The 57,671-nt window shown below is 32.0% G+C and carries 62 protein-coding genes, 2 tRNA genes and 4 pseudogenes (1 of these 68 running past the window's edge); 29 read left to right on the forward strand and 39 right to left on the reverse strand.

The genetic code is table 11. The annotated features are described in order from the left end of the window. Both DFR85_RS22150 and DFR85_RS22155 read right to left on the reverse strand, forming a co-directional pair. Positions 1–1,041: pseudogene (locus tag DFR85_RS22150) on the reverse strand (IS110 family RNA-guided transposase); it reaches 16 nt to the left of the window's first position. A gap of 117 nt (positions 1,042–1,158) precedes the next feature. After that, positions 1,159–1,305, reverse strand: coding sequence for a hypothetical protein (locus DFR85_RS22155; protein ID WP_162582703.1), 147 nt, complete (start codon positions 1,303–1,305; stop codon positions 1,159–1,161). Between the two features lie 73 nt (positions 1,306–1,378). Between DFR85_RS22155 and DFR85_RS22160 the strand changes: the two genes are divergently transcribed. Further along, a complete protein-coding gene (locus DFR85_RS22160; protein WP_110270144.1) occupies positions 1,379–2,155 on the forward strand; it encodes a cytochrome C oxidase assembly protein in 777 nt (258 codons plus the stop codon). A gap of 33 nt (positions 2,156–2,188) precedes the next feature. On the opposite strand, the gene DFR85_RS22165 is transcribed toward DFR85_RS22160, so the two are convergent. Further along, positions 2,189–4,486, reverse strand: a complete 2,298-nt coding sequence (locus DFR85_RS22165) for a tRNA(Met) cytidine acetyltransferase TmcA (protein ID WP_110270145.1) — start codon at positions 4,484–4,486, stop codon at positions 2,189–2,191. 32 nt (positions 4,487–4,518) lie between these two features. Beyond that, entirely contained in the window at positions 4,519–4,920 is a 402-nt protein-coding gene (locus DFR85_RS22170; RefSeq protein ID WP_246253037.1) for a hypothetical protein, read from the reverse strand. Here DFR85_RS22170 and DFR85_RS22175 point away from each other — a divergent pair. Next, positions 4,919–6,340 carry a gamma-glutamyltransferase family protein gene (locus DFR85_RS22175; protein ID WP_168367144.1) on the forward strand — a complete coding sequence of 474 codons (1,422 nt, stop codon included), beginning with the start codon at positions 4,919–4,921 and terminating at the stop codon, positions 6,338–6,340. The two genes, DFR85_RS22170 and DFR85_RS22175, sit on opposite strands and share 2 nt — an antisense overlap. Here DFR85_RS22175 and DFR85_RS22180 read toward each other — a convergent pair. Continuing rightward, entirely contained in the window at positions 6,306–7,214 is a 909-nt protein-coding gene (locus DFR85_RS22180) for a BadF/BadG/BcrA/BcrD ATPase family protein (RefSeq protein ID WP_110270147.1), read from the reverse strand. The two genes, DFR85_RS22175 and DFR85_RS22180, sit on opposite strands and share 35 nt — an antisense overlap. Positions 7,215–7,262: 48 nt before the next feature. Here DFR85_RS22180 and agl3 point away from each other — a divergent pair, with 48 nt between their 5' ends. From agl3 to DFR85_RS22230, 10 genes are all read left to right on the forward strand, one after another. Continuing rightward, complete coding sequence (gene agl3, locus DFR85_RS22185; protein ID WP_110270148.1) at positions 7,263–8,420, forward strand: UDP-sulfoquinovose synthase; 1,158 nt, start codon at positions 7,263–7,265, stop codon at positions 8,418–8,420. Between the two features lie 584 nt (positions 8,421–9,004). Continuing rightward, complete coding sequence (locus tag DFR85_RS22190) at positions 9,005–10,189, forward strand: glycosyltransferase family 2 protein (RefSeq protein ID WP_110270149.1); 1,185 nt, start codon at positions 9,005–9,007, stop codon at positions 10,187–10,189. Continuing rightward, positions 10,179–10,784: a CRISPR-associated protein Cas4 gene (cas4, locus tag DFR85_RS22195; protein WP_110270150.1), complete on the forward strand. Its 606-nt coding sequence runs from the start codon at positions 10,179–10,181 to the stop codon at positions 10,782–10,784. The genes DFR85_RS22190 and cas4 overlap by 11 nt, the downstream gene beginning before the upstream one ends. A 59-nt stretch (positions 10,785–10,843) precedes the next feature. Next, on the forward strand, positions 10,844–12,058 hold the full coding sequence (thiD, locus tag DFR85_RS22200) for a bifunctional hydroxymethylpyrimidine kinase/phosphomethylpyrimidine kinase (protein WP_110270151.1): 1,215 nt from the start codon (positions 10,844–10,846) through the stop codon (positions 12,056–12,058). Beyond that, complete coding sequence (locus tag DFR85_RS22205) at positions 12,051–12,920, forward strand: ribokinase (RefSeq protein WP_110270152.1); 870 nt, start codon at positions 12,051–12,053, stop codon at positions 12,918–12,920. The genes thiD and DFR85_RS22205 overlap by 8 nt, the downstream gene beginning before the upstream one ends. Positions 12,921–13,028: 108 nt before the next feature. Further along, the gene (locus DFR85_RS22210; RefSeq protein ID WP_110270153.1) at positions 13,029–13,718 is read left to right on the forward strand and encodes an MBL fold metallo-hydrolase; all 690 of its coding nucleotides are present in this window, start codon (positions 13,029–13,031) and stop codon (positions 13,716–13,718) included. Further along, positions 13,711–14,424, forward strand: coding sequence for a class II glutamine amidotransferase (locus tag DFR85_RS22215; RefSeq protein WP_110270154.1), 714 nt, complete (start codon positions 13,711–13,713; stop codon positions 14,422–14,424). Before DFR85_RS22210 ends, DFR85_RS22215 begins: the two co-directional genes overlap by 8 nt. 55 nt (positions 14,425–14,479) lie before the next feature. Then, complete coding sequence (locus DFR85_RS22220; RefSeq protein WP_162582704.1) at positions 14,480–14,749, forward strand: hypothetical protein; 270 nt, start codon at positions 14,480–14,482, stop codon at positions 14,747–14,749. Positions 14,750–14,769: 20 nt separating this feature from the next. Next, positions 14,770–15,597 (forward strand): zinc ribbon domain-containing protein, encoded by an 828-nt coding sequence (locus tag DFR85_RS22225; protein WP_110270156.1) that lies wholly within the window; start codon positions 14,770–14,772, stop codon positions 15,595–15,597. 121 nt (positions 15,598–15,718) lie between these two features. Beyond that, complete coding sequence (locus tag DFR85_RS22230; RefSeq protein ID WP_110270157.1) at positions 15,719–16,771, forward strand: M24 family metallopeptidase; 1,053 nt, start codon at positions 15,719–15,721, stop codon at positions 16,769–16,771. Here the strand turns inward: DFR85_RS22230 and DFR85_RS22235 are convergent. Both DFR85_RS22235 and DFR85_RS22240 read right to left on the reverse strand, forming a co-directional pair. Further along, positions 16,761–17,897 carry an aminotransferase-like domain-containing protein gene (locus DFR85_RS22235; RefSeq protein WP_110270158.1) on the reverse strand — a complete coding sequence of 379 codons (1,137 nt, stop codon included), beginning with the start codon at positions 17,895–17,897 and terminating at the stop codon, positions 16,761–16,763. The genes DFR85_RS22230 and DFR85_RS22235 overlap by 11 nt on opposite strands. Beyond that, positions 17,870–18,823 (reverse strand): ornithine cyclodeaminase family protein, encoded by a 954-nt coding sequence (locus DFR85_RS22240; protein WP_110270159.1) that lies wholly within the window; start codon positions 18,821–18,823, stop codon positions 17,870–17,872. The genes DFR85_RS22235 and DFR85_RS22240 overlap by 28 nt, the downstream gene beginning before the upstream one ends. A 64-nt stretch (positions 18,824–18,887) precedes the next feature. Between DFR85_RS22240 and sul12a the strand changes: the two genes are divergently transcribed. Further along, positions 18,888–19,202: a Sul12a family chromatin-organizing protein gene (gene sul12a / locus DFR85_RS22245; protein WP_110270160.1), complete on the forward strand. Its 315-nt coding sequence runs from the start codon at positions 18,888–18,890 to the stop codon at positions 19,200–19,202. On the opposite strand, the gene DFR85_RS22250 is transcribed toward sul12a, so the two are convergent. Genes DFR85_RS22250 through DFR85_RS22265 form a run of 4 tightly spaced genes read right to left on the reverse strand, consistent with a single transcriptional unit; the run spans position 19,180 to position 23,045 of the window. Beyond that, complete coding sequence (locus DFR85_RS22250) at positions 19,180–19,890, reverse strand: polyprenol monophosphomannose synthase (RefSeq protein ID WP_110270161.1); 711 nt, start codon at positions 19,888–19,890, stop codon at positions 19,180–19,182. The two genes, sul12a and DFR85_RS22250, sit on opposite strands and share 23 nt — an antisense overlap. Beyond that, positions 19,863–20,330 (reverse strand): DUF1947 domain-containing protein, encoded by a 468-nt coding sequence (locus tag DFR85_RS22255; protein WP_110270162.1) that lies wholly within the window; start codon positions 20,328–20,330, stop codon positions 19,863–19,865. The genes DFR85_RS22250 and DFR85_RS22255 overlap by 28 nt, the downstream gene beginning before the upstream one ends. Continuing rightward, positions 20,330–22,465 carry a glyceraldehyde dehydrogenase subunit alpha gene (cutA, locus tag DFR85_RS22260; protein ID WP_110270163.1) on the reverse strand — a complete coding sequence of 712 codons (2,136 nt, stop codon included), beginning with the start codon at positions 22,463–22,465 and terminating at the stop codon, positions 20,330–20,332. Before cutA ends, DFR85_RS22255 begins: the two co-directional genes overlap by 1 nt. A 22-nt stretch (positions 22,466–22,487) precedes the next feature. Then, entirely contained in the window at positions 22,488–23,045 is a 558-nt protein-coding gene (locus DFR85_RS22265) for a M48 family metallopeptidase (RefSeq protein ID WP_110270164.1), read from the reverse strand. A gap of 87 nt (positions 23,046–23,132) precedes the next feature. Here DFR85_RS22265 and DFR85_RS22270 point away from each other — a divergent pair, with 87 nt between their 5' ends. Further along, complete coding sequence (locus DFR85_RS22270) at positions 23,133–24,149, forward strand: zinc-dependent dehydrogenase (protein WP_110270165.1); 1,017 nt, start codon at positions 23,133–23,135, stop codon at positions 24,147–24,149. Here the strand turns inward: DFR85_RS22270 and DFR85_RS22275 are convergent. Beyond that, entirely contained in the window at positions 24,078–24,989 is a 912-nt protein-coding gene (locus tag DFR85_RS22275) for a cobalamin biosynthesis protein (RefSeq protein ID WP_110270166.1), read from the reverse strand. The two genes, DFR85_RS22270 and DFR85_RS22275, sit on opposite strands and share 72 nt — an antisense overlap. After that, positions 24,950–25,699 carry an adenosylcobinamide-GDP ribazoletransferase gene (cobS, locus tag DFR85_RS22280; protein WP_110270167.1) on the reverse strand — a complete coding sequence of 250 codons (750 nt, stop codon included), beginning with the start codon at positions 25,697–25,699 and terminating at the stop codon, positions 24,950–24,952. The genes DFR85_RS22275 and cobS overlap by 40 nt, the downstream gene beginning before the upstream one ends. A 15-nt stretch (positions 25,700–25,714) precedes the next feature. On the opposite strand from cobS, the gene DFR85_RS22285 reads away from it, so the two are divergent. Both DFR85_RS22285 and DFR85_RS22290 read left to right on the forward strand, forming a co-directional pair. Next, complete coding sequence (locus DFR85_RS22285) at positions 25,715–27,103, forward strand: cobyric acid synthase (RefSeq protein ID WP_110270168.1); 1,389 nt, start codon at positions 25,715–25,717, stop codon at positions 27,101–27,103. Positions 27,104–27,111: 8 nt separating this feature from the next. Then, the gene (locus tag DFR85_RS22290) at positions 27,112–28,224 is read left to right on the forward strand and encodes a GMP synthase (glutamine-hydrolyzing) (protein ID WP_110270169.1); all 1,113 of its coding nucleotides are present in this window, start codon (positions 27,112–27,114) and stop codon (positions 28,222–28,224) included. Between the two features lie 14 nt (positions 28,225–28,238). On the opposite strand, the gene htpX is transcribed toward DFR85_RS22290, so the two are convergent. Next, positions 28,239–29,216: a zinc metalloprotease HtpX gene (gene htpX, locus DFR85_RS22295; protein WP_110270170.1), complete on the reverse strand. Its 978-nt coding sequence runs from the start codon at positions 29,214–29,216 to the stop codon at positions 28,239–28,241. Between the two features lie 78 nt (positions 29,217–29,294). On the opposite strand from htpX, the gene DFR85_RS22300 reads away from it, so the two are divergent. The 8 genes and pseudogenes from DFR85_RS22300 to DFR85_RS22335 all read left to right on the forward strand — a co-directional run bounded on the left by DFR85_RS22300 (position 29,295) and on the right by DFR85_RS22335 (position 35,686). Further along, the gene (locus DFR85_RS22300; protein WP_110270171.1) at positions 29,295–29,690 is read left to right on the forward strand and encodes a CBS domain-containing protein; all 396 of its coding nucleotides are present in this window, start codon (positions 29,295–29,297) and stop codon (positions 29,688–29,690) included. A gap of 9 nt (positions 29,691–29,699) precedes the next feature. Further along, positions 29,700–29,846 (forward strand): hypothetical protein, encoded by a 147-nt coding sequence (locus DFR85_RS22305; protein ID WP_162582706.1) that lies wholly within the window; start codon positions 29,700–29,702, stop codon positions 29,844–29,846. Between the two features lie 115 nt (positions 29,847–29,961). After that, positions 29,962–31,016, forward strand: a pseudogene (locus tag DFR85_RS22310) (IS110 family RNA-guided transposase). 155 nt (positions 31,017–31,171) lie between these two features. Continuing rightward, positions 31,172–31,390 (forward strand): hypothetical protein, encoded by a 219-nt coding sequence (locus tag DFR85_RS22315; protein ID WP_110270172.1) that lies wholly within the window; start codon positions 31,172–31,174, stop codon positions 31,388–31,390. A 2-nt stretch (positions 31,391–31,392) separates the two neighbouring features. Continuing rightward, positions 31,393–32,907 (forward strand): MATE family efflux transporter, encoded by a 1,515-nt coding sequence (locus tag DFR85_RS22320; protein ID WP_110270173.1) that lies wholly within the window; start codon positions 31,393–31,395, stop codon positions 32,905–32,907. 23 nt (positions 32,908–32,930) lie between these two features. Beyond that, positions 32,931–33,740, forward strand: coding sequence for a class I fructose-bisphosphate aldolase (locus DFR85_RS22325; protein ID WP_110270174.1), 810 nt, complete (start codon positions 32,931–32,933; stop codon positions 33,738–33,740). A gap of 31 nt (positions 33,741–33,771) precedes the next feature. Next, entirely contained in the window at positions 33,772–34,953 is a 1,182-nt protein-coding gene (locus tag DFR85_RS22330) for a glycosyltransferase family 39 protein (protein ID WP_110270175.1), read from the forward strand. After that, positions 34,919–35,686 (forward strand): nucleotidyltransferase family protein, encoded by a 768-nt coding sequence (locus DFR85_RS22335; RefSeq protein WP_110270176.1) that lies wholly within the window; start codon positions 34,919–34,921, stop codon positions 35,684–35,686. The genes DFR85_RS22330 and DFR85_RS22335 overlap by 35 nt, the downstream gene beginning before the upstream one ends. On the opposite strand, the gene DFR85_RS22340 is transcribed toward DFR85_RS22335, so the two are convergent. Next, entirely contained in the window at positions 35,683–35,931 is a 249-nt protein-coding gene (locus DFR85_RS22340; protein WP_110271806.1) for a hypothetical protein, read from the reverse strand. The genes DFR85_RS22335 and DFR85_RS22340 overlap by 4 nt on opposite strands. A 270-nt stretch (positions 35,932–36,201) precedes the next feature. Then, positions 36,202–36,816, reverse strand: a complete 615-nt coding sequence (locus DFR85_RS22345) for a trimeric intracellular cation channel family protein (protein ID WP_246253038.1) — start codon at positions 36,814–36,816, stop codon at positions 36,202–36,204. 1,087 nt (positions 36,817–37,903) lie between these two features. On the opposite strand from DFR85_RS22345, the pseudogene DFR85_RS22350 reads away from it, so the two are divergent. After that, positions 37,904–38,941, forward strand: a pseudogene (locus DFR85_RS22350) (IS110 family RNA-guided transposase). Positions 38,942–39,141: 200 nt separating this feature from the next. On the opposite strand, the gene DFR85_RS22355 reads toward DFR85_RS22350, so the two are convergent. From DFR85_RS22355 to argC, 17 genes are all read right to left on the reverse strand, one after another. Further along, positions 39,142–39,218 (reverse strand) — tRNA-Lys (locus DFR85_RS22355). A gap of 272 nt (positions 39,219–39,490) precedes the next feature. Next, on the reverse strand, positions 39,491–40,630 hold the full coding sequence (locus DFR85_RS22360) for an ATP-binding cassette domain-containing protein (protein ID WP_110270179.1): 1,140 nt from the start codon (positions 40,628–40,630) through the stop codon (positions 39,491–39,493). Then, positions 40,591–41,178 carry a hypothetical protein gene (locus tag DFR85_RS22365; protein ID WP_110270180.1) on the reverse strand — a complete coding sequence of 196 codons (588 nt, stop codon included), beginning with the start codon at positions 41,176–41,178 and terminating at the stop codon, positions 40,591–40,593. Before DFR85_RS22365 ends, DFR85_RS22360 begins: the two co-directional genes overlap by 40 nt. After that, positions 41,175–41,729: a hypothetical protein gene (locus DFR85_RS22370; RefSeq protein ID WP_110270181.1), complete on the reverse strand. Its 555-nt coding sequence runs from the start codon at positions 41,727–41,729 to the stop codon at positions 41,175–41,177. The genes DFR85_RS22365 and DFR85_RS22370 overlap by 4 nt, the downstream gene beginning before the upstream one ends. A gap of 45 nt (positions 41,730–41,774) precedes the next feature. Further along, positions 41,775–41,996, reverse strand: a complete 222-nt coding sequence (locus DFR85_RS22375; protein ID WP_246253039.1) for a hypothetical protein — start codon at positions 41,994–41,996, stop codon at positions 41,775–41,777. Next, on the reverse strand, positions 41,980–42,894 hold the full coding sequence (locus DFR85_RS22380; RefSeq protein ID WP_110270183.1) for an NAD-dependent epimerase/dehydratase family protein: 915 nt from the start codon (positions 42,892–42,894) through the stop codon (positions 41,980–41,982). Before DFR85_RS22380 ends, DFR85_RS22375 begins: the two co-directional genes overlap by 17 nt. A gap of 108 nt (positions 42,895–43,002) precedes the next feature. Continuing rightward, positions 43,003–43,091 (reverse strand) — tRNA-Lys (locus tag DFR85_RS22385). Between the two features lie 75 nt (positions 43,092–43,166). Beyond that, the gene (locus tag DFR85_RS22390; RefSeq protein ID WP_110270184.1) at positions 43,167–43,454 is read right to left on the reverse strand and encodes a signal recognition particle subunit SRP19/SEC65 family protein; all 288 of its coding nucleotides are present in this window, start codon (positions 43,452–43,454) and stop codon (positions 43,167–43,169) included. Continuing rightward, positions 43,451–43,837 (reverse strand): 30S ribosomal protein S8e, encoded by a 387-nt coding sequence (locus tag DFR85_RS22395; RefSeq protein ID WP_110271807.1) that lies wholly within the window; start codon positions 43,835–43,837, stop codon positions 43,451–43,453. Before DFR85_RS22395 ends, DFR85_RS22390 begins: the two co-directional genes overlap by 4 nt. 40 nt (positions 43,838–43,877) lie before the next feature. Further along, the gene (gene uppS / locus DFR85_RS22400) at positions 43,878–44,651 is read right to left on the reverse strand and encodes a polyprenyl diphosphate synthase (RefSeq protein ID WP_110270185.1); all 774 of its coding nucleotides are present in this window, start codon (positions 44,649–44,651) and stop codon (positions 43,878–43,880) included. Next, entirely contained in the window at positions 44,645–45,676 is a 1,032-nt protein-coding gene (locus tag DFR85_RS22405) for an N-acetyl-lysine deacetylase (RefSeq protein WP_110270186.1), read from the reverse strand. Before DFR85_RS22405 ends, uppS begins: the two co-directional genes overlap by 7 nt. Then, complete coding sequence (gene lysJ / locus DFR85_RS22410) at positions 45,624–46,787, reverse strand: [LysW]-aminoadipate semialdehyde/glutamate semialdehyde transaminase (protein WP_110270187.1); 1,164 nt, start codon at positions 46,785–46,787, stop codon at positions 45,624–45,626. The genes DFR85_RS22405 and lysJ overlap by 53 nt, the downstream gene beginning before the upstream one ends. After that, on the reverse strand, positions 46,784–47,635 hold the full coding sequence (gene lysX, locus DFR85_RS22415) for a lysine biosynthesis protein LysX (protein WP_110270188.1): 852 nt from the start codon (positions 47,633–47,635) through the stop codon (positions 46,784–46,786). Before lysX ends, lysJ begins: the two co-directional genes overlap by 4 nt. Then, positions 47,632–47,802, reverse strand: a complete 171-nt coding sequence (gene lysW/argW / locus DFR85_RS22420; protein ID WP_110270189.1) for an alpha-aminoadipate/glutamate carrier protein LysW — start codon at positions 47,800–47,802, stop codon at positions 47,632–47,634. The genes lysX and lysW/argW overlap by 4 nt, the downstream gene beginning before the upstream one ends. A 67-nt stretch (positions 47,803–47,869) precedes the next feature. Then, positions 47,870–48,295 (reverse strand): HTH-type transcriptional regulator LysM, encoded by a 426-nt coding sequence (gene lysM, locus DFR85_RS22425; RefSeq protein ID WP_110270190.1) that lies wholly within the window; start codon positions 48,293–48,295, stop codon positions 47,870–47,872. After that, entirely contained in the window at positions 48,292–49,080 is a 789-nt protein-coding gene (locus DFR85_RS22430; protein ID WP_110270191.1) for a [LysW]-aminoadipate/[LysW]-glutamate kinase, read from the reverse strand. The genes lysM and DFR85_RS22430 overlap by 4 nt, the downstream gene beginning before the upstream one ends. Next, entirely contained in the window at positions 49,080–50,129 is a 1,050-nt protein-coding gene (argC, locus tag DFR85_RS22435) for an N-acetyl-gamma-glutamyl-phosphate reductase (RefSeq protein ID WP_110270192.1), read from the reverse strand. Before argC ends, DFR85_RS22430 begins: the two co-directional genes overlap by 1 nt. Before the next feature lie 58 nt (positions 50,130–50,187). Between argC and DFR85_RS22440 the strand changes: the two genes are divergently transcribed. After that, positions 50,188–50,610, forward strand: a complete 423-nt coding sequence (locus DFR85_RS22440) for a hypothetical protein (protein ID WP_110271808.1) — start codon at positions 50,188–50,190, stop codon at positions 50,608–50,610. Here the strand turns inward: DFR85_RS22440 and cedB are convergent. The 4 genes and pseudogenes from cedB to hxlB form a co-directional block, all read right to left on the reverse strand. Next, positions 50,590–52,383, reverse strand: a complete 1,794-nt coding sequence (gene cedB, locus DFR85_RS22445; protein ID WP_110270193.1) for a DNA import protein CedB — start codon at positions 52,381–52,383, stop codon at positions 50,590–50,592. The two genes, DFR85_RS22440 and cedB, sit on opposite strands and share 21 nt — an antisense overlap. 178 nt (positions 52,384–52,561) lie before the next feature. Then, positions 52,562–53,619, reverse strand: a pseudogene (locus DFR85_RS22450) (IS110 family RNA-guided transposase). A gap of 457 nt (positions 53,620–54,076) precedes the next feature. Further along, positions 54,077–54,223, reverse strand: coding sequence for a hypothetical protein (locus tag DFR85_RS22455; RefSeq protein ID WP_162582709.1), 147 nt, complete (start codon positions 54,221–54,223; stop codon positions 54,077–54,079). A gap of 197 nt (positions 54,224–54,420) precedes the next feature. Then, positions 54,421–55,008, reverse strand: coding sequence for a 6-phospho-3-hexuloisomerase (gene hxlB / locus DFR85_RS22460; RefSeq protein WP_110271809.1), 588 nt, complete (start codon positions 55,006–55,008; stop codon positions 54,421–54,423). A gap of 153 nt (positions 55,009–55,161) precedes the next feature. Here hxlB and DFR85_RS22465 point away from each other — a divergent pair, with 153 nt between their 5' ends. Both DFR85_RS22465 and DFR85_RS22470 read left to right on the forward strand, forming a co-directional pair. Continuing rightward, positions 55,162–55,440, forward strand: coding sequence for a hypothetical protein (locus DFR85_RS22465; protein WP_110270194.1), 279 nt, complete (start codon positions 55,162–55,164; stop codon positions 55,438–55,440). Further along, complete coding sequence (locus DFR85_RS22470; protein ID WP_110270195.1) at positions 55,427–56,218, forward strand: carbohydrate kinase family protein; 792 nt, start codon at positions 55,427–55,429, stop codon at positions 56,216–56,218. Before DFR85_RS22465 ends, DFR85_RS22470 begins: the two co-directional genes overlap by 14 nt. Here DFR85_RS22470 and DFR85_RS22475 read toward each other — a convergent pair. Together DFR85_RS22475 and DFR85_RS22480 are read right to left on the reverse strand one after the other, a co-directional pair. Next, positions 56,178–57,050: a hypothetical protein gene (locus DFR85_RS22475; protein WP_110270196.1), complete on the reverse strand. Its 873-nt coding sequence runs from the start codon at positions 57,048–57,050 to the stop codon at positions 56,178–56,180. The two genes, DFR85_RS22470 and DFR85_RS22475, sit on opposite strands and share 41 nt — an antisense overlap. 21 nt (positions 57,051–57,071) lie before the next feature. Next, positions 57,072–57,371 (reverse strand): hypothetical protein, encoded by a 300-nt coding sequence (locus tag DFR85_RS22480; RefSeq protein WP_110270197.1) that lies wholly within the window; start codon positions 57,369–57,371, stop codon positions 57,072–57,074. Positions 57,372–57,436: 65 nt separating this feature from the next. Here DFR85_RS22480 and DFR85_RS22485 point away from each other — a divergent pair, with 65 nt between their 5' ends. Further along, complete coding sequence (locus tag DFR85_RS22485; protein ID WP_110270198.1) at positions 57,437–57,670, forward strand: hypothetical protein; 234 nt, start codon at positions 57,437–57,439, stop codon at positions 57,668–57,670. Position 57,671 lies beyond the last annotated feature (1 nt).

Raw genomic sequence — 57,671 nt, forward strand, 5'->3', positions numbered from 1 at the left:
GGCTTATTATTATACCAAACACTCCAAACTATTCTAGCCAATTTCCTGGCTAAAGCAGTGTACAACTTCTTTCCCTTCAACTTTTCCTTATGGTTCTCGTAAAATTCTAGTAATGTAGGATTACGAGAGTAATTCATCTCAGCGAGGAAGTAGAACAAGCTGCGCAAGTACTTATTACCCTTCTTCGATATTCCCTTACAGTAGCTTTACCGCTCCTCTCAACTATTGGGTCTAAACCACAGTAGGCTACGAAGGACTCAGGGTTAGGAAAGCGTTTAATGTCCCAACAATGCCTATTATTATTCCCGAAGAAAGTTTTCCTATTCCCGGTATAGTTAATAGAACGTGATTTTCAGACTGTGATTGTATCATTTTCTCTACTTCTTTTATTTTCTCGCTTGTTTCCAGTAGTGCTTTAGATAATACTTCGATTTCTTCAAGTACGATCTTTGTGTACTCTAAGTTGTATAATTGTATTTTGAAGTTTCCTTTAGAGAATTCTTCAAGCATTTCCTTGCTTATTTTTTCCTCGTCACTGACTAGGAATAGTGCTCTTTTTACCCTGTTCTTGTACTTTACTTCAAGGTCTTTTAGGAAGATATATAGTGTTACTAGTTCTTTCAATGGGTTGTAGTTGTACTCCTTTGCCTTGTTTGCCATGTTTATTAGTTTTTGTGCGTCGTAAAAATCTGTTTTCTTTCCTCTCAAGTCCTTCTCCTTCCATAGTATATTTGGGCTTACTTGTAGTATCTTGATCCCTTTTTCCTTGAAGTATTGACATGGTTTTATTGAGTATGCTCCTGTCGGTTCGACCACTATTGTGTTTAGTTTCACTTTTAGTATTTCTTCATAACCCTTCTTGTTGTTCTCGTAGACCCTCCCCTCACTCGTTACTAGATGATCTTTTGATATGTCTATTCCTAGGATCCCTACCTCTTTATCACACCTATATCCGTGCATATTATCACAATGTTCAGTCCGATGGTAGGGGTTTGTCACGCCCCCGTTCGAAGACTTTGCTTCAGTCAAAGGGTCGACCATGTTTCCCAGTTGGAGAGTATTACCCTCCCCAACTAATTAATCTATATAGGTTCAAAGGGGGCGGAAGACTCCATCCGTGGAGATGGATAGGCTCCACATGCTTTGCCTCTAACATGGCTAGGCGATAGCTTGAAGAGCCGAAGGAACTACTTGATTGGGGTCAACTTGAGGGCCTTCACTACCTCCTCTCCTATACCTAGTCTTCTTAGTCTCACCCTTGTAAAGCTTGTCTTCTTGTTTAGGAGTGTTGTTCGTGAAAATCACCGTAGGAGGCTCCACATTCCTTTAACAAACTTTTTATCATTGTAAATATCATTGTAAATACTACTAAAATACCATGATATATCAAATAAGTATAGTTGCAGCATTATTAGCTGGTTTAACCATAGTTCTAGGAGGAATAGTAGAAGGGTATGGGTATGGATTATCCTTAGGTACTAATTGGCCTTACACAAGAAATATCATGGAACTAGCTAGCAAGAAAGATCCAGAAGCTATACATAGGATAAGCGCTACTATAGTTGGTCTCATAGCATTAGGGTATGTGATTATATATCCGTCGTTAATCACTGCAATAGGATTTTCGGCAGTAGTAGCTACTGCACTTTTAGGAATGGCTACACTTTACGTACTTGCAGGAAAACTCCCATCATATTTTCAAGGTTTACATGATATTGCTGCATATACTACTTATGCCGTATATTTGCTTCTATTCTTAGAAGGTCTGGGATATCACGTAAATATTCTAAGTTTTATGATAGACGCAGTTGTACCTCCTCATTTCTTGTATTTTGTGATCTTCATGGGAGGTGTAGTCACTGGTATGAGAAAAATGAAATTTGAAATTGGAAATGTTACTAGACCAAAGAACGCAATTCAAATATCTTGGGTATTACACTCTATACTAGCGGCAATATTCATTATAGCAGTAGCAATATTACATTACTGGCTAACACTAGTATTCACTGCAATAGAAATAGGTGTAGGTTTATTTGTTTATGACACAATAAATAGAAACTCTGCTAAACCCGGTATTTCAGTAGGTTTACATCAATTATTTTCGTTATTAGTTGTAACTGCAATAATAATTAACAGCTTAGGTATAGCAATTTGAAGTCAGTCGAGGTGCATGCAATCATTAAATCATTTACCGGAACTCATCACTTAAATCTTCTAAACTAACTCCTAGAGTAGAATCTGCATCTAAGTTATAATATTTTTTACTCAAATCGTAAATACTCTCATAAATAATCTCATTCATATGAGTTCTGTTTATCCCAAGAGTAGATGATAAATACCCCCAAGGTTTACCCTGTAGAATCTTTCCTATTAGTACTTGCTCTTCCTCATTTTCTAGATTCCAATTTCTTTTCGAGTCCCAGAAATATTTCAGCACTAATAAATGTATAGCGTCAGCAGAAGATTCATATGGACTAGTACCTTGCAAAAAGGCAGAAATTTTCGCTAAATGAATCTTTGTTAATTTAACGTCTTTATGAGATCTTGAACCCTTTAACAATATGGATGCGAGGTTAGGGTTCATATCATAATACACATCATGAAGAGTATTAAGAAGCTTTTCTTTGAAAATATACGATGATATATTAACTATTTTCTTAGCTTCTTCTGAAAAGGGCTTAATTACTACTACTGGAAAGTCACCGAATTTCTCGTTACGTTTTGGAGAAACGTGTATAGGATAAAAACCGTTTTTTATCCAGAAATTAAGAACTTTAGGATCTCCCATAAATGAAGATCCTATCCAATCTACTCTTTCTTCTTCGGCTTCTTTAGACAACATTAGAAGCATTTTACTACCTATTCCCTTATCTTGAAGTTCTGGTATAACAGCTATTCTTACAATTCTCCAACCTTTCATTTTACCAAATTCCTTAATTCTTACATGTTTTAACATTCTATCGGGTATTAGATCCCCATCAAAAGTACCTCCTTTTAATGCATATTCTATCATAGGATCAGATAATTCACCTTCTTCTGAAACTTGGGCTACTGCAATATAGGAATCGTCATAATATATCGATTTTAGATGATGATGGACACCATCCAACATTATCATTAGATCGTCTGGATTATTTCTATAATGGGCTGTAACTAAAATGCCATATACTTGAGAAAGTATGCTATCAGAATTGATTAATTTTTCCTTATTCAGAGTTTCAAAATATGTTACATTTATATCATTTAAAGGCCTTGAAACTTCTGCGTTAAGCATTAATGCGTTATATAGCCAATTCTCTATTGGATCTCCTTCAGCATATCTAAGAGGTTTTTCCATAGTCAACCATCTCACGCTAAGCTTTCTCGAAACTAGCATGTTTCTTAAATATTTTAGAAATACTTTACCTGATCCTTCATATCCGTATACAGTAGTAACTAATACAACCTTACGCCAAACCTTAGTCGCTATATCTATATAATTAATACCTAAAGCTGCTGCTTCATCTACAACCAATATATTCCCTTGATCTGTTAATGTAGCTTCTGGAGATTCGTAATATACTCTAAAATCATTTCCATCTATAGCCCTAATAAACCCATTATCTGACTTTATAACCTTATTTTTTATGCCTAAAGCGTCTAAACCTTTCTTTAAAAATTCCATTATTTGAGAACATGAAGATATTGAAGGTGCAGTAACGGCTATTCTTGATTTAAAATTATCTTCAAGATTTTTATAAATTATTCCAGCTAAGGATAACCCAGTTACTGCGCTTTTCCCTCTTCCTCTTGAAGCAGTTAATGCTAAAATTCGCTTACCACCACGCAATAGAAATTCAAAACTTTCTATTACGTTGTTCTGATCTTCACTAAGAGATAGTCTATGTAACTCTATAGGCATGTAAGGATTTTTGGGTATTACAGCACTAGTTCTTTTTCCTAAATTTCCAGAAAAAGTTCTTGCAAAATAACCTTGTTCATTAATAATAAAAGTCCCTTCGTGCTCAGCTATTTTGTTCTTAAATCTTTCTTCATATAGTGAACTTACCATTCCATTCCTTACTATAGTATTTTTAAATAATTTATTTTCAACAAGATTATTTGTATATAATACTATTAAGCCTCCACCTCTTACTAGGTCTACAAGTCTACCAATATAATTAGGTTGAAAATTATCTACAAGATCTAGAATAACAATATCGTAAGTATTTCCTAAATATTTATCAGAGCTCGAGTAATCTATATCATCAAAATTACTAAAAATTTCTCTTATTTTTAACATTCTTTCTTTCGATTCTGTTACCCATGGATGAAATGCATAAGCTACTTTAGGATTTGAGTTTATTTCTAAGTAAGCTTTTAATACATTAATTAGGTCATTTAAGTAATCTTTTTTCTCTATATATACTAAGTTTCTATAAAATCTATCTATAGAATCTTTAACTGAAGACTTTAGCGTTTTTAGGAACTCTTCCTCATTCACCAGCTATTTTCACAGTATTAGTTAATAGATTCTACTCAAAAACTTCCTAAACCTACTTCTCTTCTAATTACAGATAAATCTTCCTTATCTAAATGAATTAAGATTGTCTTTTCTTGAGAAAATTTATCATTTACAAAAATAATTCTGATTATATTACTCTTGCTTATATAGTCAACAAAATTTTTATCTATTGCGTATTCTAAATATAAAGGATTGTTAGGATCGTCTTTTATTATATTTCTTAATATAACATCTCTACCTTCCCTATCTACTTCTATATCTATTGGAGGATTAGAAATTTTTGGAACGTCTTCAGTCATGCACAAAACTAAGTTATCACACCATATTACACACTCTCCTTCTTTAAGATTATTTCTAATATTTTCTGGAATGTCCAATGCATATCTATTTAATACTGATATATTAAAAACACTCATGATCTCTGCATCTGGCGAGAAAATAGTTTCCACACAAAACTATATAGCAAGTTACATAGGAGCTAAGGTTCTAGAAAATGGCGGAAACGCTTTCGATGCTGCTGTAGCTATTAGCGGTGTTTTATCTGTAGTTATGCCACATACAAGCGGTTTAGGAGGAGATGCATTTCTTCTAGCTAAAACTCCAGAAGGATTTTTAGCATACAATGCCTCCGGCTGGGCTCCAAAGAATCTAAAAGTTGAAAAAATAGATGAAAAAAGTCCTTTTTCCATTACAGTACCAGGCTTAGTCGACTTATGGGATTTTTTACAAAGCTATACAAGTAAAGACTATGAAGAGCTACTGTCACCTGCTATAAAACTAGCAATAAATGGATTCAATGTTGGCAGAAGTCTACATAATGCAATTAAAGTGAGTAGTGGGAATTCGGAATGGAATAAAATATTCGGAAATAAAAAATTCTCAGATAAAGTTAAAAATCTAGAACTAGGAAAAATTTTGAAGCAAGTTTCCAAAGAACCTAGAGTTTTTTACGAAAAAATTGCAGAAGACCTAGTAAAGGATTTAAATAATGAGGGAAGTCCTCTAGTTTATGAAGATTTTTATGATTTTCATGGAGAAAAGGTAAATCCATTAAAAACTACTTATAAAGATTTCAATCTTTACGAATTACCTCCAAACACACAAGGAATAACAACATTAGAACTTCTAAAAATGATAGAAATATCCAAAATAAACAAATTAGCGTACAATGATATAAAAAGAATAAATGAACATGTAAATATGTCAATTTTAGCCTATGAAGATAGAGATAAATACGTCGCTGATCCTAGATTTTATAATATTCCAGGATTTATATTAGATGAAAAGTATCTAACAGAAAGAGTTAAAAACATTGGGAAATCATTTAATGTTAACGATGGAGATACTACTTTCTTTGTAGTAGGCGATGGGGAGAATCATATTGGCTTTATACAAAGTTTATTTCACCCTTTTGGATCTGGAATAGTTTCGCATGGAATAGTATTCAGCAATAGAGGATACGGATTTTCAAGTGGGGTTAATAAACCTGAAGGCCGTAAAAGACCATTGCATACTCTTTCAATCCTATATGCAGAAAAAGATAAGGAAGAATTAATAATAGGTTGTGCAGGAGGAGATTTAAGACCACAAATACATTCTGAAGTGTTCGAATATTATGCAGATTACGGAATGGAGATAGATGAATCAGTAGATGCGCCGAGATTTATGTATCTAGGTAACAAAACAATAGCCGAAAAAAGATTAGAAGTTCCATTAACTCAAGTAGGGTATTACTCGACACAAGTTGGAGTAGTTCATGCTCTAAAAAGAAAAAACAATAGCTATATAGCAGTAGCCGATCCTAGAAGTGAAGGGGTGGCTCTTCCGGTTCAGTAGTGCACCCAGCTTCTTTAAGCGCAATGAGTAAAGCCCCCATTTCAGGACTTTTTTTAGCTGTTATACCTTCTACTTTTTCCTCCTTTAATACTTCTATAAAATATTCAGTATATATTTTAGACGTAAACATTCCCCCTGCTAAATATGCTTTATCCATCTCAATTTTTTTTGCAGCGTAAAGCGTGGTAGAGGCTAGGTCTTTAGCAGCAGAGTATAAAATGCTCTTAGCTATTTTATCTCCTTCTATCGCAGCCTTATCTATAGTTTTCGCTAGGCTTGCAATCTCATCGATCTTATGTCCTTCATGATAAGCCCACCTTATTAAATCATCCAGATCCCATATTTTGATATCATCCATAATTAATTCTGCCATTCTAGTTCTTTCAATTCTGCCTTCAAGCATTTTTACCAATGTTCTTAAAGCCTTCCTTCCTATCCAATATGCTGATCCTTCATCAGATAATAACCAACCTTCTCCCCCATATCTAATTCGTTTTTTCCCATCATATGCTACTACTACACTCCCAGTACCTGCTATCGTTATAATACCTGGCTTACCACGTGTTTCCGCATATAATGCTATGAAAGAGTCGTGTTCTAATACAGTCTTTTTCGCCATGCCGTTTAATGCTCTCGATAAAACTTCATAATCATATTTAGAATCAAGTCCTGCTAGACCTATGCAGGCTACATCAGGAATTTTATTGTGAGTAGCTGACATTATTGCTTCTTTTATGTTTTCTACAGCTCTATCTATACCTATATTATGGTAATTGCCAGGGCCACTTATATGATATCCTATAAATTTTCCTTCGCATGTATATGCTAACGCTCCAGTGGATGTTCCACCTGCGTCTACACCAACAACTATCATATGATATATTACAAAAAGGTTTTTAATATATTATAATAAAAATGAGTGATGAAGATACTTATTTTGGGTATAGATGGATATTTAGGATGGCCACTAGCACTTAAAATGGGTTCTAAGGGACATGAAGTTATAGGTATAGATAACTTATCTACTAGGAAATTTTCAGAAGAAGTAGGGTCTGATTCAGCATTTCCACTACCTTCACCTTCTGATAGAGTTAAAGAAGCCAAGAAGATTCTTGGAATAAACATTGATTTTTACGTAAAAGATGCTAATGATATGGAATTTCTTAAAGAAACAATAAGGAAACATAAGCCAGATGTTATAGTACACTTTGCTGAACAGAGATCTGCACCATACTCAATGAAGGATTATAATCATGCACAGTATACTCTTGATAATAATTTAGGAACAACGTTAAAGTTAATTTACGCAGTAAATGAGATAGATCCTTCCATTCATATTTTGAAGATGGGCACAATGGGGGAATACGGTACGCCTAGTCTAGATATACCAGAAAGCCCATTTGTGGAGGCAAATATAAATAACAAGAAGGATAAAATAATATTTCCTAGATGGGGAGGTTCAATATATCACTGGTCCAAAATCTTTGATACAGACCTCTTGTTATATTTTAATCAAATTTTCGGTCTTACTGTTACAGATATAATGCAAGGTCCAGTTTATGGAACTAGAACTACCGAGATAACAGAAGAAGGATTACGTACTAGATTTGATTTTGACGAAACTTGGGGAACGGTAGTAAATAGATTCTGTGTAGAAGCGGTGTTAGGACTGCCATTAACGCCTTACGGAAAAGGAGGCCAAACTAGAGGATTTATCTCATTGGAAGATAGCATGGAAGCCCTTAGAACGTTAATAGAAAATCCTCCTAAAACAGGAGAATATAGGTTAGTTCATCAATTTGCAGAAATATATAGTGTAAATAAAATAGCTGAAGTAGTGAAAAATGCAGCAGAAAGTCTAGGCATGTCTACAGAGATAAAACACGTGGATAATCCAAGAATAGAGGCAGAAGAACACTATTACAATCCAGAAATAAAAATTCTACCCAGTTTAGGATTCAAACCGAAGAAGAATTTAAAAGACGAAGTTAAAATAATTCTAGAAGATTTAATTCCTTATAAAAGCAGACTAGAAAGATATAAAGATTCAATAATGCCAAAAACAAAATGGAAAAAATAGATTTATCATGATCAGTGGTTCAAAGGGGCGGAAGACCCCACCATGCGGTAGACCCAAAATCTGATTAGTAAAAATAATTTTTATTCATTATTAGTGATTCATGTGAATTTAATGAAATTAGATAATTGACTTTACAATATTTTTTAGAAATTTTTAAGAATTATATTAGATCTTTTATTTTCTGAAAGTAAACTGAGGAATATTATTATAATATTAGAAAATGATAAAGACATGAATAATGAAATCTGCTTTATTTGTATCAATTATTTAATTACATTATTCTTAATGCTCATGTTTATGAGTATAATAAAATATGTTCCTTATGAAGAAAAAAATATGAGATTTAGTGTTGAATTCATATTTGTAAAATGATTTCGGGTCTACCGGTTAGGGCAGGTAGTTCACTAACTATATGCTTCTCGAATATTTTGTCCTAAGATGTGCATCTTATTCCAATAGCTTAATATAAAAGTTAAGGCGTTATTCTAGTCCTTCAATGATATAGAAAAAGTAAGTTTTAAAGTATAATGCTAATCAATGCATAAAGATAAAAAATATATTGAAAGATTAAATAATATCAACCAATGATATATTATATCTTAATTATTGTAAGTGGAATAGTTTCTATTTGGAGCGTTTATAATTCCTTCTTAGCTTTTCTAGGATTAAAGTGGAATCCAAACGAATCTAAAAGCCCTTCTGGATATACGTTTTCTATAATAGTGCCTGCTAAAAATGAAGAAAACGTTATAGGTAGACTTCTAGACAGACTTGAAAACCAAGAATATGATAGATCTAAATTTAATATAATAGTAGTAGAAGATGGATCTACAGATAATACATTATATGTATGCAAAAACTATGAAAAAATGTATGATAATCTAACTGTTATTCATTTGAATTCTACTAATGTAGTAAATGGAAAAAGTAGAGCTTTGAATTATGCATTAAAAAATGCTAAGGGAGAAATAATTGGAATTTTTGACGCTGATACTGTTCCAAAATTAGATACATTAGCTTATGTATCTTCAAAGTTTTCAGATCCTAACATAGCAGCTGTTCAGGGTAGACTGATACCTATAAATGTTAGAGAAAGCGCTACAGCTAGATTTGCATCATTAGAAGAATTATTTTACGAGTATTCAATTTCTGGGAGAGCAAGATTAGGCTTTTTTGTTCCATTAGAAGGAACATGTACCTTCATAAGGAAATCCGTACTCAATGAAATAGGAGGTTGGAATGAAGAATCTTTAACTGAGGACCTAGATCTTAGCCTTAAGATAATATCAAGAGGATATAAAATAATATATTCGCCATCAACTGTTGCCTGGAGAGAAGTTCCCATAAGTTTACGCTCTTTAATAAAGCAAAGACTAAGGTGGTATAGGGGTCATTTTGAAGTATCACTAAAAGTTAACAAGATAAAATTTGATCTAAGAATTATTGATGGTTTAATGATAGTAGCTAGCCCGATATTTATGGTACTAAGCTTAGTAAATTACTCTTTAGTTCTAGTTTATCCATCTCAAATATATTTTATAGCAGCTACATTGGTTTCTGCAGCTTCATTTATTTCTTTATTGTTGGCTATAATGATTTCACGAAGACATATGATAGAATTCATATTCCCTTTTCTTTCACTAATATATATGAACTTTGTAATAATTCTGAATCTGATTGCAGTATTTATGGAATTCATAAAATATCCTAAGATATGGATAAAAACTGATAGGTCCGGAGGCATAACGGTGAAAATACATGATAGTTGAGTTTCTAGCTAAGAAGAAGATGGAGGATTACTTATCTCACATAAGGGAACAAGATACATTTTATGTAACAGATTTAGTTAGGTGCCCGTTAAAAACAGAATTTGAAACAAAATACAAGGAATTGGCATTAAGTGAGGTATATACGCCGGCAACCATGTTAGGTGATCTGATCCATAAGGGTCTTGAATCGCTTATTCAAATAGAAAACTATACTACAAGAACTGAAATAGAAGGAGAGAAAATAATCAATTTAGAAAAACCCTTTAAAATAAAGGGAAGAAGCGATATTATACTAGAGAATGAAAAGGAAAAAATAATTGTAGAAATTAAGAGCGCAAGAAGCGATAATGGTATACCGCATAAACATCATATAATGCAGTTACAATTATATTTATGGTTATTTGAAGCAAAAAAAGGAATATTATTTTATATTACTCCAGATCGCTTTACAGAATTCGAAATTAATCAACCTATGGATGATGCTACAGTAATAAACTTAGTTCAACAAAATATACAAAAATCTCCATCGCCTAGATTTCCATGGGAGTGCCAATACTGTATATTTTCAATAATTTGCCCGAATAAAAAGAAATGATTACTTTCTAACCTTTAAAGCAGATAAAATATTTTTATTTCTTATATTAATAGACCGATATGAGAACCAGACCAGTAGCTATAACAATAGCTGGAAGTGATTCTGGTGGTGGTGCCGGACTTCAAGCAGATCTTAAAACTTTTACTTCGTTAGGTGTCTTCGGTGCAACCATAGTAACTGGACTAACGGCACAAAACACCATTGGCGTTTCCAAGATTTATGAAGTATCTCCAGAATTCGTTGAAGCTCAGTTTGATTCTGTGATAAATGACCTTAAACCTAAATACGCCAAAACAGGTATGTTAGCTTCAAAAGAAATTATTAATATAGTAAAAAAGAAGATATTAGAATACAAATTAGATCTTGTTCTAGACCCTGTAATGATAGCTAAATCTGGGGATCTCCTTGTAAAAGAGGATGTCATTCCCTCTATAAAGGATCTAATAAAAAATTCCATTATAGCCACACCGAATAAATTTGAAGCTGAGAAAATTCTTGGAGGAGAAATAAAATCAGCAGAAGACCTAAAGATAGCTGCTAAAAATTTCTATAATTCCTTTTCTACAAACGTTGTAATAAAAGGAGGCTCAAAATTAGGAGGAATGGATTACGCTATAATAGATGGAGAAGAGTTAGAATTAACATACGAAAATGTAAATACCAAAAATACGCACGGAAGTGGAGATGTCTTTTCTGCAGCTATAACAGCGTATTTAGCAAAGGGATATAGTTTGAAAGATGCAGTGATTAATGCTAAGCAATTTGTAAGTTATTCAATAAAATATTCATTAGATCTGGGAAACGGACATGGACCAGTAGATCCTTTTGCTTATCCAGAATCTATAATAGAAAGAGAAATTTCAAGAGAAATTGCCGAAAAACTTGTCGAATATCTAGAAACTCATAAAGATATAGTTAAAAAATTATTAGATCAAGAAGAAAAATTAAATATAGGTGTTGGAACAGCTTATGGAGATATTGCCACTTTAGCAGGAGGAATAATAAGATATATAAACTGGATAAAAGTTGACGGTCCTATTGTTATTAATTATTACGATAATTTAGTTACATCAATCTTAAAGGAAACAAATAAAAAAATAGGTATTTCATTTTCCATGTCTAATAGAATTTTATCTGCTTCTGAAAAGGGTTTAATAAAAATTTCTGAAAGTGGTATTAATTCTGATACTATAATAAGAAATGGCAAAATAATTCTAGTTGCAGACGATTTAAATGATTTAATTAAAAAAATTGAGATGATAACTAATGATTGAGGTTGTAGGCAGTTATAATGTAGATTTTATATTAAAAGTTAAAAGATTTCCTCAGCCTGGAGAGACTGTTTTCTGTGAAAAATATATAATAAGCCATGGAGGAAAAGGATCCAATCAAGCAGTTTCAGCATCGCGCCTGGGTGCTAACGTGAGTTTAGTTTCTGCAATAGGAAATGATACCTATGGCATAGATGCTATAAAATTCTGGAAATCTGAGAATATAAATATAGATAAAGTGAAGATAAAGAATGAAAGAACAGGAAATGCCTATATTTTTCTGAATGATGAAGGAGAGAGCATGATAATCGTAAATAGAGGTGCAAATTATCTTCTTGAAGAAGACGATTTAGACGATTTAAGTGGAGATATATTGTTAACACAAATGGAAATAAAGGAAAACGTAGTCAAGAGAGCATTAATGAATTTCGATGGTACAAAAATATTAAATCCTGCTCCAGCTATATTAACAGATTTTTCTATTTTAGATTATGTAGATATATTAACTCCAAACGAAATAGAATTTAAACAACTAACTAATTCCGACGATCTAGAATATGGATTAGATCTCTTACTAAAAAAGGTTAAAAAAGCAGTAATAGTTACGCTAGGCGAAAGAGGAGCACTAATAGCTACTAAAGGAAAAAAAGTACTTATTTCTGCACCCAAGGTACCTGTAATAGACGCTACTGGTGCTGGTGATGTATTTAATTCAGCATTAGCTTATTACTTAGAAAAAAATAAAGATCTAGAAGATGCAGTTAGCTTAGCAACTAAGATAGCTTCATTTTCAGTTACACAAATTGGTGCTTTAGGACCAAGATGGGAAGAGGTGAAAAGTTTTGTCGAAGAAGAAAAATTTTAGGCTGAATGAAAAAAGAAAAAAGGAATATAAATGTATAGGACTCTGTGACATACCAGATGCTGATGATAGAGACGATATGTAAACTATATAGAGTAAGGTGAAAAAAGTATGGAAATAACTTTTCTTGGAACTGGTGCAGGATCTACTTTAGGAAGTAAGAGAATGAAATCTTCAATTTTGATTGAAGATTCTGGAAATAGTGTATTACTAGATTTAGGAACTGGAGCTAATTTTAAGCTTGAAGATATCGGGAAACTAAATATCGATGCTATTTTTATTTCTCATCTTCACATAGATCATATAAACGGAATTTTCGATTATCTAGTACAAAGAAAAATACATGGCATGAATCCAATAAAAATATATTCTCCACCTGGTTTTGGAAACATACTAAATCAGTTTAAGACAGAAGGTAATGAAATAGACGCAGAAGTTATAGAATCTAAATTACCCAGTGCTAAAATAGGTAATATTGAAGTTAGATCTGTTAAAGCATGCCATAAGATATATGCCGTTGCGTATATTATCAATAATAAAATAATTTACTCTGGAGATACTGCAGAGCCTTGTAATGAAATAGTAAGCGAAAGTAAAGACGCGGAACTGATTATTCATGAGGCTACATGTGTGGCAGGTTGTGAAATTTATGGACATACTTCTGTAAAAGACGCATTATCCATTTTCCCAAATGATAAGTTAATATTAACTCATATACCCTCACAAAAAGAAAAGGATATATTCCAAGAAGTGAATAATAGAGCTAAAATAGCTTATGACGGAATGAGAATAAATGTGTAGGTTACTGGCATTTAATACTAGGGAAAATGTGGATATTAAAATTTTAAAGATATTTTCGAATGTAGCTGAAAAAGATTTTCTATCTTCCACATTGTCGCACTCTGATGGCTGGGGAATTTCAACGTACATATATAATAATTCTTGGAAAAATCTCTTCTATAAGAGTAAAGATCCAATTTATAAAGACACATTTTACGAAAGTATATCAGGTCTACTAAATGGAGAAAAAATAATAGGTTTAGTTCACGCCAGAAAAGCAGGAAAAAAATTTCTTCATGGAGTTACACATTCTCATCCATATCATCTTAAAGTTAAAAATTATGAATTATATTTTGCTCATAATGGATCAGTATCTAGAAAAGCGTTTCAAAATCCTTTATTACCGTATACTGATAGTTTTCTTATTTTATTGGAAATTTCTAAGGAAATAGAAAATGGTTACTCTCCATTAGACGCATATAACATTGTATTTAATAGACTAAAGCCTTTTTCAACGAGCTTAAACTCCGTATTATTAACATTCAACGAAGCAGAAGGACCTAAAATATATGTAGGTTACTATTACAATAAGGAAAGATTAAAAGAGATAGAAGAATATTATAAACTATATAGATTCAAGGATTATGTATTTTCATCTACTCTAAAATTTTATTTTGATAATGATATAGAAGAGTTAATATATGGAGATATAATAACTTTAGAGTAAGTGTATGAATTTTAGGAAAGTAAACTTATACTTAAGAAAGTTATTAAAGTATAATATGGAAAGTTTAGCAGTAGCAACAAAATCTTCTATATACCTAGATAAGCTAGGGTTTGAAGTCTCATACAAGCCAGAAAACGGATATAAAATAGAATATAGTTATATACCTATAAATTCTGTAAAGGAAGCCATATTATACGAAATACATAATAGTGAAGAGAAAGAACTAGGTAGATTTTCTAATTTAGATAATATATTGGAAGTAGTAAAATATTTGGAGAAATATCCACAAAAAGTCGTAGAGAACATACTTCAAACTCTTAAGTAACTTTTTCTATAATATATATTATGAAAGAAGAACTAGTTCAAGCTAAAATTATAGATTACGGTAAGCTAAAATCAATTTATAATGATATATTTTTCTACAAAGAATATTCAGAGGCTTTAAGAAGAAATGGTGGTAGTTTAGATACACCTCCACCATCCTTAAAAAAACTGAATTTTATACCAAATACGTATAGATTAGGCCCTCTAAAAGTATCTTGCAATAATAAAATTCTAAAAATAGATTTTGTTAATGCATTGGTAGAGTCTGAAAGGGAAGGATTACCAAAATACGCAATAATCGATTTTAGTAAAGGTATTAAGATATATTTAGCCTATGAAAATGAAAGACCGATAATAGGAATAGATGTAGGTATTAGACACTTATTTACTGTAGCTTCGGTGAACTCTAATGGAAAAATATGTAAGGTAAGATATTTTGGCGACAAGGAAATAATACAGCCTTTTATAAGGTATCTAGGAGAAGAGCAAGGAGTAGTACATTTGACAGAAATCAAAGAAAAAGTTAAAGGCTTAGTTCATCAGACAATAAGATTCATTGAAAGTCTAGACCCTAAAATAGTTGCAATAGAAGACCTAAGACTTTACGACGCTAAAGTAGGTAAAGGCTTAAGAGTAATTCAAGAAATGTTAGAACATGAATTTTATAATAAAGGAATAAAATTCAAAAGATTAGACCCATATAATACATCAAGAATATGTTCACATTGTGGATATAAAAGAGGAGAAATAATGGGATCTATATTCGTATGTCCATCGTGTGGATACAAAGCTGATAGAGACTTTAACGCTGCCTATAACTTAGCCTTAAAATGCTATTATACATGTTAATTTTACTTAATATATTTTATACAAATATTCACGATATACAGTATTAATATAAATGAATAGATAGCAATCTCAACTGATAATTTACGCATAGCTATTTTTTCTTCTAACTAGATATCATTATATGAGAATTAAAAAACTGATAAAGGCTATGGAGGAAAAGAACATAGACTACACTATAATAGGGCCCACTAGTAATATGTTTTATTTTACACAATTTTCGGATGAACAGATGGAAAGGCCACTATTATTAATAGTTGGTAGAAACGAAAGCTACTTCGTGGCACCTAAAATATATGAAGAGCAGTTATCGAAAACTGATATCGAGATTAAAACTTACGATGATGGAGAGGATCCCTATACTAAAATAAAGATACCTAAAGGTTCATCATTGTCTATAGATGATCAGCTTTGGTCCGTTTTCTTAATAAACATAATAAACAAAGTTTCACCATCAAATATTCTTCCTGCATCTAAATTAATTTCTAAATTAAGAGCAATAAAAGAAGAGGAAGAGATAGAAAGAATGAAAAAAGGTTTAGATATTGCTGAAAAATCTTTCCTAGAATTTTTAGATAAAATAAAAGAAGGTAAAACTGAGTGCGAATTAGCTAAAGAATTAAAAGATATTTTCTATGATATAGGTGCAGATAATGTTTCTTTTGAGCCGATATTAACATCTGGCAGTAATACGTCTATGCCTCATTTAAGATGTACTGACAGAAAAGTAAAAAACGGAGATGTAGTTATTGCTGATTTCGGTGTAAAATACCATGGATATTCCACTGACACTACAAGAGTAATAAGTATCGGAAAACCAACAGCTGAAGTATTACATGTCTATAATATAGTAAAAGATGCACAGGCGTCTGCAGAAGATGCATTAAAAGAAATGACTGGAAAAGAAATAGACTCGCTGGCTAGAAATGTAATAACAGCCAAATCATTTGGCAAATACTTTATACATAGAACTGGACATGGGATAGGAATTGATGTCCATGAGGAGCCTTATATCTCACAAGATTATAGCGAGAAGATAGTAAATAACATGACATTTACTATAGAACCAGGGATTTACTTACCAGGAAAGTTTGGAATAAGAATAGAAGATATGGTTGTAATGAAGGATAAAGTAAGAGTTATGAACTCCTTAGAAAAAGAAATTTTTATTGTGTAGAAATAGCTTTCTTTAGTAATTTTACACCTGTTTTTATTTCATCTTCTGTAGCAACTGAGATACTAAGTCTGGCCATAGTTTCCCCTCCTTTTAAAAAGAAAGGAGAAGCAGGCACAAAGCTAAGGCCTAACTTTAGCGCTTCTTCAAATACTTTCCAACTATCCTTCTTTAAATCTATTAGTTGGAAAAATCCGCATTCTGATCTTGTAAAATCATTAAATCCTTCATCTATTAATGAGTCTTTCAAAATATTTAATTTCTTCATATAATAATCATGAATATATTCCATTCTAGAAGTTATAACTCCTTTCTTAAGTAAATTGGAAATTACGTATTGATTTATAGTAGATGTTGAGAAATCTAACTGTTCAATTAAAGCTATTTTTTCTGCAATCTCCTTATTAGCCAAAATAAATCCTACCCTTAGCCCAGGAGCAAGTATTTTACTAAAACTACTAACGTAAACAACCCTGCCATATTTATCAAAATATTTTATAGGAGGAGGAACTTTACCTGCTATTGGTCTATAAGGATCGTCTTCTATTATGTAGAAATTATATTTTTCTGCAAGTTCTACCAGTTCTTTTCTTCTATCTTCGCTTAATACTACACCAGCTGGGTTATGGCAATTAGGTATTACGTATAATAATTTTATACTAATTATTTTTAGAATATCTTTAAGCTGATCTATTTGTAACCCATTTTGATCCAAATTTATAGGTATATTTACAGACGATCTTAATTTTAAAGCATTAAAAGTCTCTATAAAAGTAGGATTTTCTACTGCTATTACATCATTTTCTAGAAAATATTTCCCTAAAAGTTCCATAGCATGCTGAGCACCAGAAGTTACCATTATTTCGTTATTGCCTTTTCTTAATCCAAGAAATGGAAGGTAATTTTCAATTTCTCTGATTAAATCTTCTTGCCCTCCTGCTCCAGGATATGAAAAGGCCTTATCCCTATAACTTTCAATAACTTCAATATAAGATTCTTGTATATCCTTAACTGGAATAAGCTTTGGATCTGGACTTCCACTAGCTAAATTAATTTTAGCCTTTTTAGCCATTCTAGACGCAAGTTCTACCGGGGAAATTTCTATTTCTTTACCAATCCTTGAGACCAAACTCCTCTCAACTCCATCTCTTTACCTAAACCTCTTTTCTTGGCTTCTTCAAAAATAAACTTTAACATAGAAACGTCCTCAAGGCCTATTCCTACTGACTTAAAAATAGTTATATCGTCTTTATTATATCTTTGTATTTTTCTTGTTATTATATTTGAAAATAATACTAACTTGCTTTTATCTAACATTTTCATCTTATCTGCCAATATAAGATCTCCAGCTTCTTCGTTAGCTTGCTCTATATCCTCTACAGCTATAATAGATGCTGCTTTTATAACTTCTGGAAAAGCTTCTACTCTTTCGGCTAGATTAGAACCCATAAGATTTATATGCGAACCTTTTTTGATATAATCAAGTTTTAAGAAAGGATCTTTAGACGAAGTTATGGTTACTATAACATCAGAATTAGAACATAATTCCTTATATGATGGCATAACTTTAACGTTAATTCCTTTATTTTTTAGAATTTCTATACTTTGATTAATCCTTGCAGCGGTTCTTGAATAAACATTTATATCTATAGATTTCAAATTATAAAATGCCTCGACTTGAGCCAAACCTTGTTTACCTAAACCGATTATCCCTACACTAGAGTATTCCCCTTTAAGATAGTCTGATGCTAGAACTGCTAGAGAAGCTGTCCTTATTTGAGACATTCTATCTGATTCTGCTATAAGCAAGAGTTCTCCGGTGTTAGAAAAAAGGAGAGAAATAAAGTTCCCTCTAATAAAACTCTTAAAACCTAAATATCCATTAATTCCACCTGATTGATAGCTTAATGTCGCACCTCCAAGTGAAGTTCTCACTCTCTTATAATTTACAGCCGTTTTATTATCCAGAGCTATAAAAGCCTCTTTTAAGTAATTATATGCTTGATGATAATTAAGTATTTCATTAACCTCTTCTTCTTTAAGAATAATTGTCAATATAAGGCCCTAGTTATGATATGCCCCATTGCTTAAAAGCGCTTTTATAGTAAAGCCCTAGACTATGGAACTTACTCCGAGATTACAAGACGTATTAAGCATTATAAAGAATAGGGGAGAGATAAACGTCAAAGATCTTGCTTTGGAATTGAAAGTATCTCAAAAAACTGCAAAAGGCTATGTTAGAGAATTATCAAGGCTAGGATTGATTGAAAGTGACGAAATTGGAAACATAAAAATAAGGTCAAACGAGGAAAATAGAGAAGAAGAAATCTATAAGTTGGTTCAAATTCATGAGAGTGAAATTAACTCATTAAAAAAGGAAATTAACGAGCTTAGAGAAGAATTAATGAAAATTAAGAGGAAAAATAAAGTTTAAGAACATATGCGAACCAATTAAGAATTTGGGAATAACTTAGTTTACTCTGACCCTTTTCCCTGTCCCTAAAAGTTATAGGTACTTCGCATACTCTCATTTTGGATTTTAGTATTTTATATATAGCACATATCTGAAATTCATATCCATTTGCTGTGTTACACTGTAACACTTGTAATGAAGCCCCTCTAGAGTATACTCTAAAATTTGAAGTATTATCTTTCAACGATGATCTCAATAATAATCTAACTAATAAATTTGCACCCCAGCTTATCATTTTCCTTTTATATGACCAATTTTCTATCCTACCACCCTTAATATATCTAGAGCCTATTACAAGGTCATATCCTTGTCTTGCCTTATCTAGCATCGATTTAAGATAAATAGGATCATGACTGAAATCCGCATCCATAGTTACAATAAATGAAGAACCTATTTCTAATGCTTTAGAAATTCCATATCGTAAAGCAGAACCTAAACCTTTCTCATCAGTTCTTATGAATACTTTCACATTTTCTAAACCTAATGATTTAACCGCTTCTCCTGTTTTGTCTTCACTATTATCATCTACTATAATAATATTTCCATTTAATTCACTATTTATTCTTTTAATCAAATTAATAATATTATCTTTTTCATTATAAGTAGGAATAACTATGGAGACTATTTGGGATTTTTGCACATTTTCCATATCTCGTCGCCTATCCAATGGAGATTTTGTGAAAACTTTCCCTTCTTATTAGCAGAAGCTTCTTCCTTAGTAATAAGCACTTTCATAACAGATACTGGAATCCCTGAAGTAGTTTTAGCCAAAATTATATCTCCAGGATTGCAATCACAATTAAATAATGATATACCTGGTACAAAAAGATCAGCTCCTCTAGATAGAGCTCTAGTAGCTCCTTCATCAACTACAACAGATGGTAATTCAACCTTATTATCCATAATCCAACAGAGAGTGGGTATAAGATCCTCTGAGAAAAAAGATAATTTACCTTCTATAAAATAATATACTTGCTTTTTTTCCTTACCTACTTCAACTTTATCAGTTTTAATATCTACATGATATTTATCTCTAATTTGATTTATAAAAGTTCTTAAATCCTTTTGTGATAAAAAGTGCCTTTGCATTATAATGAATCCCCTAATGATAATGGCATAGTCTTTATTCTTTTACCTAAACAATTTTCTACAGCATTAACTATAACTGGAGTAGAGACAACAGCTCCGGCTTCGCCTATACCTTTACTTCCAGTAGGATGAGCAGATAATCCTTTTTCAATATAATACCACTTTATCTCTGGAGACTCAACAGCAGTTGGAAAACCGTAATCTCCTAGATTAGAATTCAGTAAAGATCCGTCATCTGCTATTTTTGCTCCTTCATACAAAGCTTGAGCTATACCTTGTAATACACCACCGTGTATTTGGCCTTCAGCTAGCATAGGGTTTATTACTTTTCCAATATCATCTAATGCAATATATTTAATTACCCTCATTTTATTCAATTCTTTATCTACATCTATCATGGCCATATGTACTCCGTAAGGACTAGTTGGTTTAGATACTGCATAAACAGAAGTAACATCTAAAGATATTCCGTTTTTATAAGCATATTTTATTATATCACTCAGCTCCAATTTCTTATTTTCAGTCTTATGAGTTATTGTACCTTCTTTATATTCTAACTCCTCTATATCAGCGTTCATCATTTTGGATGCTATTTCAATGAATCTAGATTTTAATTCCTGAGCAGCTTTCAACATAGCTGAGCCGCCAACGGTTACAGTCCTACTTCCCCACGTGCCTATTCCGTCTTCTATAATATCAGTATCTCCCCATTTTACTTCAATATTTTCAATTGGGATCTCTAATGTTTCTGCTACTATCTGAGCAAAAGCAGTAGCATCTCCTTGCCCATGTGGTCCAGAACCCGTAATGGCTATTATTTTACCGTCTGATTTTGTAAATACTCTAGCTACTTCCCAAGGCCCAAATCCAGTTATTTCAACATACATTGCCAATCCTGTACAATATCCTTTTTCCTTAGCTTCAGCAGAAAGTTCAGTATAGTATTTTTTAGCCTTATTTAAAATGTCAACATAGTCTCCAGTATCATATACAATTCCAAATCCATTATCATAAGGCATTTCATTAGGCTTGACTACATTATTTAACCTTATCTCTATTGGATCCATTTTTAACTCATTAGCAATAATATTGATTATTCTCTCTATAAAGTATGTAGCTTCTGGTCTTCCAGCCCCTCTATACGACGTAGTAGGAACTTTATTAGTATGTACCGCATACGCTGTTACTGACGCATTAGGAATGTCATATGGTCCTAAAACCATTTTAGTTGTACTCAAAACATTCCCGGATTCGTCATCATTAGCATCAGAATATGGAGCCCCTAAATCTCCAACTATTGTTCCCATTAGGGCCATTATTTTACCGTTTTTGTTAAATCCTACCTTAAATCTCATGCTTTTGTCTCTACCATGACCTGCGCTTATCATCTCCTCTGTCCTTGTTGGAACCCATTTTAATGGAATACCTAATTTTAACGCAAGCTTAGATACAGCATATTCCTCTGGATGCGCAATAATCTTACTCCCAAAAGCTCCACCTACATCTGGTTGAATTACTCTAATATTAGAGTAATTAAGAAATTGCACTAGATTTCTTCTCAAAAAATGAGCCGATTGAGTAGAAGACCAAACATTAAGTCTTTGACCGTCAAAATATGCTAATATTCCTCGAGTTTCTAAAGGAGAAGCAATCATTCTCTGATTTATTAGTTCGTCTTCTATAACAAAATCTACGTTCTTGATAGCTTCTTCTGGATTACCTTTTGAATATGTTTTATTAATATAAATATTACTTTTTAACCCACTATATGCTTTCTTCTCATCTTTCAACGCCTCGTATGGATCTATAACATAAGGTAAATCTTCATATTCAACTTCTATACTTTCTAATAAATCATAAGCCTCATATCTATCTTTAGCTATTACAGCAGCTATTGGCTGCCCTATATAAGTAGTTTCGTTAGTAGCAATAGGAAAATCCTTCCCTGGATTTATGTCTTCGCCCGTAAAGATACCTTCTCTCTTTGCTATTTTTATTCTTGCGTGTGGCTTCGTTGATCTTAAAAATGCTACAAATTTAGTACCTTGAAATACCAAATCATCAACATACGTTCCATGTCCAGTAATTAGCCTAGGATCTTCGATTCTTTTTATTGGTTGACCGATATAATGCATATATTTATGCATATTTTCGAGTTTATATTTTCTTTACTCTTAATATTGATGATGGATGAGTAGATAATATAGAAGAAGAAGGATCGCCATAATTATTTATTAACAAAACAAGAGCTTCTTTACTTGTTAATTTTACAGCATATTTGTCAGCTTCTAGTTCAAATTTCCTAGAAAGAAATCTTTGAACCAAAAATCCTAAAAGAAGAAATAATAGAGCAATTAAAGGTATATTTAAAAGCGAAAAGAATCCTATAAGTATTAGCGATATGATGAATAAATTTTTGATATGATGCTTCATTTTTATGTGACCAAGTTCATGCGCTATCGCGGCCATTATTTCTTTTTTATCCAAATTCAACAAGGACGACGTAACTATTATAGTATTTCCAGAAGTAGAAAATGCGTTTATATCTTTACTATCCTTTATTCTTAAAGAAAAATTTACATTTGATTTAGATTTTAATTCGTCAATGCCTTCAACATAAACCTCTCTATAGTGTCTACTGTATATTCTTGAGATACCAAAGTAGCTAATGTATAAAATAACTAGAGGGACTATAACGAAACTAAAACTATTCATAAATCTATTTGGTCAGTATTACTATATTAACTATATAACTTAGCTGAAAGTTTCACTTAAAATCTAGAAAGTACATTTTGTCTTTAAATGAAAGCTATAGTATTAGAAAACGGCAACCCCTTGTTAAAAGAGGTACCTATACCAAAGTTACAAGAAGGCGACGTACTAGTAAAAATGAAAGCTTGCGGATTATGTGGAACAGATGTTGAAAAAATATGCGGTCAATATACAGCTTCTCAGCCAATTTTAGGGCATGAACCTGCAGGTATAATTCAAGAATCTACAGTAGAATGGCTTAAACCCGGTGATAGAGTTTTTGCCCATCATCATGTTCCATGTTATGAATGCTATTATTGTAAAAAGGGAAGTCCTACAATGTGCCCATATTATAGGAAAACTAATTTAGATCCTGGTGGATTTGCAGAATATTTTAGAGTACCGGCTTGGAACGTTAAACGAGGAGGAATATTAAAATTACCTGATAATGTAACTTTCGACGAAGGGGCTTTTATAGAGCCCCTTGCTACTGTTATAAGAGCCCAAAGGAGAGTATTTATCGATAAGGACGATTTTATACTAGTAGTAGGAGCTGGACCCATGGGTTTATTACATGTAATGGCGGCCAAAGTAAATGGAGCCGGTAAAGTATTCGTATCAGATGTTTCAGAGTTCAGAAGAGAATATTCATTAAAAGTAGGTGCTGATGTGTCATTTAATGCCGCTAAGATTAATATTGAAGAGGAAGTCAAAAAGCTTACAGACGGTAGAGGAGTAGACGTTGCAATAGTAGCGTCTGGAGCACCACAAGCTATCCTTAGTGCGCTAAATTCGGTTAGAAAAGGTGGAAGAGTATTACTCTTTGGTGTTCCATATAAAGGAACAATATTAAATTATGATATAAGCAATTTATTGAATAACGAGATCTCTATAATTAGCAGTAATGCCGCAGTAGAAGAAGATACTAGGGAAGCATTAAATATGATTGCCAATAAGAAAATTGATGTAACTAAACTAATTACAGGGAAATTTAAATTAGAGGAATTTAATGAGGCCGTAAGGGAAGCCAAAGAAGGAAAAACCATAAAAGCAATAATATATGACTAGTATTGAAGAGATATATAGAAAAGTTGTAATCTTAAATAATTTTAAAGCTCTTTTAATATCACTAGAGCTAGGTAAATTGCCATTCCCAACTGAATAGAATCCTCTTTTTTCTAACTTCACTCCTAGTAAATAAGCAGCTGCAGAAATCGGATATCTAGCATTAATACTTTCAATATCGCTGTGTCTAATAATATCTAGCATATTCTTTACTTTCAATCTCATTATAATTCCTGCCAAAATCATAAACAATACAGAAATTCTAGCAGGAATATAATTTAAAATAGTGTCAACTTTTGCAGAAAAGAATCCTTCTTTTTTTAACTCAGTAGTCTTATACCCTACCATACTATCCATAGTATTCGATAATCTTTGTAAAAGAGCACCTGGCATTCCTAATAATAGAAACCAGAAAAGTGGAGAAGATATTCCATCGACAAAACTCTCAAAAAGAGATTCTATAGCTGCAGACGCTATATGCCCTTCATCCTCTTTTGTCAAATTTCTCCTCACTATCTGTTGCACGATATATCTAGAATTCTCATCTAAATTTGACGATTTATTAACTATTTTATACAACATCTTTATTGAGAATGTAGTCTTCAATGTAAGAGCTAATAAAATAAATTTTAATATTAAAATAGGAATATATAAGGGTAAAATAAATAATATTAAAATAGGAACAACAGATAATAGCCAAATAAAAATGCCGTATACGTATCCTTTATAAGGCCTTATTAATTTTTCACTTATTTTGCCAGTTAATACTACTGGATGAATATATATTGGAGGTTCTCCTAATATTAAATCCCAAAATAGTGCAGCAATGAAGACAAGTAACAAAACTTTTCATTAGCTAATAAAAATAAGGGGAAAGATAAAGTTATCACAAACCCAGTTAGATCACCAGAAGATCCATGAAAAGATGTTTTTCCTATATAATAGAAAATTAGATAAAGAATAATGTACAAAACTAATGGTATTATTAGAAGAAAAGGAATAGCTTGGATTAGTAATAAAGCATACTTATTAGATAGATAGCTATTGAATATTTTTCCAAGATAACTATTCTCCATAGGTTTTAACGTTGATAAAATTAATAATCCTAATGATCTACAAGCAATTTCTGAAGATATTAAAACCAAAAAGGAATATAATGAAGGATACTGTAAATTTAACAATGCAACTAGCATAATGGAAAAATATACCAAAGAGGCACCTATTCCTCCAGAACCGACCTCAACATCTTTCATAGCTTTTATTCGTTTTTCCATGTTACCCTTGACCATCAGCGCATCCGAAATATCCAGTAATCCATCAAGATGATTGAAGCCTCTTACCACTTCAACTATAACAAATAATAGAACTTTAGATAAAATTCCTATGATATTCCATAGTAAAAGATAAGAAGCGAAATCTATTATTCCAGTAATTAAACCAATAAAAATTGGAGATAAAAAGCTATATCTTGCAATAGTTTCTAGATCTGATTTTATAGAAGGAATAATAGTGAAAAACGATAATTGAGCTAATATTCCTTTAAAAGCTTTCACAAAATCTTGTTAAATGTGGCAGTTATAATTTCTTCACCTATGAGTGATTCTGGTAAATCATTTTTTGTATCTACCTTAAGTAATATTCTTAGAGGCATACCATTTAAGGCACAAAATATGTCGTTAAACAGTTTCCCTAGTGATGAAGGAGGAGAAATTGCATTCATACAAGCTTTTCAAGCTATCGGTTCTGGTCTAAGCCCAAAAAGTTTCATGAACCCAGTTTTATTGAAACCTTCAGGTAAATCAGTAGAGGTCATCGTTTTTGGAAATTCATTAGGGAATTTTTCCCCTGGAGAATATTATAGCATAATAAAAAAATTATGGAGTAAAATTAAGAATATTATTACAGATAATATGATAATAGAAGCAGCCGGAGGATTAGGAGAACCTAATTTCCTCAATAGAGATATTTCAGGATTTTTAATAATGAAAGAATTGAAAATACCTACTATATTAATCTTAGATATCGATAGAGGAGGAGCATTCGCATCGGCATTCGGGATATACAAAATGTTTCCCACATCCGTGAGAGGATTATTAAAAGGATTTATAATTAATAAATTCAGAGGAGAAGAAAAATATCTAGAAAAAGCTATTGCATGGCTTGAAAATAAAACAAAAATGAAATACTTAGGCTATGTTCCATATTTAGAAGAAAACCCAATAATGCCAGAAGATTCCATGAACATCAAAGATATAGGAGATGGAGAAAAAAAAGTATCTATTATAGCTTATCCTTACATGAGTAACTTTAATGAATTCTATGCACTTTATAAATCTAATTCCAATGTGAAATTTGTATATAAACCTTCACAACTTAAAAATTCAGATTTAGTTATTCTTCCAGGTACTAAAAATACATATAAATCTATTCTATGGCTAAAGGAAAGGAATTTCATTGATGAAATAAGAAAATATCCTATTCTAGGAATATGCGGAGGTTTTCAATTAATGGGTAAGAAACTTGTAGATCCGTATGGCTTAGAAGCTGAAAATATAACGGAATACCCTGGATTAAATATATTTGATATAAAAACTATTTTTGATAAAAATAAGGTTGTATCACTGAGTGAGGGAAAAGGAGACGTAAGAATTGAGGGTTATGAAATTAGAAGAGGAAAAATACATTACGAAAATGAAAGACCACTTTTTTACATAACAAAGAGAAATAAGGTTTCCGTTGAAATACCTGATGGTGCAAAAAAGGATGATAAAATGGGTTTAAGTTTACATGGATCTTTATTCTCTTCTTTTAGTAGAGAACTAGAAGACTATGGCATAAAAATATTCTCTGGTTCTATGAAAGAGGAAATAGAAAATATGGTTCAAAAAAATGTAAAAATAATAAAAGAAAATATAGATGTAGATAGAATAGATGATATTTATAACTCAAAAATGTAAATAAGCTTGTGTTTGATCCCGAGAATTTCATAAAAGAGGTAACGCCTCAGATTTTAAATGTAGCAAAAGATGAAAAGATAGTAGCTGCGGTAAGTGGTGGAGTAGATAGTACAACAGCAGCAGTATTGTTATATAAAACCCTAGGTTTTAACGTAGTTCCTATAATGATTGACACTGGCTTTCTTAGAAAGGACGAAACTAAGATTGTCAAAAAATTACTAGAAAATATTTTGCCATTGCGTATCATAGATAAGTCGGAAGAATTTATAACTTCGTTAGAAGGAATAGAAGATGCCGAAGAAAAAAGAAAAAAATTTAGGAACCTTTTTTATAAAAACATTTCTGACATAATAAGAGAAAATAATGCTACTTTTCTAGCTCAAGGAACTATAGCAGCTGACTGGATAGAAACACAAGGTGGAATAAAAACACAACATAACGTGTTAGTTCAATTAGGTATAGATACAGAAAAAACCTGGGGCTTTAAGTTAATAGAACCTTTGGCAGATCTTTACAAAGATGAAGTAAGAGCATTAGCAAGATATCTTGGATTACCAAAAGAACTCTCTGAAAGACAACCATTTCCAGGTCCAGGTTTATTAATAAGAACTATAGGAAAATTAACTAAAGAAAAATTGGAAATTGTACGAGAATCTAATGACATAGTTGAAAAATCGCTTGAAAATTATTCCTTTTCTCAATATTTTGCTGCAATATTTGAATCAGATAAAAAAAGAGACGAAAAAATAACTAATTATATCGGTCAAGATATATTCGTATATAATTCCCGAGCAACAGGAGTTAAAGGTGATGTACGAAGCTATGGTAAAATAGCTTCAATAGATGGGGAATTAGATTATAATGAAATAATGAGAATAGTATCGGAAATTACAAAGTTTGATATTACTCATGTGTTATATAGAATTAACGAAAAAGAAAATGGAAAGTATTCAGTAGTAATTAGAGCAATAAACACTGAAGACTTCATGACTGCAGATTTTGCTAAAATAAGTTATTCGGTTTTAAATGAAATATCACAAAAAATATTAACACTAAATGACGTCAAGGAAGTCTTATATGATGTGACTACTAAGCCACCAGCAACAATAGAATTTGAATAAAAATGTCTCACTACTTAATAAATACTATTCTTAAGTCTCTCAAGTAGTTGAATTCTCTTAGGTGATGCAGGATGATCGCTAAAGAAATCTGCATACCAAGGCACTTTTTCTGTCTTCCAATAGTTTATTAATTGCTCTACATCCATATCACTAACGTCTTCATTTATATCCATTGGCGAGAAAAATAACATATTCATCATTTGATTATTATTTCTTTTCTTATATTTCTCCAATGTGTTAGGATCAACTGAAAGTGTTATCTTAGCTAAAGCTCTCTGTAGATTCTCCGCACCGTTAGGTATAGTTGTAGCAGAGTTAACATCCGCATAAGCTTCTCTTAATCTATTTATGTATAGAACTAGAAATTGAAACATATAACTTACTGCTAATAATGCAATGCCTATTAACCACATAGAACCAGCATTGTTATTTCTATTTCCTTCACCTAACATTCCTCCCCACATTAGAGAGTATCCTAAAAAGAATATCAATGTAGGTATCAGACCTATCGCCATTAATAACTGAACATCTCTATGCCTTAAATGGCCTAGTTCATGGCCTAATACAGCCTTAATTTCGTCTTTATTTAATATTTTTAATAAAGGCAAAGTTATAGCAACTCTTTTACCAGCTATAGGGCTTCCATATGCAAAAGCATTAGGAAATGGAACATCGGCTATATAGACTTTAGGAATATCTAGATGATTATACATTGCTACCTCGTCTACTAAATCTACCAACCAACCATACTTAGGATCAGTAGGCGATACTTCCACAGCCCTGTACATAGCATTAATCAAATATGGACCAAATAGCCATTGAACTATATTCAATACTATCAGAAAAGATAATATTCCAATAATTACTGCCGGAGCAAACGCTACTCCAAAGAAATACCCTGCTACAGCATAAACTAAAGCAAACCCTAGGAGAAAAACTCCTACACTAGCCACTACCATACCTAGTTTTAATTTTATTAGTGCAAAGTTCATGATTATCAATGTTATATTTTGAAGATGAGGATATAAAGCTTATTCAAAGTTTATTAATCACTCAATGTAATTTTTCCCATGGAGGAAACTGTAAAAGATTACATGAAAACTGAGGTAATAAGTGTAGATAAATCTAAGTCAATAAAAGAAGTAGCCGAAGTTATGACTAAGAACAATGTAGGATCAGTTATTGTAACTGAGAACAAAAAGCCATTAGGAATAGTTACTGAACGAGATATAGTAAGAGCAATAGGAAAAGGAAAAGATTTGAATGCAAAAGCCGAAGAAATTATGACTGCATCATTGATAACCATAAAAATAGACTCGCCAATCACTGGAGCTTTAAGTTTAATGAGAACATACAATATCCGTCATCTTCCAGTAGTCGATTATGATGGAAATCTTTCCGGAATAATATCAATAAGAGATATAGCAAGAGCCCTGGACGATTTTTATGAAAGCGGAGCAGAGTGAACTCCTACGGTGATTTTCACGAACAACACTCCTAAACAAGAAGACAAGCTTTACAAGAGTGAGACTAAGAAGACTAGGTATAGGGGAGGAGGTGGTGAAGGCCCTCAAGTTGACCCCAATCAAGTAGTTCCTTCGGCTCTTCAAGCCATCGCCTAGCCATGTTAGAGGCAAAGCATGTGGAGCCTATCCATCTCCATGGAGTCTTCCGCCCCCCTTTGAACCCTATATAGATTAATTAGTTGGGGAGGGTAATACTCTCCAACTGGGAAACATGGTCGACCCTTTGACTGAAGCAAAGTCTTCGAACGGGGGCGTGACAAACCCCTACCATCGGACTGAACATTGTGATAATATGCACGGATATAGGTGTGATAAAGAGGTAGGGATCCTAGGAATAGACATATCAAAAGATCATGTGACGAGTGAGGGGAGGGTCTACGAGAACAACAAGAAGGGTTATGAAGAAATACTAAAAGTGAAACTAAACACAATAGTGGTCGAACCGACAGGAGCATACTCAATAAAACCATGTCAATACTTCAAGGAAAAAGGGATCAAGATACTACAAGTAAGCCAAAACTATGGAAGGAGAAGGACTTGAGAGGAAAGAAAACAGATTTTTACGACGCAGAAAAACTAATAAACATGGCAAACAAGGCAAAGGAGTACAACTACAACTCATTGAAAGAACTAGTAACACTATATATCTTCCTAAAAGACCTTGAAGTAAAGTACAAGAACAGGGTAAAAAGAGCACTATTCCTAGTCAGTGACGAGGAAAAAATAAGCAAGGAAATGCTTGAAGAATTCTCTAAAGGAAACTTCAAAATACAATTATACAACTTAGAGTACACAAAGATCGTACTTGAAGAAATCGAAGTATTATCTAAAGCACTACTGGAAACAAGCGAGAAAATAAAAGAAGTAGAGAAAATGATACAATCACAGTCTGAAAATCACGTTCTATTAACTATACCGGGAATAGGAAAACTTTCTTCGGGAATAATAATAGGCATTGTTGGAGACATTAAACGCTTTCCTAACCCTGAGTCCTTCGTAGCCTACTGCGGTTTAGACCCAATAGTTGAGAGGAGCGGTAAAGCTACTGTAAGTAAGGGAATATCGAAGAAGGGTAATAAGTACTTGCGCAGCTTGTTCTACTTCCTCGCTGAGATGAATTACTCTCGTAATCCTACATTACTAGAATTTTACGAGAACCATAAGGAAAAGTTGAAGGGAAAGAAGTTGTACACTGCTTTAGCCAGGAAATTGGCTAGAATAGTTTGGAGTGTTTGGTATAATAATAAGCCTTATGAGCCTAAGTGATCCTCCCCAAATCGCCACGTGGATTGAAAGGTACACGTGGCAATCTTAGTTGACATTATGCTTGAAGTTCAACCGAAATATTTATTACTGAACGCCCCTGTTAAGATAAATGTATGGCATAAGTTTTTTAGTTTAACATAAATTCGTCTCTTTAAATGCAAAGAGTGCTGATATGGAAAGAATGGTACGAAATTCTAGAGAAAATAGCTAGGGATAATAAAATTAGTATGAATGAGTTAATTGCTAAAATATTAACTACTGAAGAATGCTTAAATCTCCCAGAAGTAAAAACTACTTCCAAAAAATCTATAAATGTAAATATAAATGATAAATATCTTATGGAGAAAATTCATAAATATCTTTTTTGTGATTAAGAATGAAAAACAAAGAAAATAAGCCTAAGAGAAAACCCGGCTTAGTTAGAATAGGGCTATTTAATTTACTTCTAAGACTAGCTATATCACCATTATCCTTTGTTTTTTCTCTGCTTATGGTTAAGTACCTATCTGATATTTCTGCTGTAACATTTGGTGCATGGCAGACAATGTTCGTACTAATAACTGGATATTTTGTAATTCCTGCAGATATATTCTCAAATATAACAAGTAGATATGCAGCAGAAGGTAAAAAAGTAGGTGGAATTTTGCTTATAAATGGAATAGCAGGAGTTTTAGCTATAAGCATATACCTTCTCATAATACCTTTCATTAATCCACTTTTAGGCGGAAACTTTGCAAAATATTTTTATTTTTCATCAATTTTAGTATTTTTATTCTATATTTTTGATATCACTAGATCAATTGCGCTTGGAAGATCACCAAGAGTTAACGCAATATCAGCTTCAGTTTTTCAAATAATTAGATTAATAGCTGGTATAATACTTATGTTTATATTTAATTTGTCTATATTTGCAGTAATTTTAGCTTATTCTTTGGGTTATATAGCACAAATTTTAATAAATATATTATTTTCAAATGCAAATTTGCAAATCGATTTGAAAATAGCATTCAAAGCAATTAAAAAATCTATAGTTTTCATAACTTCATATATTCAGAACATAATTGAAGCAAGCTTAGTATGGATAGCAGTTTATTTAGTTAGAACTGCACTACCAGTATCTTATTTTGAGTCGGCATTAATAATATCAAATATAGTAATATGGTCAGGTAGTATTACTGATGGATTAATACTTAAATTAGCTGAAAATAAAGATCCAGATTTATTAGAAACTGCTACCAAATTATTTTTCTTAGCCGGTTCTTTTTTCCTTTTATTAACATTCGTAGACGGTGATCCTCTACTATTTATTTTAAGACCTGAGTACATTGAAGCATTTTTAGCGTTAATAGTTCTATCTATATCCAATTTTCTTAGAGGCCTATATACTATTTTCTATCGTGGAATTTATATGGCCGATACTACATTAAGTACTGAAGGAAGTGGGGAATTAAAGGGAAGTACTGCAAATCTTATTAGAAGAAATATTTTTATTTCAATTATAGGTTTATCCTTCTCTACATGTTTAATGATAATTTTGAAAACTTTTAGCTTCTCATCTCCAGCATTAGCAATAGCCATAACTTTAGGTTTGCTAATAAATTCTATAGGAATGTTAACTACAGCATATATTTCAGCAAAGAATATATATCGATTAATCTTTCCTAAAATTGAAAGCGTAGTTCCGCTAATTGCTACTGTAGTATCATCATTACCTTTCTTAATTCGATATATGGAGGGAAATTTGCCTAAATTTAGGGCTATTCATGAAATAGAAATAATGTTAATATACACACTAATCTCGTCTTCTATTTTTGTTATTATAAATATAGCTCTTAATCCATATGCAAGACAGCTTTTTATTATGATAATAAAAAGAATCAAAAATTTATAGATAGTTGGCTTAATGTTCGTGAAATGAGTGGAATAAACATTAGGATAAACAGGTTATTTGAAAGAAAGAACGCTTTTGTAGTAGCTTTAGATCATGGGCTAGTCATGGGCCCACTTAAAGGCATAGAAAAACCAATGGAAATTGTTAAAAGTCTTTCAAATATTCCAGATGCACTCCAAATGACGCCTGCAATGCTTAAGATAGTGGAAGAAAATTTCTTTTCAAGATCTTCGCCGATGTTAATTGCAAGACTAGATACTGCTAACGTGTGGAGACAGCAGAAGAAATATGATAGCGGGTATTATTCAGCTGTGTATAAAGTGAGAGACGCAATAGAAGCCGGAGCTGATGCCGTTGTAACATATTTTGTTGTAGGTTATGGCCAAGATCAAATAGAAGGCTATAATATCGAAGAATTGTCTAAAATAAGAAGGGAAGCTAACGATTATGGAATCCCATTTATTATAGAGCCTCTTTTTGTTTCTCCAGAAAATCCAGATTCGATTAAAGATGTAAATCTTGTTAAATATGTAACAAGAATAGCATCAGAAATAGGAGCGGACATTCTTAAAGTGGACTATACTGGAAAAGATAATTTTAAGGAAGTAGTAGATGTAGCATTCTCACCTATACTTATTAGAGGAGGTCCGAAAACTAACACTAACCGCGATTTCTTATCTATGTTAAATGATGCTATAATATCAGGAGCTAAAGGTATCACAGTCGGAAGAAATCTATGGCAGTCCCAAGATCCTCAAAAAATGGCTAAAGCAATTTCTGCTGTAGTACATGAAAGAAAGAGTGTAGACGAAGCCGTAAAGATCTTAGGATAAAATATTTTTATACGACATCAAAATATGTTTTATGAAAAAATATAATTCCATATTTTACTTAGCATTAGTAATCATTTTAATAATTTACACCTATGAAACCATATTAACGTTTGATCCTACATTTAATCCTCAAGCTGATCATTATATTGGAGACGAAGTCTGGTATCCTACTGCGGCTTACAATATTTTGAAATATATTTTCCATATAACACCAAAAATGTATTTTCCTTATTCACATGAGTCTGGAATACAGTATTATATAAATCCAGAACATCCACCGTTAGGAAAATATTTTATGGATATTTTTATTCTAATCTTAGGATACAGCCCATTAGCGTGGAGAATACCTAGCTGGATTATGGGAGATTTAATAATAGTTATAGGTTTTTTACTTTCTAGAAAAATAATAGGAGATAATATAATTGGAAATTTAGCAGGAATATTAACTGCTATAGTTATAGCATTAGATCCTACTTTATGGCTTCTTCATGGGATAGCATTATTAGATATTTACGTAGGTTTTTTTAGCATTTTATCACTTTATTTATTAATAAGCAAAAGAATAGTCCTAGCATCTATTGCTTTAGGACTTGCGATGGCTTCAAAAGAACCCGCTTTTTTTCTAGTTTTGCCATTTTTATATTATTTAGGCGAAATTACAAATAGAATAAAGATAAGAGCGTTATATAGCATTGGAGTTCCTATTCTAGTCTACGCATTAGCCTCAATTCCGATAATGCTATACTTTAACGGAATAATGGGGTGGTTACATGGAAGTTTCCTATATATGTTAGGCTGGGACGCGGAAAACGGACATATAGCATTATCTGCAACATCACAAATTTCAGAACCTTGGGATTGGTTCCTCGATATTCACCCATTTTATATGGGATACAACTTTTATGCAAACGTTAATCCAGCAATAATGTTTTTATGGTTATTTACAACTCCAATAGCTTTCCTTTTTAAAGATTCTAGGCTAATTACTGTAACAATGTGGGCCTGGACGGAATGGCTTGGATTTGTTTTAGTTTATATTCTAGGGAATCATACTCTCTTTAGCTTTTATGTAGCAGACTTCGGAGCAGTTATAGATGCATATATAGTAACCTCATTATTCTTTCTAGTTCAAAACATGAAAAATTTAAAATATAAATTAAGTATGAAAAGTGAGACAAATGATACGAAAAGCAGTAATAACAGCAGCAGGTAAAGGAAGTAGAATGAAATATATAACATCAGTTTTACCAAAGGCATTATTACCTCTTTTTAGACATGAAGATGACAAACTCGTTATGAGGCCAATTATTGATCTAATAACTGACTCTTTAGGAGAAATCGGAGTAAGCAAATTTTGTTTGGTGGTAGGAAAACACGGAAAACTATTAATGGACTACATGTTTGAAAGAAACATAACAATAGTTTTTCAAGACGAACCCAAAGGTTTTGGAGATGCTGTACTTAGAGCAGAAGATTTCGCATCTAATGAACCATTTTTTGTACATGCGGACGATGGAGTTTTAACTGGAGGGTATAGAGAAGCCAAAAGTCTCTTTGAAGAAATAAATCCAGATGCTGTTCTTCTTCTAAGGGAAGTGAAAAATCCAAAGAGATACGGTATTGTAGAGATAAAAGATAATGGCACTTATATGAATCATAAAGCGTATAAGATAATTAATGCAGAGGAAAAGCCTGAAAATCCGGCGAGTAATATAGCAATTTCTGCAGTTTACATATTTTCGCCTAAGATATTTAATGCAATAAAAAAAGTAAGTGTAGCCCAAGGAAAAGAATTAGAGTTAACATATGGTATAAAAGAATTACTGAAGAATGGCGGAGAAGTATACGGAATATTATTAGATAATGAAAAATGGCTAAATGTAGGAGATCCTGAAAACTACTATAATGCGCTTAAGTTTACATATTCGGATTTAAAAAAATGTTAGAATCTTAACGAATGAACGTCTATAACTAACTGATTTAATTCCCTTTTTATCTCATTTAAATCAATGGAAGCCATACGAATTCCATAATTAGTTCCCCTTTGCATAAGCTTACCTAAACCATAAATGGAGAATCCAGATATAGTAGTTATGTGAAATGGATCGTCTAATCCCATTGCTATAAATTTACCAATGCCTTGTACAGTTGAGCCACGAGGTTCATAATCACCTAATAATTCCTTAGATATGTTCTTTAAGCTTTGATCTTTCATAGATACTATATTATATTCTTAATTTTTAAGTTAAGAAACACTTACATACAATATTATCACTACGTAAAGTACATTAGTAATATTTTGCTTTTTTTCTAGCCAGTCTCATTAATAACCTTCTGCTCATTATGAATGAGTATCTTAAATAAAAATTTCTTCTACCTAGATGATATAATCTATTCCTATAACCCATATATTTGATTAAATAATTCTTATATAAAATACTTTTCGTTATAGCGAATATTTTTAAATTATATTTATTTTTGGTAATTCCCATTTCTTTTTTATTGCAATCAGTCTTATAGAAGTAACTAAAAGAAAAGTTAATATTAAAGAAATATAATCTAAAAATCTCAGTGATACTATATAAAATACAAAACCACCTATTATACTAGGTGTTGCATAGAAATCTTTTCTGAGTATTAACGGTATTTCTGATACCAAAATATCTCTTATTGCCCCTCCACCGGTAGCTGTTATAGAAGCTACTATCGCTACGCCAAGTATATTAAGATTATGGAAATATGCTAACTGAGCCCCAAAAGCCGTAAATGCACCTAATCCTATTGCATCAAAATAAAGAAGTTTTTTACTTATTTTAGTTAAGTTCTTTCTTATTAATATAATTAAAAAAACAGATATAATAGCTGTGATTGGATATGGTAAATATACAAGGTTGACTGGAGGAAATATCCCTAGTAAGATATCTGCTATAATACCTCCAGCTAAAGACGTTACAAATCCTAAAACTATTGCTCCTAGGAGATCTAATTGTTTCTCCATGGCCTTAAGAGCACCAGATGCAGCAAAAGCAAAAATTCCTATGTAATTAATAACCTCCATAATTAGACTAACGAACACAATGTTTTACTATTAATAACTAAATTTAAGGTTAACTCAAAAGACGTCTCTGACTATAAAAATAGTTTAACCCAGCACGAGATAAGGGACTAAAGTTACCTAAGTTAGAGAAATGAATACTTACTTTTAGGTATTTATTCTAAAGCGAAGTACTAATTGATATCAAGAGCTTAAAACACTAATACTTTCAGAAAGTTATAGCTTTTATTTAAGGGTTTACACGTAAATCCTAGTCTAAGTACTTCATAGAAATACTAACGTACAACAGAATTTAGAATAGTGAACTCCTACGGCGATTTTCACGAACAACACTCCTAAACAAGAAGACAAGCTTTACAAGGGTGAGACTAAGAAGACTAGGTATAGGGGAGGAGGTAGTGAAGGCCCCCAAGTTGGCCCCAATCAAGTAGTTCCTTCGGCTCTTCAAGCTATCGCCTAGCCATGTTAGAGGCAAAGCATGTGGAGCCTACCACGCCCTTACCGGTAGACCCAAAATCATTTTAAAAATACAAATTCAACACTAAACCTCATATTTTTCTTCATAAGGAACATATTTCATTATACTCATAATCAAGAGCATTAAGAATAATGCATTAAATAACAAATGTAAATAAAACGGATAGTCGTTTACGGAAATTTCTCTTACTCAAATATTTTCATTCTATTACGTAACGAAATAAATCTTATCCATTCTAGGCGAAAATATTTTAGGCTTTATGACAAATTATTTAACTTTTCTTCTATTATATTAAATTATTTTTAACGCTACGTAATACTGCAGTGATTTTCGTATAAAGTCTAAACGGATTCTATCGTACACATCTCATCATTTTCTAATATTATAATAATATTTCTTAGTTTACTTGTAGAAATATAAAAGATCTAATATAACACTTAAAAATTTCCTAAAAATATTGTAGAATTAATTATCTAATTTCATTAAATTCACATGAATTACTAATAACAAATAAAAATTATTTTTATTAATCAGATTTTGGGTCTACCGCCACGGAAGGGGTCTTTCGCCCTCTTTGAACCCTATATAGATTAATTAGTTGGGGAGAGTAATACTCTCCAACTGGGAAACATGGTCGACCCCTTGACTGAAGCAAAGTCTTCGATCGGGGGCGTGACAAACCCCTACCATCGGACTGAACATTGTGATAATATGCACGGATATAGGTGTGATAAAGAGGTAGGGATCCTAGGAATAGACATATCAAAAGATCATGTGACGAGTGAGGGGAGGGTCTACGAGAACAACAAGAAGGGTTATGAAGAAATACTAAAAGTAAAACTAAACACAATAGTGGTCGAACCGACAGGAGCATCAATAAAACCATGTCAATACTTCAAGGAAAAAGGGATCAAGATACTACAAGTAAGCCAAAACTATGGAAGGAGAAGGACTTGAGAGGAAAACAGATTTTTACTACAAAAACTAGTAAACATGGCAAACAAGGCAAAGGAGTACAACTACAACCCATTGAAAGAACTAGTAACACTATACGTCTTCCTAAAAGTTGAAAGTAAAGTACAAGAACAGGGTAAAAAGAGCACTATTCCTAGTCAGTGACGAGGAAAAAATAAGCAAGGAAATGCTTGAAGAATTCTCTAAAGGAAACTTCAAAATACAATTATACAACTTGGAACAAAGATCGTACTTGAAGAAATCGAAGTATTATCTAAAGCACTACTGGAAACAAGCGAGAAAATAAAAGAAGTAGAGAAAATGATACAATCACAGTCTGAAAATCACGTTCTATTAACTATACCGGGAATAGGAAAACTTTCTTCGGGAATAATAATAGGCATTGTTGGAGACATTAAACGCTTTCCTAACCCTGAGTCCTTCGTAGCCTACTGTGGTTTAGACCCAATAGTTGAGAGGAGCGGTAAAGCTACTGTAAGTAAGGGAATATCGAAGAAGGGTAATAAGTACTTGCGCAGCTTGTTCTACTTCCTCGCTGAGATGAATTACTCTCGTAATCCTACATTACTAGAATTTTACGAGAACCATAAGGAAAAGTTGAAGGGAAAGAAGTTGTACACTGCTTTAGCCAGGAAATTGGCTAGAATAGTTTGGAGTGTTTGGTATAATAATAAGCCTTATGAGCCTAAGTGATCCTCCCCAAATCGCCACGTGAATTGAAAGGTACACGTGGCAATCTTAGTTGACATTATGCTTGAAGTTCAACCAAAATATTTATTACTGAACGCCCCTGTTAAGATAAAAACAAATTGAATAAAACATCTATATGGATAGCTTTCTAAAAATAGAGCATCCCCTAATGTTGTCAGCACAACTGCTTATGCATAGCGGTGTGGCGGGCCCGCCGGGATTCGAACCCGGGACCTACGGGTTAAAAGCCCGCCGCTCTACCTAGCTGAGCTACGAGCCCACTAGGTACATTAAAAGATTCAATAAGCACTATTATTAAAATTTTCTAAGGCATCTCATTAACTTAAACATCAAGTTGTAGAAAATGCTATTGCCACTTAGTAAAGCAAAAGCTTTTTATTTAATTAGTAATTTTTAAATTAACTTTAATAAATATTTTTTTAAAATAATAGTAACATAATTTTTGTAAACAAAAATGGTAACTAAATTTGTTTATATTATAGTTTATTTTAGCATTACCGAAATTGTTAAAATTTGTAAAATTTAACCAAATTATCTCAAAGATCTATCTTTTAGATTTTCTAGATTTATTATGTTATCGCATATTCCTATGAGATCATCATCATGTGTAGCAATTATTATTCCCCTATCCTCCTCTTTTAATGTCTTGATCATATCATAAAAGGAAAGCAAAGAATAACCGTCCATTCCTGCACTGGGCTCATCTAAAGCTATTATCTTACTCTTAGATGAGAATGCAGATGCAATAAGAACTCTCATCTTTTCTCCGTAACTTAATGCATAAGGACTTTTATCGGCTTTATCTTTTAACCTAAATAATTTTAACGCATAATCGCTTTTTACTTCATCCTTTACGGTAGTATAGAAAAATTGTAAGTCTGGATTTTGAAATATCACATAAGCTTTACCTATGAGTTTTTTTAAGAGTGTAGTTTTACCTATTCCGTTTCGACCTACTATACATAAGACTTCCTTTTCTCTAAGTTTTATATTTACATTATCAATTATCGTATCTAATATTATGTTTCCTAGCTTTTCATTATCTTCTTTCTCTAGTTTGAAACCTCTTAGACCATTTTCCCTAAGAAAATTCTCGTCAAAGAGTTTTTCTTTATCTACTTCCTTTATATTATTGTTAGATATTAGATAAATTCTATCAACGAAATCTCTTACTTCCTTAGTTCTATGTTCTGCTATTAGTGAGCCTAAAGGTAATATTTCCTTAACAATCTCTAACGAATTTTTATCTAAATTTGCAAATGGTTCATCTAACAATATGTATTCTGGATTTGAAACTAGAATACTAGAAATTACATATCTTTTTTTGTATCCATCAGATAACTGCATAAATTTCTTATCAAAATAACTATTCATTAATTTTTTAGCTATTTCAAGATTTACTCTATGGTATCTCCTTATAATTGCTATTTCTTCCGAAAAAGTCTCAGCTAATATTTGTGTATATGGTTCTTGCAATACAGCAGATAACTTAGAGTAGTCTTTACTCATACAAAAATCATTATCATCAATAATTATTTTGGAATTTCCATCACATAAAATAGATCTTATGATTGTAGTCTTTCCACTACCATTTTTACCTAGTAGTGCTATTCTTTCATTCTTCTCTAATTCTATCTTACCAGAAATAAATGAAGGAAAAATGACAAGCATAGAGTAATAACACCTATCATTGTTATAATAATATCATCTTTAGAAGGCATAAAGTTTCTTTTAGATGAATACTTTCCAAAGAGCTTGATAGTATATGCGAGATATAAGTTTTCAGCAACTTTAAGCATTTCAACTATAATTGGTCTCGATATTTTTATTGGATTAAATTGTTCTTTCCTAGATCTCATGTTAAGAAGTACTTGCGTTGCTAGATCGTAAAAATAGGGATAATACGATAATGCTATAACTATAGGTATTCCTTTTTCTCCAAATATATCTATTATACTAGGTTTATTAACTATATCACTCAATATTATAAATAAATTTAAGTAAGTTAGAGCTCTTAAAGTATATACGTATAAATATATATGATGGAAATATAACAGAATAAGAAAAGATAATATCGATATTGTAATATCAACAACAATAATTGCTTTTCTTCTAACAAGAATAATAGTAGTAAGAAAAGGAACAAAGGAAAAATAAAATAACGAAGATATTATCACTAATAGTAAAAACGAGGAAGAATATAGAAAACTCGCTTTCAATGTAGTACTCCCGATTTTATTAGATAAGATCCTAAGTAATAAGATAGCAATCCCATAATTCCACTTTCTACAAAGTATAACACAGTAAATCCTCCTAAGTAAAGTGCTAGATTAGAAATGTGGGGAACTCCAAGAAGCATGAAGCCGAAAATTACACTTAAAGTTCCTACTAGTCCGCCAGCCAAAGTAGTATTAATCATTACTGCTCTAAAACTTCTGTATCCCACTAGTCTTGAAACACCCTCTACTACTGGCCCTGCTACTAAAAACGTTATTGCTAAAAAAGGTAATATGATATACAATACTGCACTTATTAGTGAAATAAGTAATGGACCAAATTTTTTATTTATAGCTTGAATTCCAACTGAAATTATAATTAGTGGAACAGTAAGAGTTACTACTGGGTCTAAAAAATATCCAAGAATTCCTATTGCATAAGCACCTATACCTAAAGCTAATGAAGCGGCTACAGCATAAGAAGCTACAGCAAATATTGCTGCATATATCAATGTTTTCCTATCTATTTTACTTGATTTATTCTCTTTGCTCATAAAGAGGAAGTTATTTCTTGTAGATAAAAATTTTTCTCAAAATATTTAGTCTTTAGCATGAAATGCCATTATATATCCGACATATGCTACAAAACTTAGAAATACCGCTATTATAATGAAATTTATAATCTTAACTATTATAGGAGATATATTAAAATTCCCAAAATCTATAGATAATCCTAAAAACATGATAGAGAAAGATAGAGAAAGGAGAAACAACGCAGAAATTATTAATAAAAACCCTATTATTTTAAATTTTATTCCCATATAATATATCCCTCACTGCTTTTCTAATTGCTTGTGAAGATGATAAAGAAGGATTCCATCCATATCCTCTAATCTTTGAAATATCTAATAGCATAAACCTTACATCACCTTTCCAGCCTCTTCCTTCTCCTTGATCTTCATAAATATGCTTAGGAGATAAATTCATTTCTTCTTCTATTATCTTTGCTATATCATTAACAGTTATCCAGTCATCATTACCTATATTAAAATAGTCATACTTAGACTTAAAATATCTATCCAAAACGAATATTGCAGAGATTAAATCTGAGATATAAAGATAACTCTTTCTCTGTTTACCATTACCTAAAATCTTAAGTTCGTTAGAATTCTGCCTTAATTTTTTAATAAAATCTATTACAACTCCATGAGATACCCTGCCTCCTGTAATATTGGCTAATCTTAGAGATATACCTTGAATTCCATAATTTCGAGAATAATATTCTACTATATCTTCGCCCATTAGTTTAAAAAGACCATAATTTGAAATAGGAAGTTTATTGTCAAATTCCGGAGTAGGAAATCTTATAGTCTCCCCATAAACTGTAGAAGAAGAAGCAAAGAATACTTTATCTGCATCATATATACGTGCCATTTCCATAACATTTAGTGTAGTTAAAATGTCTCTTTCAAAATGTTCATATATACTTTCCATAGACGTCCTTACATCTGGATTAGCTGCTAAATGATATATAGTACTATTTTTTTCTATTTTTGGATATTCTCGCCTAAGATCTATTTTCAATATATTCGATTTTGGATTTACATAATTCCCATTTGAAAAATCGTCTATCACAGTCACATTCTCTCCTGATTCTACTAACGCATCAACTAAATGTCCGCCTATATATCCAGCACCACCAGTTACAATAGATACCATAGTAGGTATTATTTGGGATAGAAATAAGAATTTAATGTTTATGATAATGAAGATTTTCTATAGATTTATAGAAATTATTTCAAATAATAATTTTCATTATTTTGGGTGTGGCGGGCCCGCCGGGATTCGAACCCGGGACCTACGGGTACCTCCCAAGGTTAAGAGCCCGTCGCTCTACCTGGCTAAGCTACGAGCCCTCAAACAACATTTTATATTCAAATAATATATAAAGTAATCTACGGACTAAAAAACTAAAAATAGAGGTCTAATATCTAAACTGTAACATTCTTTTTAGATTTTGAATTTATATATTCCATTATTTTCCTTATAGTAGCATATTTTGTACCCAACTTTTTTACCATTATAACTCCCTTTATTCTACTAGCTGGATGAATTTTATCAAAAAATTCTGGTTCTAACCCTAACGCGTTTGCTGCAGACATAATATCCTCTGTACTTAATCTTGTTTTTCTGAATTTTCTTCCTTTCTTTCTACTTTCAGCGTTAAAATATGCCAACCAGATAGATATTTTCTTGCCTTGATAATCTCTATTAGTCATTGTTGAACCAAGATCGCATTTATTACTCCGTCCTGACCTGGCCTAGAAGTAACTATTGCAATCCCTAATTCGGTTCTTATCTTAGAACCTTTTACTATAATGCCTCTTCTAGCATATTCCCTATTAGCAGGCGTTTCTAGAACTGATAATATCTTAGCTTTCTTGGCTACATTGTTCCTTTTGTCAAATACGTTAGCATAAAGGGCATACTTTAATTTTAATTTATAATCTCCACCAAGTGTTCTCTCTTTTTCCCTAATATCGCTATCAGCTAATCTAGTTTCAGTTGGAGGACTTCCCATCTCATATTTTCTTTTATCCCTATAAGTTCCCTTTAGTCCCCCAGTTATTTTTCTTGTATCGCTACCTTGGTAAACTCCCATTTTATTATCAGAACTATTTTGAATATAAGAGTAAATAAGATTAAGCTCCAAATTTTCTTCTTCTGCGCTGATAGGATCTTATTGCCCTCCAAAGATCTATTTTCCTAAATTCTGGCCAATATGCATCACAGAAAAACAATTCTGAATATGCCATATGCCATAAAAGGAAATTACTTATGCGCATTTCACCAGAAGTTCGTATTACTAGATCAATATCTTCTAGTTCTTCATCATAAAAATACTTTTTAAATACAGTTTCATCTAACACGTTACTATCTAACAGACCTTTTTTGTAGTCTACAACTAACTTAGAAACTGCATCCAAGATCTCCTGCCTTCCACCATAGCATATTGCTAATGTTAGCTTTCTATCTTTGAAATTTGAGGAACTTTCAACTACTTTAGAAATACTAAGCTTAAGATCATCTGGTAATTTCTCAGTTTTTCCTATAGTCCTTACTCTAACTTTATATTTTGGAACAAAATCTTCATATAATAAATCATCTATTCCCATCTTTATATACTTTAAAATAGTATTTAATTCTGTTTGGCTTCTCTTATCACAATTTTCAGTAGATAACGCGAAAACAGTAACATTCTTTACACCTAATTCTAGAAGCCAAATAAGAACCTCTCTTAATTTCTTATATCCGGCTAGATATGCTTCTTGAATGCTAGAATTAGTTTGCCTAGCCCATCTTCTATTACCGTCAGGAATTATGCCGACATGTGCTGGTATAGGACCTTCTTTAATCTGATTCCAAAGCATTTTTTCATAAAATATATAAGCCGGCTTAAGTAGGCTATTTAGCATAACTCTTCTATCGCATTTAGATAAGTTTGTATACCTATATATATTTCATCAAGAGTTATTTTTTCTAACTCAGTATGTTCTAATTTAGAATCTCCAGGACCATATGTAACTATACTCTGAGTTATATTTTTTAGAATATTCATATCACTAGTGCCGGCTTTTCTAACAATAGATGGCTTGATACCTTGCTTTATAAGACCTTTCATTACTGCTTTTACTGCAGGACTATTTACACTAACTTTTACTGGATCTACAGATTCTATTATTTTAATTTCACAATCTTTGAATTGCTCATAAATAGGAGATAGTATATTGGACTTATCCGTATTATAAGGATATCTAACATCTAAATGCAAGTAAGCGTCTGAAGGTGTAACATTCATGTATTCTCCAGACCTTATAATTGTAGGAACTATGGATGGTTTATCATACGTAGAGGGTAATAAAGATATTTCATTAATTTTTCTAGACATATCAATAATTATATTTTGAGTAGCGGAAGATGAGTGTTCGCTTTTAGCTTTGCAAATAATATCTAAATGCATTAATCCTCTATATTCAGTAACTACATTCTTAGTATTTGTAGGTTCACCAACTATTATATGTTCAAAATTTATACCTTCATTAAGAAGTTCTCTAGCTCCTGCACTTTTATTTTCCTCGTCAGATAAAGCAATAAATGAAACTTTTTTTCCATTTTCTAATGCTATCCAAGTGGCTAATAACATAGCTATTAACGGACCTTTATCATCTACCGCACCTCTGCCAAATACAATATCATTTTCAATATGTGGCTCAATAAAACCTGGTACTGTATCTACGTGAGGAGCTAAAAGAATTTTTCCTCCAGGACTCAAAAAATAGGAATTAGATTTAGTTATTTTCAAAGGTAAGTTAAACTCCTTCGAAACATTAATAAAAAAAGATTCAGCATTTTTTTCATTTCCAGAGGGAGTATAAATGGAAAGTATACTAAGAAGTAACTGCTTTGCTTTCTGTTTCAGAAATTCCTTTTCTTGCAGCATTTACTACCATCTCCATATCTTCTTGAGTAATCATATATGGCGATAAGAATCTTATAACAGTCAATCCAGCTTTTAATGACAGTATTTTACTATCTTGAAGTACTTTTATAGCATGAGCTGGATTAAGCCTTAAATCTATACCTATCATCAGACCTAATCCTCTAATCTCTCTAACAGATTTAAAGTCACCAAGAGAGTCTTTAAGCATTCTCATAAATATTTCTCCTTTTTCCTTAGCTTGTTCTGCAACATTTTCCTCAACTAAGACCTTTGTAGCTGCAGTAACAGCGGCTGCTGCCATAGGATTTCCACCGTATGTTGTTCCGTGATCTCCTTCTCCTAATTTTTCGGCTATCCAATCTGGCATGAATACGGCACTTACTGGAAAACCTCCTCCTATAGCTTTTCCAGCAGTCATTATATCTGGAACAATACCGAAATGCTGATGAGCCCATACTCTTCCAGTTCTTCCAAATCCTGATTGAACTTCGTCCACTATTAATAATGCTCCTTTATCCTGACTCACTTCTTTGAGAGCTTTCATAAAATCTTCTTTAGCTGGAATTACTCCACCTTCTCCCTGAACTGGCTCTACTATAATAGCTGCAGTATTCTCGTCTATTTTCTTTAATTCGTCTATATTATTGAAATCTAGAAAATCTACCGGACCTAGTAATGGTTCAAATGGCTCTCTATATCTTTTCGTCCATGTTACTGATAATGAACCAGACGTTCTTCCATGGAAAGAGTTCTTAAATGCTATAAATTTCTTTCTACCAGTAATTTTTCTTGCAGATTTCATTGCAAGCTCTACTGCTTCGCTACCACTATTAAGAAGAAATACATTATCTAAATTTCCTGTTTTTACTTTGTCTAATTCTTTTAACATTTCTTCTCTAATTGGAGTATTGAAGGCCGTAGTTAATGTCATAATCTCTGACATTTGCTTCTCTAGATACCTAACTATTGTCTTATTGTTATGACCTAGAAATGCAACGCCATGACCAGCATGTAAGTCTAAGTATTTATTCCCTTTATCGTCCCAAACGTATTGGTTCTCTCCCTTTACAATATTTATACCTCTTCCAGAGTAAAATGTAACTAATTTCATTTTCTAATCCACTCCTCAATTTTTTTAATTAAAAACTCAGATAAATTAAAATTATTTACTCTAACGGTGTTCTTATATTCAGGAACACCATTCACTTCATCAACTAAATATCCTCTTTCTTTATCTTCAAAAATATCTATTCCTAAGAAAAAGCCTCCTATTACTTCCTTTACTTTTATCGCTAACTCACTTAATTCGTCATCAATCTTTAATGGCTTAGCTATAGCACCTAATGCAGTATTTGTTCTCCAATTATTTGAATTGATCCTATATATTCCAACGGGTGTTTCGTCTCCTACTACAAATATTCTTATATCTCTATCTGGCTTTTTAACAAATTCTTGAATATAATATATATTCTTATATTGTAACATTGAATAATCCTGATATTCCAAGAAGCTTCTTAAAGAATCTTCGTTATCTGCTTTGGCAACCATCCTCCCCCAACTTCCTTCAATAGGTTTAATCACGGTAGGATATCCTAGCTTGCTTGCTAGACTAAATGCATTTTCCTTGGAAAAGGCAATTCCTGTCTTGGGCACTGGAATTCCATGTTTAGACAAAAGAGACGTTGTTACTAACTTATTTTCGCACCTAAGCAAGGTATATGAATCGTTTATAATTTTATAATTAGCATTTTCAAGAATCAAGGAAGTTGCAAATGCTCTACTATGTGCAACATTTCTTTGTAAAACTACATCCATGTTAGGTATTGTATACGCTTCGGAAAAAAGTAAATAAAAATCCTTAGAAAATAGAGGTATAACTTTGTGACCTAATCTTTGCCCTTCATGTATTAAATTTTTTTCTTCCCATCTAACTAGGTCATAAGATATTCCTAAAATCACTCTCCCCAATCCTCACCTACTTGTTCTGCTAATCTAAGGGCTAATCTGCCATTATCATTATACACTTCTAATTGTGCTCCGCATTCATGTTCTATTATTTCTCCAGGTAATGCATCGTCTTCTAAATTTATATTTCCTCCACATACGGGACATTTTAGAGTTACCATGATTGGTCAAGTATCAACTATACTAGTTAAGTGTTCAAAAGCTTATATGAAAATAAACGGTTCGAAATTAGAACCATGTACGCAATATAATAGTACTATTTGTACCTATAACGCCTTGAATACTTCTAATCTCATCTATTGTTTTATTAATCGACGAGATATTAATTCCTCTTACAACAACTATTATATCATAATCGCCAGTAGTTTCATAAACGGTCTCAACTCCAGAGATCTTTACTAACTTCTTAGAAATCTCTGGAGTAGGTATTTGCGGAGTAGATTTTACCATAACTATTGCTTTTACTTCGTTTTCTAGCTCATACTCTATTGTAAATCTTTTTATTACACCTAGACGGATTAGTTTTTCTATTCTCTTCCTAACTGCAGCTTCGCTAACCTTCAAATCTTTAGCTATAATAGTATAAGGAGTCCTAGCATTCTTTTTTAGAAAATCTAATATTTTTAAATCATTTTCGTCTATTTTACTACTCAACTTATCACCGTTCCATTCCCGTTTAAAGCGTTATTTATAGAATCTTCAATCTTGCCTTGAGCTATTATTACTTTTTTTACACCAGAACTAATGGCTTCAGAAGCCATTAGAAGTTTTCTATTCATCCCAGCTCCTACTTTACGTGAAAGATCTCTGGCATCTTCGGCACTTATGTTGTTTATAATTTTACCTTCCATCATCACACCATTTACGTCTGTTAAGAGGATTAATGTATCGGCTTTTATAGCCTTAGCTATACTAAAGGCCATTTGATCTCCATCCACATTTAGCAAAGTATTCTCATCAATATCAATAGCTAAAGGAGCTATTATTATGTCATCAAAAATGTTAAGAAGCGAAAATATATAATTTGAATTAACTTGAGTAATTTTCCCAGTATATCCTCCGTCTATTATTCGTTTTTTTCCCCTTTCATCAATAATCATGATTCTTTTTTTTCGCTCTGCTATAGCTATAGGCCCATCAGCTCCTGTTAATCCAATACATTTCTTTCCATTACTAGCTAGTGATTTTACTATATTTTTATTTATAAGATTCATTGCCATTATATAAACCTCTAATTCTTCTTTAGAAGTATACCTACTTCTTATGCCTTCAGGAGATGTAACAAATACTGGTTCTATACCCATTTTCTTTGAATACTCAGTTACTATATCTCCCCCTCCATGTATAAGAACGATTTTGTTATCATATTTAAGAACGCTTCTAATCAATGAATCAAAAGAATCTTTAATTACCCTACCTCCAGTCTTTACTACTATCATTATGCTGGCCTCAATGGTGGCGTTTTTAATCCTTCTTCTTCTTCAAATTTATTTGAGATGTTAAAGCTTTGAATAGCTTGGCCTGCGGCGCCTTTCATTAAATTATCAATAGCAGAGAACATTGTTAATCTGTTTAAGCGTTCTTCTATAGCAAATCCTATATCGGCAAAATTGCTCCCTATAACATATTTAGGATCAGGATATGGATGAACATTACCTCTTATTATCCTTATGAATTTTTTGCCTCTATAAAATTCCGCTACTTTTTTCCATATATCCATCTCGCTATATGATTGCGACATCCATAAATGGGCTGAGGATAATGCACCTCTTATACTACTTACAGCATGAGGAACTATACTAACTTTAATTTGCTTTCCTGCGATTATACTTAACTCTTGTTCAGCTTCTGCTGCATGCCTATGTCCAGTAGCCTCATAAGGTCTTATGGCATTAGCTCTTTCTGAGTGCTGAGATCCTTCTTTAGGTTTAGCTCCTCCTTCACTACTTGATACTTTAACGTCACTTATAAACCTATTATCGTCGGTAATATTAGAAGATACTATTGGTGCTAATGCTAGAATAGTGGCTGTAGCATTGCAACCAGGCGAAGCGATTAATTTGGCATTTTTAAGCTCCTCATAGTGAAGTTCTGGCATACCGTATACTGATTTTTTAAGTAAATCAGGATATGGATGTTCTATTCCATACCATTTTTTGTACACTTCTGGATCTTTCAATCTAAAGTCTGCACTTAAATCTATAACTTGCATCCCCATTTCTAATAGCTTTGGCGCATAATTCATTGAGACTTTATGAGGTAATGACAAAAATACAGTATCTGCCTTGTTACCAATTTTATCTATAGAAAAATCTGAGAAGTTTATGTTATAAAATCCTTTTAGATTTGGATGTACTAAGGATATTGGTTTACCTGCATATTCCCTAGAGGTAACTAGTGTTACTTCTACATCTCTATGTATTGCCAATAATCTTAGTAGCTCTCCTCCAGTATAACCCGAACCGCCTATAACTGCTACTTTAACCATTATGTTCAAAAACAACACTTCACTTATAAATAATAATGAATTCTACTAGTTTAAAATGATGGAAGCAAACACTGATGAGTTAAAGAAATTTTTAGAAAACAAAATTTCGTCCTTAAAAAAGGAAATAGAGTACTATGAATATTTACTAAGTTTATTGGAGTCTGGTTATGCCCCAATTAAAGGAAATAAAGGAAGTTTAGATTCAATAAAAAATCGTAAAGGAGAGATAATAGCCGAAGTATACTTTACGCCTCCCATTGCTAAAATAATAATAAGGAAAAAAATATCTCTTCAAAGGGCATATATAAATGCACTAAGTAAAATCCTAGAAGAATCAAAAGATAATGATAAAATAGATTATAACATAGTTTTTGATAATGATGCAATTAAAGAAATAAGCATAAATAACATAAAAGATGATTTTATTTATAATAAGATTAAAAGTGCTATTCAAGCTATATTAGAGAGAGCTACTAGTTAATACATGCGTCTTAATAAGCATTGGTCTAGGATCTCCTATAAATCTAATAAGTGCTTCCCCTCTTCCTAAGAACGACAACCTATTAACTATCTCCTCATTACTTATGTTTACAAATCTTTTTACAGTTTCTGACCAAAATCTTTTATCACCATTATTCATTACCATTAATAAACCAACATTATCTAAATATATATCAGATAATTCTCCCAGATCCTCAATATTTTGAGTTGCCATAAGTATAGAAATGCCATATCCCCTTCCTCTTTTTACAATATCAGTTACTATTGGATATTCGTCCTTCTCGCTTCTAAGTATTGTCCAGGCTTCATCTATCACTAAAGAAATTTTTAAACCTTCGTCCACATTTGACGAATACTTATTATATAAATCGGTTATAATTGAAAAAATGACTAATTTACGAAGGATTTCTGATTTGATCAGACTTAAGTCTATTACATTAATTCCATCATGTATCTGATCAACAATGGATGAATTCTCGTGATCTACTATTTTGATAGTACCAAATATTTTTGATAATACTACATATGTAATTTCATCAAATTCTAAACGAGCTTTTTCATCAATATAATCCCAGTTTATATTATTTATCTTTCCTGATTTTACGTTTTCCAGAGCAGTATTTACTAAATTAAAAACTATTGAACTATATACTCTATCCAAGTTGAAAGAATTTGAAATTATTTTCTCAATTTGGATAGATCTAATATTAGAATATACATATTGAGATCTTAAAAGAGATATACTATAAATTAATGGGTTCAATAATCTGAAGCTTAAACCATATTTTCTTAATCGAGACTTAATGTCTCCTTTGATATCAAAGAAAACTGTTGGAACGTTTTCTTGTAAAGATAATTTAGCTCCTAAAGATATTAAGAATTCGGTCTTACCGGAACCAGTAGGACCTACAATAAGTACATGAGGATTCTCAGCTTTACTAACATTCCAAAATACCGGCATGTTCTTTTCAATGTCCTTACCCAAGAATATTCCGTCTGTTCTTATTTCAACACTAGGCAATTTCTCTAATGAAAACGGTGTTAAGAATGGAACTTGAAATGATAAAGCTGTTTTATTTGATTTCGACTCTTCCAAAAATATTGTGTCCAAAATATCGTTCTTACTTGCAATCTTAGATTTAATATTTAATCCCTCAAGTCCTCTCATAACTACCTTAGCTAACTGTAGAACTTCTTCCTTAGATGATCCGTATATTAGTAAAAAAATCTCATATTTAAAAGGAATTTCGCCTTCACTAATTTTTTTCAAAATAGAATTAATTAAATCTAGCTCCTTTCTAGCTTTGGCATTAGATGGATCAGAATCTACCATTATTCTTAAATTTTGCGCCTTATTTAGAAGATTTTCCTTATATTTTACAGAATCTATATATTTCTTGCGAAATATAATATCTACTTGCGTACCAAGATTAATAATTTTATGAAAAGCTATTATTGAGTTTTTTATTTCGTTGTCTGAGAAATCTCTATAGTCATATGGTATATCGTCTATTTCTACAACAGCAATATAATCATTCCCTTTACATATTACGCCGTTTTCTACTTGTAAAGAAGCTTCCACACGTTGCTTAACTAAAAAAGATTTTATTGAGTTAATATTCAATATTTTCCATCTAGTTAAAACGAATATAGACAATACCAAAATTATTAGGAAAAACGGATTTCTATATACTATTGCAAGAAATATTGGCATCAATATTAACAATATTAAAGCTAATCTATTGTCCATCATAATTGTAAATCAGTATTTATATAATCTCACAGTTCTCTGAAACAATCACAAGCAGAAAAATGGATAATTTATCATGAGCAGGGGCGTTCAGTAATAAATATTTCGGTTGAACTTCAAGCATAATGTCAACTAAGATTGCCACGTGTACCTTTCAATCCACGTGGCGATTTGGGGAGGATCACTTAGGCTCATAAGGCTTATTATTATACCAAACACTCCAAACTATTCTAGCCAATTTCCTGGCTAAAGCAGTGTACAACTTCTTTCCCTTCAACTTTTCCTTATGGTTCTCGTAAAATTCTAGTAATGTAGGATTACGAGAGTAATTCATCTCAGCGAGGAAAACAAGCTGCGCAAGTACTTATTACCCTTCTTCGATATTCCCTTACTTACAGTAGCTTTACCGCTCCTCTCAACTATTGGGTCTAAACCACAGTAGGCTACGAAGGACTCAGGGTTAGGAAAGCGTTTAATGTCTCCAACAATGCCTATTATTATTCCCGAAGAAAGTTTTCCTATTCCCGGTATAGTTAATAGAACGTGATTTTCAGACTGTAATTGTATCATTTTCTCTACTTCTTTTATTTTCTCGCTTGTTTCCAGTAGTGCTTTAGATAATACTTCGATTTCTTCAAGTACGATCTTTGTGTACTCTAAGTTGTATAATTGTATTTTGAAGTTTCCTTTAGAGAATTCTTCAAGCATTTCCTTGCTTATTTTTTCCTCGTCACTGACTAGGAATAGTGCTCTTTTTACCCTGTTCTTGTACTTTACTTCAAGGTCTTTTAGGAAGATATATAGTGTTACTAGTTCTTTCAATGGGTTGTAGTTGTACTCCTTTGCCTTGTTTGCCATGTTTATTAGTTTTTGTGCGTCGTAAAAATCTGTTTTCTTTCCTCTCAAGTCCTTCTCCTTCCATAGTATATTTGGGCTTACTTGTAGTATCTTGATCCCTTTTTCCTTGAAGTATTGACATGGTTTTATTGAGTATGCTCCTGTCGGTTCGACCACTATTGTGTTTAGTTTCACTTTTAGTATTTCTTCATAACCCTTCTTGTTGTTCTCGTAGACCCTCCCCTCACTCGATACTAGATGATCTTTTGATATGTCTATTCCTAGGATCCCTACCTCTTTATCACACCTATATCCGTGCATATTATCACAATGTTCAGTCCGATGGTAGGGGTTTGTCACGCCCCCGTTCGAAGACTTTGCTTCAGTCAAAGGGTCGACCATGTTTCCCAGTTGGAGAGTATTACTCTCCCCAACTAATTAATCTATATAGGTTCAAAGGGGATGGAAGACTCCATCCGTAAGGGTAGACCCAAAATCATTTTACAAATATAAATTCAATATTAACCTCATATTTTTCTTCATAAGGAACATATTTCATTATACTCATAAACATGAGTAATAAGAATAATGTATTAAATAATTGATACAAATAAAGCAGATTTCATTATTCATGTCTTTATCATTTTCTAATATTATAATATTCCTCAGTTTACTTGTAGAAATATAAAAGATCTAATACAATCCTTAAAAATTTCTAAAAAATACTGTAAAATTAATTATCTAATTTCATTAAATCCTCATGAATTACTAATAACAAATAAAAATTATTTTTAGTAATAAGATTTTGGGTCTACAGGTTAGGGCATGGTAGGCTCCACATGCTTTGCCTCTAACATGGCTAGGCGATAGCTTGAAGAGCCGAAGGAACTACTTGATTGGGGTCAACTTGAGGGCCTTCACCACCTCCTCTCCTATACCTAGTCTTCTTAGTCTCACCCTTGTAAAGCTTGTCTTCTTGTTTAGGAGTGTTGTTCGTGAAAATCACCGTAGGAGTTCACAATAAGAAAAATTGGGCTATATCTAAGATAATTTAATCGCAGTGCTTAATAAAATAATTATTCAAATGGCAGTATTTGTAGATTCCATAAAATTTCTAGTCTTGAATTTTTCTTTATAACGTTTTTACCAAGATTAAATAAACTATCAATAAGAATTTAGAAAGTATCTCTATCAGTTAAAATATCATAATTCTATATTAGCATGAACTTGCCTCAGATCTTCTTCTGATTTTTTAAGACGTATCATGAGTTCTGCTACAATTCCGTCCAAAAATAATTGTGTTGTGTCCTCAAATAATGTACCTAAAGGAGCTAAAGGTTCAGTAATGCCCAAAATTTGCCTTGCAAAATAGTCTTCGTTTTGTGAATATTTAGTTCTACCGGGTACTTCAACAACTATATCTGCTATTTTACCTATTGGACTGTCTGCATAACTTGTGATAGCTATCAATGTAGCTTTAGCTTCTTTTGCCGCCTCAGCAGCAGTTTGAATTAGACGCGTCCTACCAGAACCAGAAATTGCAATAGCTATATCCTTTTCTCCTATAGCCGGTGCTATGGTTTCTCCTAAAACGTAAGCATTATAGCCTAGATGCAAAAGACGCATAGCAAAGGCTCTTCCAACCAGGCCGCTTCTTCCAGCGCCCATTACTAATACTTTTCCATTCCTATTATTAGCATAAAAATTTTCCAGCTCATTTACCATTTTTTCTACTTGTTCGGGTTTTATTAATTGAACACCCCTAAGAATAAACTCAGCTATATCGTACATAGTTTTTAAACTGAGAGGTAGATTGAGAAGAGAGGAGGATGACAATTATTATTTCGCCAATTCACCTATTGGAGTAAGCTTTTTAAATTTTACTGTGATTTCATGGAATAATATTTAAGAAGTATAAACTATAAATATCTACTAAGGTAAAAAATGAGCAATAGATGGTTACCTAAATGGAAAATTGTTGAAATAGAAGTAAATAACAAACCTTTTGAAGTTTGTTACGATGAAACGCTAAAAATATATGCATGTCCTCTTTGCAGTCCCTCATGTAAATCTGGAGGAATTCCGGATTATAGTAGCTATTTTTTTCATACAGAAGATTTAATTAGACACATTAATGCGCATAAATATAATCTTTGGACAAAGAAAAGACCTATAGAATTCGAAGAGGAAGACGAAGGAGAGGAAAATAATGAAGAGGATTAACATAGCAATTCTCGGGGGATACACAATAGATGAGATTCATGAGAACTCCGCAACATACGAGAGACCTGGAGGTGCCCCAATTTTTTCCAGCTATGGTGTATTTAAAGCTGGTGGAGTCCCAGAGGTTTTTTCAATAAAGGGAAAAGATTTTGTATTTGATATTCCTGGTTTTATTGTAGAGAAATCTATAGAAGTCATTGAGCATAATATAAGATTTAAAATAGTTCTAAATAATGGTTCTCGTAAAATTTTTCTTATTAGGAAAAATAACCAAATTCATATTGATTATGACATTCTTAATAATTATAATGGAATAATAATTAACCCTGTATGTAAAGAAGTTCCTATCGATATAAAAACCGATTTACCTATAGCCCTAGATCTTCAAGGGTTTATTAGAAATTGTAACGAAAATGAAGAAATTAAATTAGAGCAAGCCAGTTTACCTATAAATAGAAGTTACATGGTATTTCATGCTAATGATGAAGAGCTGGAAAAATCTGGATTAGATATTGAAAAGCTGTATGCATTAGGATTTAGAGAGATACTGATATCCCATGGATCAAAAGGTTTTACACTTTATTACAATAATGAACATACAGATTATGAATCATCAATAGTAGGTAATTATGAAATAGGGAATGGAGATTTCTTATTAGGATATTATTTCACACTTAGATTACTTGGAAATAACATTAAAGATTCTGCAGAAAAATCGCTATTGGCCTCAGAAGAATTTAGCATGTACGGATTGAATTTAAAGATTCCTCAATACTGAAATTCTTCCACAAGCCTAATCTTCCGCAGTCTTCTACATAATTAACTTTTCTAGGTACTGGTTCGCCATACAATATTGCTTCTTTTATTACATGACTCCTATAAGCTAGTATCTCATCTTTGTTGATTATTTTTAGCCTTTTTAAATCGCCAAGAACCCTATAAATATCAGGAAGTTTCTTTCCCCATTTAAAGAAAGAATATACATAATAAATATCTAAATCGTTTTTCTGAATTTTAATAATATATGAGAAAATGATACCAGCACTACCATTAATATATATGTTCCACTCAGTATCCTTATGCTGTGATATCAATATAAAATCAAATAGAGAAATATATCCTAGATTCTCATCTATTCCGAGTAGTTTATTCAATTTTAATCTGGAACCAGTATTATAAATTTTATCATACGTTATCACATTACCCCTATTCGTAATTATTTTCTTATCATTAGAATTTATAAGTACAGGATGAGCAAAAATTACCTTATTATTAGAATAAATTATATCAGAAGGATTTTCAATATTATATATAGTTTTATCAAAACTAAGCCAACTAGGTAGTTCCTCACAAGAATCGCATACTTTATCTTTAAGATATTTCTCTTTTTCATATATAACTTGAGGCCTGAATTCGTCGAATTTTAGATTACTAAAGAATTTATTTACTAATATTTTATCTTTCACTAATGGAGGAACTAAAGTTATACCGAGATCTTTAAAAGATAAGGAAAATAATCCGCCTATATATGGTTGTTCCTCTAAAATTATGCCTCCCTTTTCTTTAGCAATATGTGACCCTATTAAACCTCCACCAATTATAATGTTCATGCTCACATTTAGATAGTTTAATTAATAAATCGTTGCTCCATTTCCAAATATATAATTTTCTTGGGACAATAGCTTCTTTGTATTTTTACCTTCCATTATTTCCCCTTTAATTAGTCTTAAAAGCTTCTCTTTAGCCTCTTCTTCACTAGAATAATCAAAGATTACTCTTTTTCCATCTATTTCAAGAGTAGGATATTCATAGTCGTATAAGAGATCTGTTTCCACATCAATACCTATTTTTACCTTAAAAGATCTTACAACTTCATATAATAAGGGTAATATGTTATTATCACCATAAGTACCAAATATTACCTTTATCATTGCCATCTTATATTGTAAGTTCGATACGTATAGTATAAAAAGCCAAAAATCCAATATTACATTCGATGAAATCAGTCCTAGGGCCAAATATTTCTCAGGGAGCTGGAATATTAGGTTTTTCAACTAATATAAATGATGCAAATAAGATTCAATTACTCGGAAAAAAACTTTACCCAGATTTTAACGTAATAATATTAGATCTGTCTAATCCAGACCAAAGAATAACTGCAATAAATATTGACCCAGATATAGCAGATTTTAAATCTGGATACGTTGTTGCGATATCTATATTAGCTTAAT

Source organism: Acidianus brierleyi (assembly GCF_003201835.2).
Taxonomy (GTDB): domain Archaea; phylum Thermoproteota; class Thermoprotei_A; order Sulfolobales; family Sulfolobaceae; genus Aramenus; species Aramenus brierleyi.

Bases quoted from the DNA above. Each gene is read 5' to 3' on its own strand.
- DFR85_RS22360 (WP_110270179.1), bottom strand. From the start codon at position 40,630: ATGCTTGTCATTTTTCCTTCATTTATTTCTGGTAAGATAGAATTAGAG.
- cedB (WP_110270193.1), bottom strand. From the start codon at position 52,383: ATGATGGACAATAGATTAGCTTTAATATTGTTAATATTGATGCCAATA.
- DFR85_RS22440 (WP_110271808.1), top strand. From the start codon at position 50,188: ATGGAAGCAAACACTGATGAGTTAAAGAAATTTTTAGAAAACAAAATT.
- uppS (WP_110270185.1), bottom strand. From the start codon at position 44,651: ATGCTAAATAGCCTACTTAAGCCGGCTTATATATTTTATGAAAAAATG.
- DFR85_RS22255 (WP_110270162.1), bottom strand. From the start codon at position 20,330: ATGCAAAGGCACTTTTTATCACAAAAGGATTTAAGAACTTTTATAAAT.
- argC (WP_110270192.1), bottom strand. From the start codon at position 50,129: ATGGTTAAAGTAGCAGTTATAGGCGGTTCGGGTTATACTGGAGGAGAG.
- DFR85_RS22160 (WP_110270144.1), top strand. From the start codon at position 1,379: ATGATATATCAAATAAGTATAGTTGCAGCATTATTAGCTGGTTTAACC.
- DFR85_RS22480 (WP_110270197.1), bottom strand. From the start codon at position 57,371: ATGATAAAGGTAATATTTGGTACTTATGGTGATAATAACATATTACCC.
- DFR85_RS22430 (WP_110270191.1), bottom strand. From the start codon at position 49,080: ATGATAGTAGTAAAGACTGGAGGTAGGGTAATTAAAGATTCTTTTGAT.
- DFR85_RS22270 (WP_110270165.1), top strand. From the start codon at position 23,133: ATGAAAGCTATAGTATTAGAAAACGGCAACCCCTTGTTAAAAGAGGTA.
- DFR85_RS22230 (WP_110270157.1), top strand. From the start codon at position 15,719: ATGAGAATTAAAAAACTGATAAAGGCTATGGAGGAAAAGAACATAGAC.
- DFR85_RS22370 (WP_110270181.1), bottom strand. From the start codon at position 41,729: ATGAGCAAAGAGAATAAATCAAGTAAAATAGATAGGAAAACATTGATA.
- DFR85_RS22380 (WP_110270183.1), bottom strand. From the start codon at position 42,894: ATGGTATCTATTGTAACTGGTGGTGCTGGATATATAGGCGGACATTTA.
- DFR85_RS22395 (WP_110271807.1), bottom strand. From the start codon at position 43,837: ATGGGAGTTTACCAAGGTAGCGATACAAGAAAAATAACTGGGGGACTA.
- DFR85_RS22330 (WP_110270175.1), top strand. From the start codon at position 33,772: ATGAAAAAATATAATTCCATATTTTACTTAGCATTAGTAATCATTTTA.
- lysJ (WP_110270187.1), bottom strand. From the start codon at position 46,787: ATGAAATTAGTTACATTTTACTCTGGAAGAGGTATAAATATTGTAAAG.
- DFR85_RS22475 (WP_110270196.1), bottom strand. From the start codon at position 57,050: ATGAACATTATAATTGGTGGAGGTTTAATAGGGTCACATATTGCTAAA.
- DFR85_RS22175 (WP_168367144.1), top strand. From the start codon at position 4,919: ATGATCTCTGCATCTGGCGAGAAAATAGTTTCCACACAAAACTATATA.
- DFR85_RS22390 (WP_110270184.1), bottom strand. From the start codon at position 43,454: ATGACTAATAGAGATTATCAAGGCAAGAAAATATCTATCTGGTTGGCA.
- htpX (WP_110270170.1), bottom strand. From the start codon at position 29,216: ATGAACTTTGCACTAATAAAATTAAAACTAGGTATGGTAGTGGCTAGT.
- agl3 (WP_110270148.1), top strand. From the start codon at position 7,263: ATGAAGATACTTATTTTGGGTATAGATGGATATTTAGGATGGCCACTA.
- DFR85_RS22465 (WP_110270194.1), top strand. From the start codon at position 55,162: ATGAGCAATAGATGGTTACCTAAATGGAAAATTGTTGAAATAGAAGTA.
- DFR85_RS22205 (WP_110270152.1), top strand. From the start codon at position 12,051: ATGATTGAGGTTGTAGGCAGTTATAATGTAGATTTTATATTAAAAGTT.
- DFR85_RS22470 (WP_110270195.1), top strand. From the start codon at position 55,427: ATGAAGAGGATTAACATAGCAATTCTCGGGGGATACACAATAGATGAG.
- lysW/argW (WP_110270189.1), bottom strand. From the start codon at position 47,802: ATGGTAACTCTAAAATGTCCCGTATGTGGAGGAAATATAAATTTAGAA.
- DFR85_RS22315 (WP_110270172.1), top strand. From the start codon at position 31,172: ATGCAAAGAGTGCTGATATGGAAAGAATGGTACGAAATTCTAGAGAAA.
- DFR85_RS22250 (WP_110270161.1), bottom strand. From the start codon at position 19,890: ATGGAAAATGTGCAAAAATCCCAAATAGTCTCCATAGTTATTCCTACT.
- thiD (WP_110270151.1), top strand. From the start codon at position 10,844: ATGAGAACCAGACCAGTAGCTATAACAATAGCTGGAAGTGATTCTGGT.
- DFR85_RS22325 (WP_110270174.1), top strand. From the start codon at position 32,931: ATGAGTGGAATAAACATTAGGATAAACAGGTTATTTGAAAGAAAGAAC.
- DFR85_RS22170 (WP_246253037.1), bottom strand. From the start codon at position 4,920: ATGAGTGTTTTTAATATATCAGTATTAAATAGATATGCATTGGACATT.
- cas4 (WP_110270150.1), top strand. From the start codon at position 10,179: ATGATAGTTGAGTTTCTAGCTAAGAAGAAGATGGAGGATTACTTATCT.
- DFR85_RS22405 (WP_110270186.1), bottom strand. From the start codon at position 45,676: ATGCTGCAAGAAAAGGAATTTCTGAAACAGAAAGCAAAGCAGTTACTT.
- DFR85_RS22180 (WP_110270147.1), bottom strand. From the start codon at position 7,214: ATGATAGTTGTTGGTGTAGACGCAGGTGGAACATCCACTGGAGCGTTA.
- hxlB (WP_110271809.1), bottom strand. From the start codon at position 55,008: ATGTACGATATAGCTGAGTTTATTCTTAGGGGTGTTCAATTAATAAAA.
- DFR85_RS22485 (WP_110270198.1), top strand. From the start codon at position 57,437: ATGAAATCAGTCCTAGGGCCAAATATTTCTCAGGGAGCTGGAATATTA.
- DFR85_RS22210 (WP_110270153.1), top strand. From the start codon at position 13,029: ATGGAAATAACTTTTCTTGGAACTGGTGCAGGATCTACTTTAGGAAGT.
- DFR85_RS22320 (WP_110270173.1), top strand. From the start codon at position 31,393: ATGAAAAACAAAGAAAATAAGCCTAAGAGAAAACCCGGCTTAGTTAGA.
- DFR85_RS22300 (WP_110270171.1), top strand. From the start codon at position 29,295: ATGGAGGAAACTGTAAAAGATTACATGAAAACTGAGGTAATAAGTGTA.
- DFR85_RS22375 (WP_246253039.1), bottom strand. From the start codon at position 41,996: ATGGGAATAAAATTTAAAATAATAGGGTTTTTATTAATAATTTCTGCG.
- DFR85_RS22265 (WP_110270164.1), bottom strand. From the start codon at position 23,045: ATGAATAGTTTTAGTTTCGTTATAGTCCCTCTAGTTATTTTATACATT.
- DFR85_RS22220 (WP_162582704.1), top strand. From the start codon at position 14,480: ATGGAAAGTTTAGCAGTAGCAACAAAATCTTCTATATACCTAGATAAG.
- DFR85_RS22215 (WP_110270154.1), top strand. From the start codon at position 13,711: ATGTGTAGGTTACTGGCATTTAATACTAGGGAAAATGTGGATATTAAA.
- DFR85_RS22335 (WP_110270176.1), top strand. From the start codon at position 34,919: ATGATACGAAAAGCAGTAATAACAGCAGCAGGTAAAGGAAGTAGAATG.
- DFR85_RS22225 (WP_110270156.1), top strand. From the start codon at position 14,770: ATGAAAGAAGAACTAGTTCAAGCTAAAATTATAGATTACGGTAAGCTA.
- sul12a (WP_110270160.1), top strand. From the start codon at position 18,888: ATGGAACTTACTCCGAGATTACAAGACGTATTAAGCATTATAAAGAAT.
- DFR85_RS22190 (WP_110270149.1), top strand. From the start codon at position 9,005: ATGATATATTATATCTTAATTATTGTAAGTGGAATAGTTTCTATTTGG.
- cutA (WP_110270163.1), bottom strand. From the start codon at position 22,465: ATGCATTATATCGGTCAACCAATAAAAAGAATCGAAGATCCTAGGCTA.